This is a genomic window from Streptomyces sp. NPDC058157 (genome assembly GCF_042884105.1).
Lineage (GTDB): Bacteria > Actinomycetota > Actinomycetes > Streptomycetales > Streptomycetaceae > Streptomyces.
This window is the reverse complement of record NZ_JBHVUQ010000024.1, coordinates 1-53,731: the sequence shown is the minus strand read 5'-3', so window position 1 is coordinate 53,731 and position 53,731 is coordinate 1. Positions and strand designations below refer to the sequence as shown.

Genomic DNA, 53,731 nt, shown 5'->3' with positions numbered 1-53,731 from the left:
TCGGCGGCGACGGCCCCGGCGGTGGCCCGGGTGACGCCCAGCTCGGCCGTGAGGACCGCGCGCGTCGGGGCCCGGCCCGTGTGGACGAGTTCCAGCGCGGGTCCCAGGGCACTGCGGCCCCGTTCCAGCTTGCCCTTCGTGGAGGCCGGAGGGGCCGTGGAAGCCGTCGACGCCGTGCTCTCGTCCCCCACCCCGGGCGGGGCGCCGTTGCCGTTCATGCAGCGATCCTCGCATGATCGGGGAGGTGCCGAGCGCCCCGGCCTAGCCTGCCAGGCCGCCGACCCGCAGGGTGATGTTGAGCCGCCCGGTCAGTCCCAGTGCGGGCGGGGCGGTGCCGGGCAGGACCTTGGGCACCCCGTGGTAGGCGAGCCGGCTGGGGCCGCCGAAGACGAACAGGTCCCCGCTGCGCAGCTCGACGTCCCGGTAGGGGCGGCCGCGCGAGAGCGTGTTGCCGAAGCGGAAGAGGCAGGCGTCGCCGAGGCTGAGCGAGACGACGGGCGCGGGCGAGCGTTCCTCGGCGTCGCGGTGCATGCCCATGCGGGAGTCTCCGCCGTAGAAGTTGACCAGTGCGATGTCGTACGCCTCGGCGGTCGGCGGGGGCGTGCCGTAGGCGTCGGCGACGGCCCGCCGCCCCAGCTCGGCGAGCCAGGCGGGCATCGGCTTGACGGGGGCGCCGTCGCCGTCGACGGCGGTGGGCGCGTAGCCGTACGGGTACCAGTGCAGGCCGAGGCAGACCTGCCGGGCGGTCATCGTCCCGCCGCCGGGGGTGCGGACGGTGCGCAGTCCGGCGGGCGGGCGGGCCCAGGCGCGGCAGGCGTCGAGGAGCTCGCGCTGGCGCCGCGGCCCGAGCCAGTCGGGCAGGTGCACGGCGCCGGGTGCGACCTCGGTCCGCTCGCGCGGGAAGAGTTCACCGTCCACTCCCCCATTGTCAGGGGCGGCTGGCACACTCGGGGCATGAAGATCACCGAGTACGTGGAGACGCTGGCGCGGGAAGGCGAGCTGCTGGCCGACGAGGCCGAACGCGCGGGCACGGATGCCCTGGTACCGACCTGCCCCGAGTGGCGGGTGAGCGACCTGCTGCGGCACACGGGGGCGGTCCACCGCTGGGCGGCCGGGTTCGTGACGGGCGGGCTGGTGGATCCGGTGCCCTTCCCGGACGCGCCGGAGCTGACGGGGGCCGAGCTGCTGGGCTGGTTCCGGGAGGGGCACGCGGAGATGGTGCGGGCGCTGACGGAGGCCCCGGAGGAGCTGGTCTGCTGGACCTTCCTGCCGACGGCCGCGCCCTCGCCGCTGGCCTTCTGGGCGCGCCGCCAGGCGCACGAGACGGCCGTGCACCGCTTCGACGCGCAGGCGGCGCGGGGGGTGGCCTTCTCCTCGGTGACCCCGGAGTTCGCGGAGGACGGGGTGGACGAGCTGCTGACCGGCTTCCACGCCCGGCCGCGCAGCCGGGTGCGTACCGAGGAGCCGAAGGTGGTGCGGGTCCGGGCGGCGGACACGGGCGCGGTGTGGACGGTGCACCTGTCGAAGGAGCCGGCGCGGACGGTGCGCGGGGACACGGGCGAGCCGGCCGACTGCGAGCTCACCGGCGAGGCGTCCTGGCTGTACGCGGCCCTGTGGAACCGCGTCCCGCTGGCGGGCCCGGGCGTCACCGGCGACGTGGAACTGGCCCGCCTGTGGCAGGACACGGCGCGCATCTGACGGCGCCCGGTCCGGCGGGAGCCCCGGGGCCCCCGCCGGTCACGCCGGTCACGCCGGTCACGCCGGTCACGCCGGTCAGAGTCTGAACAGGACCCCGCGCCAGGTCCATCCGGCGCCGAGGACGGCCCTCTGCAACGGGACCCGCATGTCCCCGGTGGAGAAGCGGAACGTCTCGACCTTCCGCCGGCTGCCGTCCGCCGCCTTCCTGACCTCCCACTGCCGGTACACCATGTCCGAGGGCCCGCGTCCGTACTGCCGGTTCGCGCCCTCGGAGGTCGGCGCCCACCGCTCCTCCAGGACCCGGACGGCGTGCGTCCCGGCGTCGAGGCGCATCCGGGTCCGGAGGGTGACGTCCAGCGCCGGGATCACGCACTCCGCGACCAGATCCGCGCCGCCGTCCTTCGGGGTGGCCTCGCGCACGGTGAACCGCGCGTCCGGTCCGGCGGCCGCGAGCAGTGCGGCCCGGACCTCCTCGGCGGGCCTCGGCACGACACCTCCGCGCGGGTGGGCCGTGCCGGTCAGCTTGTCCCTGAGCCGCCCCACCGCTACGCCTCCGTCCCGGTGTCGGGCCGGACCGAGCTCACGAAGTCCTGGAAGTCGCCGAGGACTTCGTCGTGCTGTCCCGCCGTGGCGGTGAGGGCCAGCCGGACGACGGCGCGCCTGCGCGGATCCGCGACGTCCGCCATGACCAGGTACACCTGGGACTGGACGAGGTCGCGGCGCACTCCGCCGGCGACGGCCTGAAAGGCCAGCCGCTGGATCAGCGCGGGTGCGTCGTCGGAGCCGACCTCTCGGCGCTGGACCACCTCGACCGCTCCGGCCGTCCCGGCCAGGCGCCGCACGGACTCCTCGGCGAGCCCTTCCAAGGTCTCCTCCTCGGCCGGGAACCCCCCGTCGACGGTGATGTTGGCGGCGAAGCCGGAGTCCGGACGCGGATGGACCGCGGCGAAGGCCACCGCGTCGGGATCGAGCCCGTCGGGCCTGGCCGGGAGCCAGCCCTCCGGCAGGTCGAACTCGATCGGCACGGGCAGTGGTGCGGGCATTCAGGGCCGTCCTTCCGGGAACGTGTGCATCAGTCGAACCAGCTGCCGACCGCGTGGGCCGCGTCGCCCAGGGCGTGGGCGGCGTCGCCGGCCGCCTTGGTCACCTTGTGGGGGTCGACGGTGATCTCGAGTCCCACCTTGCCCCCGACGATCGGGGAGACGCCGAAATCGCCGCCGATCTTCCATTTGCCGGTGTCCTTGTCCTGCTTGTAGCCCCACCAGCCCTCCGCCCCGGGTCCCGCCCAGCCCTCGGCGTTCGCGCCGACGCCGATCCCGAAGACCTCGGCGCCGGTGGCGACGGTGCCCTTGGCCCCGGCGAAGGCCTTGAACCCGACGGAGACCTCCTCCTTGGTCGCCTTGGCGCTGACGCCGGCCTCGGCTCCGGCGAACCCCTCGGCCCGGGCGTAGCGGCCGACGTACTCGGTGTCCACCCGGCCCTCGGCCAGCGCCCGTACGCCCGCGGAGCCCTCGGCCTTGGCGGAGACGCCCTGGTCGGTGAACCCGTAGTTGGCGGTGGCCCGCAGGCCGCCGTAGGCGTCGGCGGTCCCGGAGAGCTTCATCCCGTCCACGGTGGTCTCGCCCTTGGCGGTCTCGTGGAAGAGGTCGGCGTAGGCCTTGACCGAGCCCTCCTTGCCGTACTTGGGCCCGCTGACGGTCACGCCGGTCTTGCTGTCGGGTTTGGTCCCGACCCCGGTCTCGTCGGGCTTCATGGCCTTGGCCAGGTCGCCCTCGGCCCCGGCGTTGAAGCCGTTGAACGTTTCGTCGGCGCCCTTGCCGAAGGCGTCCTTGTTGCTGTCGACGCTCGCCCGCGCCAGGGCGGTCCGCACGCCCTGGTCGAGTTCGGCGACGGCCTTGACCCGGTCGTCGATGTGCTGCTGCCACTTGCCGACGGCCTCGGCGACCGTCTTCTGGCCGTCCGGGTCGTGGTGGTACGCACTGCGCTCGGCCGGGGTGAGGCGGGCGTAGTCGAAGGCGACGCGGCCCTGTTCGGAGACGGTCATGCCGGCGGCGACCGCGTCGTCGCGGGCGCTCTCGAGCTTCTTCTTCAGGTCGGCGAGCTGGGTGTGCGCCTCGCGCAGCAGGCTGGCGACGGCCTTGGCCTGGATCTGTGCGGCGGAGTACTCGTACCGGGTGCCCTTGAAGGTGCTGTGCGCCGTCGTGGCGCTGACGCCGGTCCAGGCCGGGCCCATGGTGATCTTCTGGACGGTTTCGCCGTAGCGGGTCGCGACCTTCTCCAGTTCGGCCGCCATCGAGTCCCACTTGCCGGCGGCCGTCGTCAGCAGGCCCAGGTCCGCGGTCATGACCTCGTGGTAGTTCAGCACCGCGGCCCCCTCACAGGTGGTTCAGCTTCGACTGCGAGGCCAGGAACCCGTCGTGGACGCCCGTGTCGTTGCGCGCGAAGAGGCCCGAGGCGCCGCGCAGGGCGCCCTTCTCCGCCGAGAGGCGGCCCATCAGGACCTTCACCTGCTTGTCCCAGGTCTCCGCCACCGTCTTCAGGCCGGCCGCCGTCTCCCAGCCCTCGAAGCCCTTCTGGGCCGTGCTGGTGGCGTCGTCCGCGACCTCGGCGGCCTTCTTGGTGTTGGGCTCCAGCTCGGTCTCGATCGTGCCGGCCGCTTCCTGCTTCTGCTTCGGTGTCGAGGCGAAGTCCCCCGGACCGGAGCCGAATCCGGGCACCGGCCCGGGTGCCGGGCCGCCCGAGGGCTCCGTCGGCACGTGGTTCAACCGCATGCCGATCTGCTCGTCCGTACCGGCTGTCCGCCCGCCGGCCGCCTGTCCGTGGCCGAAATCGTCTGGCATGTTTGCGCCCCCCGTCGGAAGGCCCTGATCATATGCATGGCCGCTGTAGGCGGGGCAAACGGCCCGCGCGCAGGCCGGCGGCCGGTTCTAGCCGAGGGTGGCGGCGTAGCCGGTCTCGGGTTGGAATCCCCATGTGGGGGCGGTGTCCCAGGGGTTGGGCATGGCCGCGCCGGTCGCGTAGGCGTAGCCGGCGCCGCGTGCGAAGGCGGTGGCGAGGGTGGTGCGCATGGCGGTGTCGTCCGGGACGTCGTGGACCAGGTGCCAGAACGCGGTCCCGCTCGGGTCGAGTTCGGTGCCCGGACGGTAGCTCCCGGCGGGGTCGAAGACGTTGCCGCCGGGCCAGCCGCCGGAGGTGTAGTCCGCGTACGCGCCCTCGTACGTGACGAAGACGTCGGCGGTGCGGTGGCCGGGTTCGAGGTAGCAGTCGGCCGTGGCGGTGCCTGGGTTGTCGACGACCAGGCCGGGGACGTCGGGGTCCACGGAGTGCATGGTGTCCTGGACGTAGCGGCGCAGGGCCGCGTAGTGGTCCCGGGTGGCGTTGCCGGGGCCGCACTCGCGGCTGACGACGTCGAAGAAGATGCCGTCGACGTGGAGCCTGCCGTCGGGGGTCCTGAGGTAGTTGTCCACGGAGGCCCGGACGGCGGCGGGGTCGCGGTCGCCGTGGTCGGTGTGGACGTAGCCGAGGACCTGGGGCCGTTCGCCGGTGGCGGTGGTACCGCGGCGCAGGGCGTCCGCGCGGGCCCGCCAGGAGGAGTCGAACGGGGCGTCGCCGTTGCCGGGGTTCAGGACGACGACGGAGGCGGCGGGGCCGGTGGCGGTGAGTGCGGACAGCACCGGGCCGTCGGCGGGGACGTAGGCGGGGACGGCGATCTCCAGGCCGCGCACGCCGGGCGCCCGGGGCGTGCCGGCCGCGACGGGCGCGGCCGGGCCGGAGCCGGCGGAGGGCCCCGCGGACGGTCTGGAAACGGGTCTGGAAGCGGGTCTGGAGGGTGGCGGCGGTTCGGCCGGGGCGGGGGCGGCCGGGGCGGCGAGCGTTCCGGTCAGCAGGACGGCGTAGAGGGCCTTCAGGACGCGGGCGGGGGCCAGGGCCATGTCTGTTCCTCCGGCGGCGGCAGGGGCGACCCGAGGAACAGTAGGGGCGCGGTCCGAGCGTGCGGGGCGAACCGCCGACATCCGTATGAGGAACAGACAGGCGAATCGTCACCTCATCCTGTGAATCCCGCCCCCGGCGGGCGGGATCCCGTCAGAGCGCGGGCAGGCCGACCGCGTGGGCCAGTTGGTCGGCGGCGTGCGCGAAGAAGGCGTCGCGCTCCTCGACCACGTTCTCGAACTGGCCGAACAGCTCGAAGGAGACGAGCCCGGCGAGCTGCGCCCAGGCGGCGACGAGGGCGGCCGTGACCTCGGGGGGCAGGCCCGTGGCGAAGTCGGCCGTCATCCGGCCGGCCTCGGCGCGCAGGGCGGCGGGCAGCGGGGGCAGGGCGAGCCCGCGGCCCTCCTGGGCGGAGCGGAGGATGCCGATGAGGACGTTGGCGACGCGGGAGGCGGGGGCGATCGTCTCCTGGGGGGCGCTGTAGCCGGGGACCGGGGAGCCGTAGACGAGCGCGTACTCGTGCGGGTGCGCGAGCGCCCAGGCGCGGAAGGCCGCGCAGACGGCCGCCCAGCGGGCGCGGGGTGCGGCTCCGGCGGCGAGGGCCGCCGCCGCGGCCGCTTCGGCGGCGGCGCCCACGCTGTCGTACGCGTCGATGATCAGCGCGGTGAGCAGCTCGTCGCGGCTCGGGAAGTAGCGGTAGAGGGCGGAGGAGACCATGCCCAGCTCGCGGGCGACGGCCCGCAGGGAGAGCTTGGCGGCCCCCTCTTCCGCGAGCCGGCGGCGCGCCTCGTCCTTGATGGCGGCGGTGACCTCGATACGGGCCCGCTCCCGGGCCCCTCGCACGGTGCTCATGGTGATCAGTGTGACATACACGCGGAGCAGTGCACAAAAATCGGAGCACCGCACCTTTTCGAGAGCACTGCTCTTGCTTTGGTGCACCGATCCATGCACACTGATCTCAAGCGAGAGCAGTGCTCTCGGAATCGCAGTCCGATCCGATCCGAACCGACCCCGCCCCGGAGGCCACCGTGAACGCGTCCACCCCGCACTACATCCAGGCCGGCCCGCTCGCGACCCGCTTCAACTCGCTGTTCGGCAAGCTCGCCCGTTTCGGCATCAGCCTGGCCGGGACCGCGGAACTGTCGGTCCGCGGCCGCACCTCCGGCAAGATGCAGCGCATCCCGGTCAACCCGCACACCTTCGAGGGCGCCCAGTACCTGGTCTCGGCCCGCGGCCACTCCCAGTGGGTCCGCAACATGCGCGTGGCCGGCGGCGGGGAGCTGCGCGTGGGCCGCAAGGTCCGCCCCTTCACCGTCACCGAGCTCACCGACCCGGTGGAGAAGGCCGCCGTGCTGCGCGCCTACCTGGAGAAGTGGGGCTGGGAGGTCAACCGGTTCTTCCAGGGCGTCACCGCGAAGTCCACGGACGCCGAGCTGCAGGCGGCCGCCGGGGACCACCCGGTCTTCCGCATCGCGGTGACCGGCTGACCCCCGCGGCAGCCGCGCGTCAGCCGCGGCCGCTGCGCGCCAGACGGGCGTCCAGCAGGTGCAGCGCCTTGCGCGCCATCGGATGCGTACGGACCAGGTCGGCCAGGTTCGTGGACCCCCGGGTGATCCCGGCGAAGGCCTTCCAGGCGGGCCGCAGCCCCGTCAGCGCACCGTGCATCAGCCCCGGACGGGACTCGAAGACGGCCAGCATCCGCTTGCCGACGCTCATCTCCACACCCAGCCCGGCCTTGACCGCGAAGGCGTAGTTCAGCGCCTGGCGCCGCGCGTCCACCGCGTCCTGCGCCTCGGCGATCTTCGCGGCCCACTCCCCCGCGAGCCGGCCCGAACGCAGCGCGAAGGAGATCCCCTCCCGCGTCCACGGTTCCAGCAGACCGGCCGCGTCACCCGCCACCAGCACCCGGCCGCGCGACAGCGGCGACCCGGGCTTGCGGCACCGCGTCAGGTGCCCGGAGGAGACGGCCGGCTCGAAGCCGGCCAGCCCCAGCCGCGCGATGAAGTCGTCCAGGTACCGCTTGGTCGCGGCGCCCTCGCCCTTCGCCGAGATGACCCCGACGGTGAGCGTGTCGCCCTTGGGGAAGACCCACCCGTAACTGCCCGGCAGCGGCCCCCAGTCGATCAGGACGCGGCCCTTCCAGTCCTCGGCCACGGTCGCCGGGACCGGGATCTCCGCCTCCAGCCCGAGGTCGACCTGGTCCATCTCCACCCCGACATGGGCGCCGATGCGGCTCGCGCTGCCGTCCGCGCCGACCACCGCCCTGCCCAGCACGGTCTCCCCGTCCGCCAGCACCACGGCGACCGTGCGCCGGTCGGGCACCGACGCGCCGTGCTGCTCGACGCGGCTCACGGCCGTGCCCGTGCGCAGCACCGCGCCCGCCTTCTCGGCCTCCGCGACCAGCGCCGCGTCGAACTCGGGCCGGTTGATCAGCCCGAACAGCATGCCCTTGGAGCGCCGGGTGCGGGTCAGCTTCCCGTCCAGGGAGAAGGTCACCGCATGGATGCGGTCCTTGAACGGCAGGACGAAGCCCGGCGGCAGGGCGTCGCGCGAGGGGCCGATGATGCCGCCGCCGCAGGTCTTGTACCGGGGCAGTTCGGCCTTCTCCAGCAGCAGGACGCGCCGCCCCGCGGACGCCGCCGCGTACGCCGCCATCGCCCCGGCCGGGCCGGCCCCGACCACGACGACGTCCCACACCTCACCGGTGCCGTCGGCCGCCGCGCCGCCCGCCTCCCCGTCCCGGTCCCGGGCGGCCGGGGCCGCCTGCTCCGTGGCCTCCCGCTCCGCGGCCGCCTGCTCCGCTTCCGCCGCGGATCCGCCGTCAATGCTGTCGTCGCTGGTCACGATGGGCTGCTGCTCCTGATCACACGTTGCTCCGATGCCGGGAAGATCCTACGGCGCGCAACCCGCTCGTCCCGCTGTGCGAGGATCGAGCGGACCCCGCCGTACCACGGCGTACACACCGCACAACGTCGCACCCACGAGGAGCGTGCCCATGTCGCAGAATCCGATCGCCGAGACCGTCGCCTCGCTGATGCCCCGCGCCAAGGCGGAGCTGACCGAGCTGGTGGCGTTCCAGTCGGTCGCGGACTGGGCGCAGTTCCCCAAGAGCGAGAGCGAGGGCGCCGCGAACTGGGTGGCCGACGCCCTGCGCGCCGAGGGCTTCCAGGACGTGGCCCTGCTCGACACCCCCGACGGCACCCAGTCGGTGTACGGCTTCCTGCCCGGTCCCGAGGGCGCCCCGACCGTCCTGCTGTACGCGCACTACGACGTGCAGCCGCCGCTGGACGACGCCGCCTGGATCTCCCCCGCCTTCGAGCTGACCGAGCGCGACGGCCGCTGGTACGGGCGCGGCGCGGCCGACTGCAAGGGCGGGTTCATCATGCACCTGCTGGCGCTGCGCGCGCTGAAGGCCAACGGCGGCGTGCCGGTCTCCGTGAAGGTGATCGTGGAGGGCTCCGAGGAGCAGGGCACCGGCGGTCTCCAGCAGTACGCCGAGGCCCACCCCGAGCTGCTGACCGCCGACACGATCGTGATCGGCGACGCGGGCAACTTCCGCCTGGGTCTGCCGACGGTGACGGCCACCCTGCGCGGCATGACCCTGATCAAGGTCAAGATCGACACCCTGGGCGGGAACCTGCACTCCGGGATGTTCGGCGGCGTCGCCCCCGACGCCCTGGCCGCCCTGATCCGCCTGCTGGACTCGCTGCGCTCCGAGGACGGCTCCACGACGGTGGACGGCCTGGCCTCCGACGCGGTGTGGGAGGGCCTGCAGTACCCCGAGGCGGACTTCCGCGCCGACGCGAAGGTGCTGGACGGGGTCGAGCTGATCGGCGAGGGCACCATCGCGGACCGGCTGTGGGCCCGTCCGGCCGTCACCGTGCTCGGCATCGACTGCCCGCCGGTGGTCGGCGCGACCCCCTCGGTCCACGCGAGCGCCGGCGCGCTGATCAGCCTGCGCGTGCCGCCGGGCGTCGACACCGCCGAGGCCATCAAGCTGCTCGAGGCGCACCTGGTCGCGCACACCCCGTGGAAGGCGAAGCTGGAGCTGGAGGTCGTCGGCCAGGGCCAGCCGTTCCAGGCGGACACCACCAGCCCGGCGTACGCGTCGATGGCCGCCGCCCTGCGCGAGGCGTACGACGGCCAGGAGATGCAGATCAGCGGCATGGGCGGCTCGATCCCGCTGTGCAACACCCTCACCTCCCTCTACCCGCGGGCGGAGATGCTGCTGATCGGTCTGAGCGAGCCGGAGGCGCAGATCCACGCCGTCAACGAGAGCGTCTCCCCGGAGGAGCTGGAGCGGCTCTCGGTGGCCGAGGCACTGTTCCTCGTGAACTACGCCGAGTCCAAGCGCGCCTGACGGCAGGCCCGTCCACGGACGCCCGGGACGCGGTGCGGTGCGCTGTGCTGTGCTGCGCGGCGCTGCGCCCTGGGCGTACTCAGCTCCGGGCGAAGTCGCGTGCGCGGGGCCGGTCGGGGCGCCTACGTTCGCCGCATGGACACGGACACCCTGGACCTCGTCGAAGTTCTCCCCGGCCGGCTGCACATGCTGCGGTTCCCCATCGGCCAGGCCTATCTCTGGCAGGACCGGGGCGGGGAGGCCCTGACCCTGGTCGACTCCGGTCCGGCGGGGGCGGCCGACGCGATCGAGGGGGCGATACGTTCGCTCGGGCTCACGCCGGAGCGGCTCGAGCGGATCGTCCTGACCCACTGCCACCGCGACCACGTCGGCTCCGCCGGCGAACTCGCCGCCCGCCGGGGCGCGGAGGTGCTGGCGCACCGGCTGGACGCGCCGGTGGTGCGGGGCGAGCGGCCGGTGCCGGAGCCGGTGCTGCTGGAGTGGGAGGTCCCGCTCTACGAGCACGGCCTGACCGTCCCGCCGGCTCCGCCGACGCCGGTCGACCGGGAGCTGGAGGACGGCGAGGTGCTGCCCTTCGGGGGCGGCGCGGTGGTGGTGCACTCCCCCGGGCACACCCCGGGCAGCATCGGCGTCCATCTCCCGGAGCACGGGGTGCTGTTCACCGGGGACTGCGTGGCGGGGGTGGGCGAGGTGATGCCGGGCGTCTTCAACACCGACCGCGCCCTGGCCGTCGCCTCCTTCCACCGCCTGGCCGCCCTGACCCCGACGGTGGCCTGCTTCGGCCACGGCGACCCGGTCACGCAGGACATGGCACGAGCCTTGAAGAAGGCAGCAGCCGCCGCGGCCTGACCCCGGGGGGGAACGGGCGAAGGGCGGGGCGGGGAGTCAGCTCCGCACAGCGGCGCCCCCGGCCCGCCCCGCAGGGCTACGGCATGGGCCGCCCCGCCTCCAGGTACAGCGCCCGCCCCCGCTCGCGCGCCCGCAGGGCCCACCGCAGCCGCTCGTACCGCTGCACCGGGAGCAGCTCCGCGGCCTCCGCCTCGGTGACGAACCGCCAGGCCCTCAGCTCCGGCCCCGGCAGCCGCAGCCGCGCGGCCTCCGCCTCCGCCAGCCGGCCCCCGTCGAACAGCAGCCGCAGCCCCCCGTACGCCGGGGACCGGGGCGCCTCCCAGTCGACCACCAGCAGCTCCGGCACCCGGTCGAGCGTCAGGGCCAGCTCCTCCGCGACCTCGCGCACACCCGCCCGGGCCGGCGCCTCACCCTGCTCGACGACCCCGCCCGGGAACTCCCAGCCCGGCTTGTACGTCGGATCCACCAGGAGCACCCGGTCCCGGTCGTCGAAGAGCAGGACCCCCGCCGCCACGGTCTCGCGCGTCGGCTCCGGGGTCTGCACGATGTCGCAGACCGCCGCCGTGTCGGTGGTCACGGCCTCGGCGATCCGCAGCGCCGTCTCCCGCGGGGTCAGGGGGCCGTTGTCGATGACGTGCGCGTCGGCCGTGAGCCATCCCAGCGCCTGCCGGTACGCGGGGATCCGGTCGTAGGCCCGCTGCCGGGCCCGCTCCCGCGCGTCCCTCGCGTCCGGTGCGTCCGGTGCGTCCCCCTCCCCCTCCCCGCGCCGGGCGATCCGCTCGCGCAGGATCGTTTCAGCCGGGGCCAGCAGCACGTGCCGCACGGGGATCCGGCGGGCGGCGAGCGCGCCGAAGATCTCGTCCCGGTACTCCTGGCGCAGCAGCGTCATCGGCACGACCAGCACCCCGCCCACCTCCGCCAGCACCGCCGCCGCCGCGTCGACGACGAGCCGCCGCCAGCTCGGCAGGTCCTGGTGGTCGTCGACCTCCGCGAGGCGTTTGCCCGGCAGGAGGCGCCGCAGCGCCTCCCCGATGAGCTCCGGGTCGTACAGGGTGCTGTCCGGCAGCAGTCCGGCCAGTTCACGGGCCGTACTGGTCTTCCCGGCACCGAAAGCGCCGTTGATCCAGACAATCACGTCTACCCCTCTCCCCTTTGGCTCGCCTCCGAAGCCCCCAGTGGCTTGCCCGCCCCACCCTGCCACGGAAACCCGCTCTCCGGCCGAGTGCATATCCTCGGGGGCAGAGCGCCCCGCCGCCCCGCCCCGGAGGTCTTCCCGTCGTGCCGCAGAACCGCCCCCCGACCGAGCCCCGTTACGGCACCCGGCCGACCATGAAGGACGTGGCGGCCCGGGCGGGCGTCGGCCTGAAGACGGTGTCCCGGGTCGTCAACGGCGAGCCGGGGGTCACCCCGGACACCGAACAGCGCGTCCAGGACGCCATCGCGGCCCTCGGCTTCCGGCGCAACGACAGCGCCCGCGTGCTGCGCAAGGGCCGCACCGCCACCGTCGGCCTGGTCCTGGAGGACCTCGCCGACCCCTTCTACGGTCCCCTCAACCGGGCCGTCGAGGAGGTGGCGCGCGCCCACGGCGCCCTGCTGATCAACGGTTCCAGCGCCGAGGACCCCGACCGGGAGCGGGAGTTGGCGCTCGCGCTGTGCGCCCGCCGGGTGGACGGCCTGATCGTGATCCCGGCCGGCGACGACCACCGCTACCTGGAGCCGGAGATCCGGGCCGGGGTGGCCACGGTGTTCGTGGACCGCCCGGCGGGCGGGATCGAGGCGGACGTGGTGATGTCGGACAGCTTCGGCGGCGCCCGGGACGGGGTGGCGCACCTGATCGCCGCCGGGCACCGGCGGATCGGCTTCATCGGGGACCACCCCCGCATCCACACCGCCACCGAACGCCTGCGCGGCTACCGCGAGGCGATGGCGGGGGCGGGCCTGCCGGTGTCCGGTTCCTGGGTCTCCCTCGGCTCCACCGCCCCCGAACGGGTGCGGGCGGCGGCCCAGGCGATGCTGGCGGGCCCGGAGCCGGTCACCGCCGTCTTCGCGGGCAACAACCGGGTCACCGTCACCGTGGTACGGGTCCTCGCGGCGCTGCCCCGGCCCGTGGCCCTGGTCGGCTTCGACGACTTCGAACTGGCCGACCTGCTGCGCCCCGGCGTCACGGTGATCGCCCAGGACCCGGCGGCCCTGGGCCGGGTGGCCACGGACCGCCTCTTCCAACGCCTGTCGGGCACCGCCCTCCCCCCGGCCCGCACCGTCCTCCCGACCCGCCTGATCCCCCGCGGCTCGGGCGAACTCCCCCCGGTCACCGGATGAGCTCCCGCAGCCCGGGCACGGCCGACCCGGCGGCCCCGAGCCCGGCGAGCACGGCCAACGGGACGGACACCCCGCCGAGGTAGCTCAGCTCGCCGGCGACGAAGCCGGCGAACAGGGCGCCGAGAAGGACGACGGCGGTGTGCAGGGAGAGGAAGGCCGGCTCGGGTTCCGGCCGCGGCGAAGGTGTGGGCGTAGTGGTCACGGCCCGATTCCACCGCGCCCCACGCCCTCGTCCCGCACGGGCGGAACGGAGCCGACCACACCGGATCGGCCCCGAACTCCGCTGAACTCGGCGGTGCGTTCGGCCGAACACACCGGCTGTTCCGTTCCGTTCGGCGGATTCCGGGGCCCCGGTACCGATCACGCCCTACCGTGGTCGGATGCAGACGCAGCGGCCGCCCTCCGGCGGCTTCGAGCAGCAACTCGCCTCCCTCGCCGCCGATCTGCACCGGCTGCGCATCGAACGGGGCAAACCCACCTACCGCGAGCTCGGGGCCCGCGCGGCGCGCTCCGGCACCGGCATCAGGCTGCCGATCGCCACCCAGAGCGACGCCTTCAACGGCAGGCGGCTGGTGCGCGCCGACACCCTGATGGGTCTGGTCCGCATCCTCCACGCCTACGACGAGTACGGCCGGGAGATCCCGGTCCCCCCGCACACCGCCCCGGAACTGGGCCCGTGGCGCCACCGCTGGCGCGAACTCGCGGCGCTCCAGGCCCTCACCGCCCGGCCGCAGCCGGAGGCCTCGGACCTTCCCCCGCCCCAGGCCCCGGATCCGGACCTGCTCCGGCCCCCGCAGGAGGAACCCCCGGCGCAGGCGCCCACGCCGGCACCGCCCCGCGCGCGGCCCTCCGTGCCGGCCCGGGGCCCGGATCCCGCGCACCGGCCACAGCCCTCTCCGCCGACGGGGACGCGCCCTCCCGGCCTCTTCGCCCTGGTGCACCGGCTGTCCTGGCACGGCTCGCCGGTGATCGGTCTGGCGTTCTCCCCGGACGGGCGCCTGCTGGCGTCGACCACCGCGGACGTCGGCATGGTGTGGGACACCGAGGCGGGCCGGAACACCGGCACTCCGTACACCCCCGGCGGGCAACCCCTCATGTTCCTCGACGAGGACCGGCTGCTGGCGGTGGACCACCGGACGCGCCGGGGCGTACGCCGGCTCGACCTGCGCGCAGGCGTGGTCGACGGCCATCTGGACACCGATTCCGGGGCGGTCGTCTCCCTCGCCCGCTCCCCCGTCGGGGACCACATGGCCGTCCTGCACGACGACGGCTCCGTATGGGTGGGGAGCCCCGACCTGATCGACGCATCAGGACCATACTTCCTGTTCGAAGGATCCGCCCTCACCCGATCCGTCTCCTTCACCACGGACGGCCGGCTGCTGGCCGTCGACGCCGACGCCCGGGTGTGGAGCCCCGACGACGAACCCGGCGCCGGTACGGCGCCCCTCGCGCTGCCGGAACCTCCCCGCTGCCTGGCCCTGTCACCCGACGGCCGGCTGCTCGCCGTCGGCCACCGCGACGGCGGAGCGGAGCTGTGGGACACCGCCGCCGCCCGGAGCCTCCGCCTCGGCGGGCACGGGGCCGGCGTGACGTCTCTGGCGTACTCGCCGGACGGCACCCTGCTGGCCTCCGCGTCCGACGACGGGAGCGTCCGGCTCTGGGACACCGAGACCGGGCTGGCCGTGGGAGCGCCGCTGACCGACCACGGGAGCGGGGTCCGCCGCGTGCTCTTCTCGGCCGACGGCCGACTGCTGGCCACGGCGGCCGAGGACGGGATGGTCCTGCTGTACGAACGGAGTTTCCCCGGGGTGTCGGCGGTGGTCCCGGGCACGCTCGCCGCCAGGGCGGTCGCCACCGCGCTGCACGAGCAGTACGCCGTCGCGCTGCCGCCCCTGGCATCCGGTTCGGGCGTTCCGCTGCACCGGCTCGCGTTCGCGCCCGACAGGCGGCGGCTGCTCGTCCGGACCGGGGAACGGCAGGTCCTCACCTGGGACGTCGCGACCCTGTCGCTGCTGCCCGAGCTGTTGCGCCCGCCCGCCGCGGGACCCTGGGGTGTGGAGTTCCCCCCGGCGGGCGGGCCGGCCGAGTTGTGGCACCCGGAAGCGCCCCGGACCGGCCCGCTGCACCGGCCCGTCACGCTGAGCGCGAACTTCGCCTTCTCCGCCGACGGCAGGAGGGTGGCCGTGATCAGCCGTGCCGGGACGATCGGCTTCTGGGACGTGTTCGCCGGCATGGAGATCATCGACCCCGCGCCCTCCGGGCTCGCCGACGTGGGCGGGCTCGCCGCCTCACCCGACGGCCGCGCCCTGGCCGCTGCGGCAGGCGACACGGTGGTGGTCTTCGACGCGGTGGCGCCCGACTCCTCCGGCAGGGCCTTCGGCACCGACGGTTCCGTGATCTCCGGCATGGCCTTCTCGCCCGACGGGCTGGTGCTGGCCACCGGGACCGCCGACGGGACCGTCCGGTTGCACGGCCAGGCCGAACCCCGGGTCGCGACCCCGACCGTCACCGGGCACACCGGCCCGGTGCTGGACGTGGCCTTCTCGCCCGACGGCCGGCTCCTGGCGAGCGCCGGGTGGGACGGGACCGTGGGCCTCTGGTCCCGGGCGACCGGGGAGCCCGCCACCCGGCTGCCGCTCACGGGTCATGAGGGCCCCGTCCGGGGCGTCGCCTTCTCCCCTGACGGAAGTCTGCTGGCCGCCGCCGGGAGCGACGGCACCCTTCGCCTGTGGGTGCTGCCCGGCCCGTACACGCCGCCGGCCCGCCCCCGGTGATCCGGGGTCGGGCCGGCGGCAGTTCGGGATCAGGCCGTGGCCGTCAGGGTGGCCGAGCGGCGGGGGATGGCGAAGGCGTCCAGTTCGGCGCGGGTCAGGCCGGTCAGGGCGGTGACCTCGTCCGTGCCGACCGCGCCGCAGTCCAGGCCGCGGACCAGGTAGCCGGCCAGGGCCTTGGCGGTGGCGGGCTCGTCCATCACGTCGCCCTCGATCTTCGCCACGTACGCCTTCAGGCGCGCGGCGGCGGCCTCCAGGCCCTCGCGGTAGAAGGTGAAGACGGCCGCGTAGCGGGTCGGCAGGTGCGCCGGGTGCATGTCCCAGCCCTGGTAGTAGGCGCGGGCCAGGGCGCGGCGGGTCAGGCCGTAGTGGAGCCGCCAGGCCTCGTGGACCTGCTCGGGGGTGCCGACCGGCTTGACGTTCGTCGAGCCGTCCGAGACGCGTACGCCGGTGCCGGCGGCCGCGACCTGCATGATCGCCTTCGCGTGGTCGGCGGCGGGGTGGTCGCTGGCCTGGTAGGCGGCGGAGACGCCGACGCAGGCGCTGTAGTCGAAGGTGCCGTAGTGCAGACCGGTCGCGCGGCCCTTGGCGGCCTCGATCATCCGGGCCACGGTGGCGGTGCCGTCGGAGGCCAGGATGGACTGGCTGGTCTCGATCTGGATCTCGAAGCCGATCCGGCCCGGGCGCAGGCCGCGGCTGGTCTCGAAGGCATCCAGCAGCTTGACGAAGGCGCTGACCTGCTCGGCGTAGGTGACCTTGGGAAGGGTCAGGACGAGGCCCTCGGGGAGGCCGCCGTGCTCGAGGAGGCCGGAGAGGAAGACGTCCGTGGTGCGGATGCCGCGGTCGCGGACGTTCGACTCCATGCACTTCATGCGGATGCCCATGTAAGGGGCGTTGGTGCCGTTGGCGAAGGCCTCCGAGACGAGGCGGGCGGCGCGGGCCGCGGCCTGGTCCTCCTCCTCGTCGGAGCGGACGCCGAAGCCGTCCTCGAAGTCCACGCGGAGGTCCTCGATGGGCTCGGTGGCGAGCTTGGCGCGGACGCGGTCGTAGACCGGGACGGCCAGTTCGTCGGAGATGCCGAGCACCTTCGCGAAGGTGGCCGCGTCCGGGGCGTGCTCGTCCAGGGCCGCGAGGGCCTGGTCGCCCCAGGAGCGGATGGTGTCGGCGGCGAAGACGTCACCGGGTACGTAGACCGTGTGGATCGGCTGGCGGGTGCCGGGGTCGCCCGGGTAGTGGCGCGCGAGTTCCGCGTCCACCGGCGCGAGGGAGGCGCTGATGCCCTCGCTGACCGCGCCTGCGAGGCTCGTCGCCACCTTCTCCTGCTGACCCATCGTGCACTCTCCTCTTTTCCGCTTCACGGAAGCCTGGCTCCGCATAGCAGAATTTAGTCACGGGGTTCCGCTCCGTCAATGGTCCCTCCACCGCCTGGGACAAACGACTCGGGGCCGTGCGGTGACAATCACCACACGGCCCCGGAGGCAGCGGAAACGCCAGGTCAGGGAATCAGCCCTGGCGCGCCTTGATCTCGCCCGTCAGCTGGGGGACGACCTCGAAGAGGTCGCCGACCACGCCGTAGTCGACCAGGTCGAAGATCGGGGCCTCGGCGTCCTTGTTGACGGCCACGATGGTCTTCGAGGTCTGCATGCCGGCCCGGTGCTGGATCGCGCCGGAGATGCCCGCGGCGATGTACAGCTGCGGGGAGACCGACTTGCCGGTCTGGCCGACCTGGTTGGTGTGCGGGTACCAGCCGGCGTCGACCGCGGCGCGGGAGGCGCCGACCGCCGCACCGAGGGAGTCCGCGAGGTCCTCGATGAGGTGGAAGTTCTCCGCACCGTTGACGCCGCGGCCGCCGGAGACGACGATCGCGGCCTCGGTCAGCTCCGGGCGGCCCGTGGACTCGCGCGGGGTGCGGGAGACGACCTTGGTACCGGTGGCCAGGGCGCCGAAGGTGACGGCGAGCGCCTCGACGGCGCCGGCGGCCGGGGCGGCCTCGACCGCGGCCGAGTTCGGCTTCACGGTGATGACCGGGGTGCCCTTGGACACGCGGGACTTGGTGGTGAACGACGCGGCGAAGGCGGACTGCGTCGCGACCGGACCCTCGTCACCGGCCTCCAGGTCGATGGCGTCGGTGATGATGCCGGAGCCGATGCGCACGGCGAGGCGCGCGGCGATCTCCTTGCCCTCGGCGGAGGACGGGACGAGCACGGCCACCGGGGAGACGGCGGCGTACGCGGCCTGCAGGGCGTCGACCTTGGGGACGACCAGGTAGTCGGCGAACTCGGGGGCGTCGGCGGTGAGGACCTTGACGGCACCGTGCTCGGCGAGGACGGCGGCGGTGGCCTCGGCACCGGCGCCCAGGGCGACGGCGACGGGCTCGCCGACGCGGCGGGCCAGCGTCAGCAGCTCGAGGGTGGGCTTGCGGACGGCACCGTCCACGTGGTCGACGTAGACGAGAACTTCAGCCATGGGACTGCTCTCCTGCTTTACGAGGTGTCTGGGGGCTACTGGGGAGGCCGGAGCCCCTAGATGAACTTCTGGCCGGCCAGGAACTCGGCCAGCTGCTTGCCGCCCTCGCCCTCGTCCTTGACGACGGTGCCGGCGGTGCGGGCCGGGCGCTGCGCCGCGGACTCGACCACGGTGTAGGCACCCTCGAGGCCCACCTCTTCGGCGTCCAGGTCCAGGTCGGACAGGTCCCAGGACTCCACCGGCTTCTTCTTGGCCGCCATGATGCCCTTGAAGGACGGGTAGCGGGCCTCGCCCGACTGGTCCGTCACGGAGACGAGCGCCGGGAGGGAGGCCTCCAGCTGCTCGCTCGCGGAGTCGCCGTCGCGGCGGCCCGTGACCTTGCCGTCCTCGACCTTGACCTCGGAGAGCAGGGTGACCTGCGGGACGCCCAGGCGCTCGGCCAGGATCGCCGGGAGGACGCCCATGGTGCCGTCGGTCGAGGCCATGCCGGTGATGACCAGGTCGTAGCCGGCCTTCTCGACGGCCTTCGCCAGCACCAGCGAGGTGCCGATGACGTCGGTGCCGTGCAGGTCGTCGTCCTCGACGTGGACGGCCTTGTCGGCGCCCATCGACAGCGCCTTGCGCAGCGCGTCCTTGGCGTCCTCCGGGCCCACCGTCAGGACGGTGATCTCGGCGTCGTCGGCCTCGTCGGCGATCTGCAGCGCCTGCTCGACGGCGTACTCGTCGAGCTCCGACAGCAGACCGTCGACGTCGTCGCGGTCGACCGTCAGGTCATCGGCGAAGTGCCGGTCGCCGGTGGCGTCGGGCACGTACTTCACACAGACAACGATCCTCAGGCTCACGCCGGCTCTCCTACCGCATCGTCTTTTACTGATACCGCTACTGATACCGCCTTGTGGAGGCAGCATAGGCGCCTTCCGGCGCGGATCCCGGTCGGGGCGGGCCCCGCTCCGAAGGGAATGTTACTCGTCAGTACACAGTGGGTCTTCCCCGGTTGCAAGGCCGTCGAACTGTGATCTGGCCAACGCCGCCCGAACCGGTCCCAGCAGGGACGATTCAGTCGCGCAACGCGTTGAAGCGACCCTGGTGGTAGAGCAGGGGCCGGCCCTCACCGGCGGGGTCCCCCGCCACGGCCTCCGCGATGATCACCCGGTGCTCCCCCGCGGGCACCCTCGCCACCACGCGGCACACCAGCCACGCCAGCACCCCGTCGAGCAGCGGCACCCCGTGCGGCCCCGGCGCCCAGTCGGTACCGGGCCCGAAGCGGTCGGCCCCGCTGCGCGCGAACAGCCCGGCGAGGTCCCGCTGGTGCTCCCCGAGTATGTGGACGCCGAGGTGGTCGCTGTCCCGCACCGCGGGCCAGCTGGAGGCGCCGGTGCCGATGGTGAACGAGAGCATCGGCGGGTCGGCGGAGACGGAGTTGAGCGAGGTCGCGGTGAAGCCGGCCGGACGGCCCCCGCTCTGCGCCGTGATCACCGCGACCCCGGCGGCGTGCCGGCGGAAGACGGAGCGCAGCAGTTCGGGCGAACCGGGCAGGGGGTCGCGGCCGGGGTCGCCGAAGGGGGCGGCGGTGCGGGACGCGGGCGGGGCCGTCGGGGCCGTCATGGGGGGCCTTCCTTCTGCCGCGGGGTCGCGGGAGGGCGTTCGGGGATCGGGGTCGGGGGCGTTCAGCGATCCCAACAGCGCGCACTCGCGCATCGGCCGAGGTCCACATGGACCCGCCGGTGGAGCAGGAGTTCGTACCGCATGCCGCCAGCCTGGCGATCTCCCGTGTACACAGTCAAGCCGCAGCGGGCAGATGTCAGGCGCGTCACGCTGCGTGCGGGCGCGCGCACCGGCGCGGGCGTCACACCGTGGCGCCCAGGGCGGCGATCACATCGGCCTTGCGCGGCATCCCCGCGGCCCGCCGGACGATCCGGCCCGCGCCGTCCAGGACGAACACGGTCGGGGTCTTCTCCACGCGCAGGGCGCGTACGAGCGCGAGGTTGCGCTCGGCGTCGATCTCGATGTGCTCGACCCCGTCCACCATCGCGGCGACCTCGGCGAGGATCCTGCGGGTGGCCCGGCAGGGCTGGCAGAAAGCGCTGGAGAACTGCACCAGGCTGGCCCGCTCGCCCGGCTCCCGGCCCAGTTCGGCGGCGCCCAGGCGCCCCTGTCCGGCCGCCACCGCGGCGGCCTCCTCGTGCTCGGGCACGCCCGCTCCTGTCTACCCTGTCCCCATGTACGCACCACCCCGGCCGCGGCCGGGAGGCCCTCCCTCTGCGAGCGCCGCCGTCACGCCGCGCATTCCCCGCGTGACGAGGATCTCCCCGTCCGCGGCCGTCCGGACTGGCCAGCGCGCCGCGTTTCGGGCACGATCCCCATGGTCGCGTACCTACGCTTCCGTAACTTCCGGCCGGGAGCACCTCCCCAGGCAGAAAGCGGGGTCTCCCCATGGCTGAGCTCGTCTACCCCCCGGTGATCGGCGCCGCGCACACGCTGTTCCGCGCGCTCGACATCCGCATCGACATGAAGGGCACCGAGAACATCCCGCGCAAGGGCGGGGCGGTCCTGGTGTCGAACCACATCGGCTACCTCGACTTCATCTTCGCCGGCCTGACGGCGCGGCCGCAGAAGCGCCTCGTGCGCTTCATGGCCAAGGAGTCGGTCTTCCGGCACAAGGTGTCGGGCCCGCTGATGCGCGCGATGAAGCACATCCCGGTGGACCGCCAGCAGGGCGAGTCCGCCTACCAGCACGCGCTGGACTCGCTGCGCTCGGGCGAGATCATCGGGGTGTTCCCGGAGGCGACGATCTCCCAGTCCTTCACCCTCAAGAGCTTCAAGTCGGGTGCCGCGCGCATGGCGCAGGAGGCCGGCGTGCCGCTGATCCCGGTGGCGCTGTGGGGCACCCAGCGGCTGTGGACCAAGGGCCGGCCGAAGAACCTCAAGCGCAGCCACATCCCGGTGACCATGCGGGTGGGCGAGCCGATCGAAGCCCCCAAGGACCAGTACGCGGGGGCCATCACCCGCCGGCTGCGCGAGCGCGTGCAGGAGCTGCTGGAGGCGGCGCAGGCCGCCTACCCGGCCAAGCCGCAGGGCACCGAGGACTCCTGGTGGCTGCCGGCCCACCTCGGCGGGACCGCGCCGACGGCCGCGCAGGTCAAGGAAGCCGGCTGATCCCGGTCCCGGTCCCCCGCCCCGGCTCCGCCGCTTCGCGCTTGCGCCGCCGGTGGGCGGCGACCCGGGCGCGGGTGGCGCAGGCGGGCGTGCAGTAACGGCGGGCGCTGCCGGGTCCGGTGGCGAGGAAGAGGCTTCCGCAGCCCGGCGCGGCGCAGGCGCCCCAGGCGATGCGCCCGTGTTCCGTGAACAGCTGGGCGAGCGCGAGGGCGCCGGAGGCGAGGAACCAGTCGCCCCAGCGGGCGCCGTCGCCCCGGTCCACGTGCAGGTGCCAGGGATGGCCGTCGTGCCGGGTCAGCCGGGGCCGGGTGCCGCACTCCTCCAGCAGCCCGTTGAGGGCTTCGGCCGCGCGGTCCTCGTCGGTCTCGGCGAGGACGAGTGCCATCCGGCGGGCCGCCGCGCGCAGTTCGGCCGCCTCCGGTTCCCCGAACGCCTCCGGGGCCAGGTCGGCCGGGTGCTCCCCGTGCCGGGCGAGCAGGGCGGCGAGCTCGTCGCGGGGCAGGGCGGGGTCCGCGCGGACCGCCTCGGCCAGCTCGATCAGGCGGCCGGCCGCCGAGAACCCCGCCGCTCCCGCACCCGCCGCGGGCGGATTCCCCATCCCGGACTCCTTTCCCCTTACACCCGTCTGACGTAACGTCTTACCCGCACAACACGTTACCGAACGCGGGAAGGGGTCCGCCGATGGGCGGGTTCGGGCGGTACCTGGCGGCTGCGCTGGCCGGGCGTTTCGCGTCCGAGGGCATGGGGATGGCGGTGGTGCTGCTGGCCCTGGAGCGGACGGGCAGCGCCGCGCACGGGGCGTTCGTGCTGACGGCCTGGATGGCCCCGCACGTCCTGGCCGCGCCGCTGGCGGGTGCCGCCGCGGCGCGGGCGCGCAGGCCCCGGCTGTTCTACGCGGGCGCGCTGGCCGGGTTCACGGTCGCGGTGGCCGCGCTGGCGACGCTGCTGGGGCGGGCCCCGGTGGCGGTGGTGCTGGCGGTGGCGGTGCTGGGCGGCTCCTGCGGGCCGGTGGTGACGGGCGGGCTGTCGAGCCTGGTCGCGGGGCTGGTGCCGGAGGGGCCGCGGCGGGACCGGGCGTACGGCTGGGACGCCTCGACGTACAACGCGGCCGCGGTGACGGCTCCGGCGGTGGTCAGCCTGGCGGGGGCGGCCGTCTCGGCGGGGCCCGCGATGGGGGTGCTGGCGCTGTCGGCGGCGCTGGCGGCAGCCCTGGCCGCCTCCCTGCCGTACCCGGACGCGCACCCGGGCGCGGACTCCCCGCACCGGGCGCCCCGGGCCGGGATGGGGGCGGGACTGGCCGCGCTGTGGCGGGTCCGGGACCTGCGGGCGATCACCTCGGCGACGACCCTGGCCTTCGTCGGCGTCGGAGCGCTGACCACCACCTCGGTGCTCCTCGCGCGGGGGCTCGGCAGCCCCGGCGCGGGCGGGGTGCTGATGACGGCCTTCGCGCTCGGCGCGCTGACGGGCTCCCTGACGCTGGGCCGGATGACCTCGGTGGCGCCGGGCCGGCTGGCCCGCTGGGCGATGGCGGGGACGGGGGTCACGCTCGCGGCGGCGGCGTTCGCGCCCTCGGTCGCGCCGGCGGCGGCCGCGTTCGCGGCGGCGGGGGTGTGCGACGGGCCGCTGCTGACGGCCACGCTGCGGATCCGCTCGGAGCACGCCCCGGGCGGGGTGCGGGCGCAGGTGTTCACCCTGGGGGCGGGGCTGAAGGTGACGGCGGCTTCCACGGGGGCCGCCCTGGTGGGGCTGGCGGCCGCCGCGCCGCCGTGGACGCTGCTGCTCGGGATCGCCGTGCTGCAGCTCGCGGCCGCCGCGCTACACCTGCTGGTGGCGGGGCGCGGGCGGGTGGCGCGGGTGGCGGCTACAGGGACGTCGGAAGGTTCCGCCACAGCTCCGGCCGGTCGGCGGACTCCTGGAGGACCTTGAGCGTGGCCGGGTGCGGGGCGTCGTACAGCTCGGGATGGTCGATCTCGCCGAGTTCGGGGCGTACGGGGAAGGCGAGCCGCTCCACGTCGAGGCTGAACCGGGCGTCGACGCCGGGCTTGTTGCCGCGCGGGTCGACCCGGGACCACTCCTCCCGGCCGGGCAGCCGCAGGGCGACGAGGCCGTGGATGACGAGTCCGGACCCGTCGTCCTCACCGAGCAGCTGGTAGCACAGGGCCGCGGGGATGCCCTGGGCGCGCAGCAGGGCGACGAGGGCGTGCGACTTGGCGTAGCAGATGCCGTTGCGGGTGCTCAGCACGTCGGAGGCGCGCCAGGAGACCCTCGGGTCCCCGGAGTCGGCGGAGTGCGGGATGGTGTCGCGGACGAACTCGAAGGCCGCCTCGGCGTATGAATATGCATCACCGGTGGAGGCCCAGAGGGTGTCGGCGGTCTCCTGTACCAGGGGATGCCAGTGGTCGATGGCCTCACTGGAGGCTAGATAGGCATGTATGTCAGGGTTCTGTTGGATCAGTCGCATGATCCGCAGCTTAGGCATGCCTCCGACCGCAGATCAATAGATTTGCGGTCGGAGGCATAAATATTCAGTTACCGAAGAGGTGGCGCCTACCGGGCCAGCTCCTCCTTGAGCGCCTGGAGGAAGCCGTCGACGTCCTCCTCCTGGGTGTCGAAGCTGCACATCCAGCGCACGTCGCCGGCCGCCTCGTCCCAGAAGTAGAAGCGGTACCGCTCCTGGAGCCGGCGCGTGACGTCGTGCGGCAGCCGCGCGAACACCGCGTTCGCCTGCACCGGGTAGAGGATCTCCACCCCGTCGACCCCGCGCACGCCCGCGGCGAGCCGCTGCGCCATCGCGTTGCCGTGGCGGGCGTTGCGCAGCCACAGGTCCTTGGTCAGGAGCGCCTCGAGCTGCACCGAGACGAAGCGCATCTTGGAGGCCAGCTGCATGGACATCTTGCGGATGTGCTTCATCTGCCGGACCGCGTCCGGGTTGAGCACCACCACGGCCTCGCCGAACATCATGCCGTTCTTGGTGCCGCCGTAGGACAGCACGTCCACCCCGACCGTGTTGGTGAAGGTGCGCATGGGAACGTCGAGCGAGGCCGCGGCGTTGGCTATCCGGGCACCGTCGAGGTGCACCTTCATGCCCAGGGAGTGGGCGTGCTCGCAGATGGCCCTGATCTCGTCCGGGGTGTAGACCGTGCCGAGCTCGGTGTTCTGGGTGATCGAGACGACCTGGGGCATGGCCCGGTGCTCGTCCTCGAAGCCCCAGGCCTCCTGGTCGATCAGCTCGGGGGTGAGCTTCCCGTCCGGGGTGGGCACGGCCAGCAGCTTGATGCCGGCCATCCGCTCGGGGGCGCCGCCCTCGTCCACGTTGATGTGGGCGCTCTTGGCGCAGATCACCGCGCCCCACCGGTCGGTCATGGCCTGGAGGGCGACGACGTTGGCGCCCGTGCCGTTGAAGACCGGGAAGGCTTCGGCGTAGGGACCGAAGTGGCTGCGGAACACCTTCTGGAGGTGCTCGGTGTAGTCGTCCTCGCCGTAGGAGACCTGGTGGCCTTCGTTGGCGAGGGCGATGGCCGCGAGCACCTCCGGGTGGACCCCGGCGTAGTTGTCGCTGGCGAAACCGCGTACCGCCGGGTCGTGGTGGCGGCGGGCGTCGGTCTTGCCGTTGTCGGTTCTCACGGTTGCGGAGTGAGCCACAGACGCTGTCCGTTCACATCGGAGGCGGGCCGCTCCCACACGCCGGCGATGGCCTCGGCCAGCTCCTTGACGTCGGTGAAGCCCGCGAACTTCGCATTGGGGCGCTCGGCGCGCATCGCGTCGTGCACCAGTGCCTTGATCACCAGGATCGCAGCCGCGGCGGACGGGCCGTCTTCGCCCCCGGCCTTGCGGAAGGAGTCCGCCATGGCCAGGGTCCAGGCCTCGGCGGCCGCCTTGCCCGCGTTGTACGCGGCGTTGTTGGCCACCGGCTTGTGCGCGCCGGACTGGCTGATCAGGACGTACCGGCCGCGGTCGCTGCGCACCAGGGCGTCGTGGAAGGCGAGCGAAGTGTGCTGGACGGTGCGGATCAGGAGCTTCTCCAGGAGGTCCCAGTCCGCGAGGTCCACGTCGGTGAACGTCTTGCTGCCGCGCCAGCCGCCGACGAGGTGGACCAGGCCGTCGACCCGGCCGAACTCCTTCTCGGTCCGCTCGGCCCAGGCCTTGGTGGCCTCCAGGTCGAGCAGGTCGACGGTGTCACCGATGACGGTGGCGCCGCCGTGGGCGTAGCGGGCGGCGTCGACGGACTCCGCGAGGCGGGCCGCGTCGGCGTCGGACGCCACCACGGTGGCGCCCGCCTCGGCCAGGCGGAGCAGAGCGGCGCGGCCGGCGGGGCCACCGGCCCCGGCCACCGCCACCACCGCTCCCTGGAGCGGACCGTTCCCGGAGCCGTTCATCTGTGCAGCCTCCTGAGGGCGAGTGCTCACGCGGCGGTCCGCGAGGCGTCGTCGGCGTTCCGGGGAGTGATGCCCTTGGTCGAGGCGATCACACCCTTGAGCTTCTTGGCGAGGGCTTCGTAGAACATGCTGAGCGGGAACTCGTCCGGAAGCACGTCGTCCACGAGCTTGCGCGGGGGCTGCGTCAGGTCGAGGGCGTCGGGGCCCTTGGCCCACTTGGAGCCCGGGTGCGGGGCCAGGTAGGTGGAGACCAGCTCGTAGGCCTTGAACCAGTGCACCAGCTTCGGGCGGTCGATGCCCGCGCGGTACAGGTCCTCGATCTCGGCGCACAGCTGGTTGGTGACCTGCGGGGCGCGCATCCAGTCGATCTTCAGCTTGTTGTCCGTCCAGCGCACGACGTCGTGCTTGTGGAGGTAGGCGAAGAGGAGCTGGCCGCCGAGGCCGTCGTAGTTGCGGTTGCGGTCGCCGGAGACCGGGAAGCGGAACATCCGGTCGAAGAGGACGGCGTACTGCACGTCGCGGCCGTGCTCGTTGCCCTCGGACTCGAGCTTCACGGCCTCCTTGAAGGCGGTGAGGTCGCAGCGCAGCTCCTCCAGGCCGTACATCCAGAACGGCTGGCGCTGCTTGATCATGAAGGGGTCGAACGGGAGGTCGCCGTGGCTGTGGGTGCGGTCGTGGACCATGTCCCACAGGACGAAGGCCTTCTCGCAGCGCTCCTGGTCCTCGACCATGCGGGCGATGTCCTCGGGCAGCTCGATGCCCAGGATGTCCACGGCCGCGCCGGTGACCTTGCGGTAGCGGGCCGCCTCGCGGTCACAGAAGATGCCGCCCCAGGTGAAGCGCTCGGGGGCCTCGCGGACGGCGATGGTCTCCGGGAAGAGCACCGCGGAGTGAGTGTCGTAGCCCGGGGTGAAGTCCTCGAGGGTGATGCCGAGGAAGAGGGGGTTGTCGTACCGGGTGCGCTCCAGCTCGGAGAGCCACTCGGGCCACACCATCTTCAGCACGACGGCCTCGAAGTTGCGGTCGAGGTTGCCGTTCTGGGTGTACATGGGGAAGACCACGAGGTGCTGGAGGCCGTCCTCGCGCTGCGCGGCCGGGTGGAAGGCCAGCAGGGAGTCGAGGAAGTCCGGCACCTGGAAGCCGTCCACGACCCACTTGCGCAGGTCGGCGACGAGCGCCTTGTGGTACTCGGCGGCGTGCGGCAGGAGCGGGGACAGGGTCTCGACCGCCTCGATGGCGCGCTCGACGGCGGCCTCCACGTCGAGCGGGGCGGGGGCGCCCTCGGCCTCGAAGTCGATCGAACCGTCCTTGGCCTGCCAGGGGCGGATCTCCTCCACGGCGGCCTTGAGCTCGGGCCACGCCGGGTGGTCCACCACCCGCGCCCCGGCGGTTATCACGGCCCCGCCGATGCCCGGCACAAGAGTTTCCGTCATGTCACTTCCTCCACAGGAGAACCTCGCGTTAAGACAGCGTATGCATGCGAGACTCTCCCGCTCAAGAGGAAACTCGGGAAATTTTTCTGTAATACCCCCCACTCCACCGGAAGTCTTCCCGTTACTCACGGTGGAATCCACCACTCCGCCTAGTGATCGGCGTAGCGTTCGGCCTAATCGCCGGAGCGCGGGTTCACCCCTGCCCGGAAGTGCGGGATGACCTTCTCGCCCCATTGGCGCAGGGTCTCCAGGCAGGCCTCCTGCGGCACGGTGCCCATCTGGACCAGGCACATCACCTCGTCCGCGCCGGCCTCCCGCAGCCGCTCCACGTACGCGATGGCCTCGTCCGCGCTCCCGTAGGCGTGGTCGGCGTTGAAGGTGGCCGTGGAGGTCGGCCGGACGGGGATGTCCTGCTCGTGCAGCCGGGCCACCACCTGCTCGGCGGCCCGGCGCAGCTCCGCCGCCTCGTCGGCGCCCGCCACCACGGCCTCGTCCGGGACGCCCGCGCCGCCGTACCAGTGCCCGATGGACTGGGCGAAGAAGCGCTGCCCGCGGATGCCGATGCGGCGGGCCTCCTCGGGGTCGTCGAGCACGATGGTGGGACAGAGCACCGAGAAGTGGTCGTTGACCGCGGAGGACACGAAGCGGCTGCCGTCGCGCTCCGCGCGCGCCGTGTCGTAGACGGCCCGCATCCCCGCGATGGACTCCGGCCCGGCGAAGCCCATGACCAGGGCTCCGATGCCCAGCTCGGCGGCCTTCACCAGGGTCTCGGCGCGGCTGCAGGCCAGGAACAGCGGCGGGTGCGGGGCCTGCGCGGGGCGCGGCAGGACCGGGTGGGGGTCGATGTCGATCAGCTCGCCGTGGTACTCCAGCTCCTCCTCCCGCCAGGCCCGGCCGATGATCCGCAGCGCCTCCTCGACCTCGGCCTCGGTGCGGTCGCGGTCGACCCCGCACAAGGAGGTCTCCTGGAGGGTGCCGCCGCGTCCGGCGCCGAGGTCCACCCGGCCGCCGGAGAGCAGGTCGAGCATGGCGGCACGTTCCGCCACGCGCACCGGGTGGTTGAAGCCGAAGGGCATGCACACCACACCGTGCCCGATGCGTATCGTGTGCGTCCTGGCCGCGACCCAGCTCAGGAAGACCTCCGGTGCGCTCATGTGGGCGTACCACTTCAACGAGTGGTGCTCGACGGCCCAGATCCGGTCGAATCCCATGCGTTCGGCGAACACCGCCTGCTCGACGCAGTCGCGGATGACCTGGTGCTCCCGCTCCACGGTGGGGTCGGCCAGCTGAGCTTCGAAGATCACGGAGAATTTCAACGATGCCTCCAGAGATGCGTCCCGTGCCCGGTCTTGCTTCGATTAGAAATATGACTAGTAGTCATATCGCGAAGAAGCAAGACCTCCCGCCGACCGCGTGGGCGGTTCTCGGGCTGCTGTCCTTCCCCGGCGAGCGGACCGGCTACGAGCTCAAGAAGTGGGCGGACTCCTCCCTCCGCTTCTTCTACTGGTCGCCCGCCATCAGCCAGATCTACGCCGAACTGCGGCGGCTGGAGGAACTCGGGTACGCCTCCTCCGCCCGCTCGGGCCCGGAGGAGCTCCGCGCCAAGCGCCGCTACGCCATCACGGACGCCGGACGCCAGGCCCTCGCGGGCTGGGCGGCGGACACCGCCGAGGCGGGGCCGCCGGTGCTCAAGCACGGGCTGCTGCTGCGGATCTGGCTCGGACACCTGTCGGAGCCGGAGCGGCTGCGGGCGATGGTGGCGGACCACCTGGAGCGCACCCGGGCCGAACTGGCGGCCGTACGGGAGGCCATGGGGCACGCGGCCGACGTTCCGGAGTGGGCCTTCCCCGTCCTCGCCCTGCGCTGGGCCGAACGTCAGCACCTGGCCGAACTGGAGCTGGGCGAGGCCCTGCTGGCGGACCTGGCGCAGGCGCAGGGCCCGGCGGGAGCCCGCCCCGCGCGGGCGGGGCGTCAAGCCGGCGGGGACGCGCCCACCCCCGGGTGACGCGAAGGGGCGGCCCGGGCGCCCCGCCGGTCCCACACCCCTGACGGGAAGCGGCCGGAAGGCTTCCGCGGGCCGCTGCACGCCCGGTCCCAACGCGCGCGGCGCGCACTAGCATGCGTCCTCACCGGGCGCGGCCGGTCGGGACACCGCGACCGCGCCGGGAGCCGCCGTCGACGGAAGCGAGAGAACCTTGACTTTCCTCACCATCGGTCACCGCGGGGTCATGGGTGTGGAACCGGAGAACACCCTTCGGTCGTTCATCCGGGCGGAACGCTGCGGGATGGACGTCATCGCACTGGACGTGCGCCTCAGCAAGGACGGCGTCCTCGTCGTCCTGCACGACGCCGAGGTGGACCGCACCACGGACGGCGCGGGCGCCGTCGCCGACCTGACCCTCGCCGAGCTGCGCGAACTGGACGCCGGTCACGGTGAACGGGTGCCGGTCCTGGAGGAGGTCCTGGACGCCGTCCGGATCCCGCTCCAGGTCTCGGTGCAGGATCCGGCCGCCGCCGGGGCGCTCGTGGAGCTGCTGCTGCGCGCCGACCTGGCCGCCCGGGTGGAGGTGGCCTCGGGTGACGCGCAGGTGCTGGCCGGGGTCGCCCGGCGGGTGCCGGGCGTGCGCACGGCGCTGCGCGTGGAGCGGCCCGGCGCGGACCCCGGCGAACTGGTCGGGCTCGCCCGGGCGGCGGGGGCGGCGGCCGTGGCGGCCGACGTCCGCAGGCTGACCCTGGAGGCGGTGGAGGCGGCGCACGCGGCGGGGCTGCGGGTGACGGGCTGGTCCGTCAACAGCCTGGACCTGCTGCGGCTGGCGCGGGCCCTCCAACTGGACGGCGCCGCCACGGACTTCCCGGAGGTCCGCAGCACGGGCCGGTTCACGGCCTGAGCCCCTCCCGGCGCCCCCTGACGGCCCCGGCCGCGCTCGCCGCCGCGGCCGTCAGAGCGCCTTGACCAGCAGTTCGAAGGCCAGGTCGTCGCGGAGCGGGATGCCGAAGCGCTCGTCTCCGTACGGGAAGGGGCTCAGCTCGCCGGTGCGCCGGTAGCCGCGGCGCACGTAGTAGGCGATGAGCTCCTCCCGTACGTTCACCACGGTCATCCGCATCTCCGACACCTTCCAGTCCTCGCGGGCCCGGCGCTCGGCCTCGGCCATGACCTCCTTGCCGAGGCCGGCCCCCTGGAGCCCGGGCCGTACGGCGAACATGCCGAAGTAGGCGTGGTCCCCGCGGTGTTCGAGCTGGCAGCAGGCGACGAGCTCGCCGGCGCGCTCGACGACCAGCAGCGTGCTGTCCGGGTCCGCGATGATGGCGCCGACCCCGCTCGGGTCGGTGCGCTGCCCGTCCAGGTAGTCGGCCTCGGTCGTCCAGCCGGCCCGGCTGGCGTCACCGCGGTAGGCGGACTCGACGAGGGCCACCAGGGCCGGCACGTCCTCCTCCACGGCGCTGCGGAAGCTCAGGGCGGCGGGCTGGGCGGTGGACATCGGGCGCTCCGTTCGGTACGGCGGCAGATCAGCGGCATATGACATGCCGCGGGCGTCGCAGAGAGCGTAACCCGGTCCCGCGTGAAGGGGGTGTGAGCAGGGCATCCCTTCCCGTGACGCCGACGAACCGGGAGGTTCCGCCGTGCACGGATCCGCGCCGCCCCTCTCCGCCTCCGCCGTCTCCGCCTGGCTGCTGGTGCTGCTCTGCGCCGTGAGCGGTGCGTACTGCCTGCTGCGGGCCCGCAGAGCGGACCGGGCGGTGCGGGGCATGGTCGCCGGCGAGGCGGTGATGGGCTTCGGGATGGCGGCGATGGCCGTGCCCTCGGGCACCGGCCCCTGGGGCCCCCAGGTCCTCGTCGCCGTCTGCTGCGGGGCCGCGGTGCACGCGCTGTGGCTGCTGCGGGGCGGGATGCACCACGCGCACCACCTCGTGGGCACGCTGGCGATGGCCTACATGGCACTGGCGACGGCCGCCGGAAGCGGACACGGGCACGGGCACGGCCAGGCCGGGCTGCCGGTGGTGACCGGGGTCCTGCTGCTGTACTACGCCGGGTACGTACTGCGGGGCGGGGCCCGGCTGGTGACGGCCGGGGGCGTGCTGTCCGTGACGGGGGGCGAGGGCGGGCCGGGGGCCCCGGGGGCGGAGGCCGGCGGGGCGGGGGAACTCGTCCGGGCCTGCCGACTGGCCATGGGGACGGGCATGTTGGCGATGCTGCTGACCATGTGACGGGGGCGCGGGGCGCGTCCGGCGGGCGCCGGAACGTGTCCTGCGTCACCAATGCCCCGGCCCCTACCCGTAGGTAGCCCGGCGCTCATAGGCTGGCGGACATGATGGTCCCCGCCGCCCTTCTGCTGCTCGGCGCACTGACCGCGTTCCTCGCGCCCCGACTGCTGGCCCGCGCCCAGTGGCCCGAGCGGGAACCCGTGGTGGCCTTGTGGGCGTGGCAGTGCGTGGTGGGGGCGACGCTGCTGTGCCTGGGGCTGTCGATGCTGCTGAGCGCGGCCGCCGCCTGGCAGGAGGTGCGGGCCCGGCTGTTCGCCGCCGCCCCGCACGGGGTGGTGGACGCGTACGGGCTGGGCCCCGACGGCGGGCCCTGGGCCGCCGGGACGGCCCTGGTCCTGGCCTGCGGGGGCCTGTGGACCGGGGCGATGCTGACCCGGGAGGTGCTGCGGGCGCGGGCGCGGCGGCGTGCCCGGGGGGCCGAGCTGCGGCTGCGCGCGCCGCTGCTGCCCGGCGAGGACCCGGCGGCGGCGCGGCTGGTGGTGCTGGAGGGCCCGCGTCCGGAGGCCTGGTGGCAGCCGGGGCCGGCGCCGCGGCTGGTGGTGACGACGGCGGCGCTCGGGCGGCTCAAGGGCAGCCAGCTGGACGCGGTGCTGGCGCACGAGCAGGGGCACGTGGCGGCGCGGCACGACTGGCTGCTGCACTGTTCGCGGGCGCTGTCGCGGGGGTTCCCGCAGGTGCCGGTGTTCGCGGCGTTCGAGGCGGAGATGGACCGGCTGGTGGAGCTGGCCGCCGACGACGTGGCCTCGCGGCGCTACGGCCGCCTCACCATCGCCCTCGCGCTGGTCGGCCTGAACGAGGACCGGGGCGTCTTCGGCCCCGCCTCCGCGCAGGCCCACGTGCCGGAGCGGGTAAGGCGTCTGCTGTCGGCCACCCCGCGCCTGTCGGCGGGACGGCGGCTGCGGCTCACGGCCCTGGCCACCCTGCTGCCCGCGGTACCGCTGGTGGTGGCGTTCGTACCGGGACTCAGCGCGCTGGCCTGATCCGGCCCCTCGGACGCGCCCGCCCGAGGCGATCCCCCGCGTCGCCTCGGGCCGACGGCTTCGCGCTGAGTATATTGACTCGGAGCCAGTCAACGCAGGAGTAAGCATGTCCCCGCGCAGCGCATCGGTCAATGAAGAATTGCGCAGACGTTCCCGGGAGCGGCTGCTGCAGGCCACGGTCGAACTGGTTGCCGAGCGCGGCTACGAGGCCACCAAACTCGGCGACATCGCCGACCGGGCGGGCGCCGCCCGCGGCCTGGTGTCGTACTACTTCCCCGGCAAGCGGCAGCTGCTCCAGTCGGCGGTGCACCGGCTGATGCACCTGACGCTGGAGGAGGCCCTGGAGCGCGCACCGCGCACCGACGACGGCCGCGAGCGGCTGGCCCGGGCGGTCGACTCGATCCTGGGGCTGGCCCGCGACCAGCCCCGGCTGATGCGCACGCACATGGCCGGGATCCTCCAGGCGGAGGGCTTCATCCAGTGCCCGGAGCAGCAGCGGCTCGCACAGCTGCTCCGGGAGACCGTCACCCGGTACGGCTCGGCGGACGTGGACACCGACTACCCGATGCTGCGCGCACTGCTGATGGGGGCGGTGGTCGCGGTCCTGCTGCCGGGCGCCCCGATGCCGGCGGCGCGACTGCGGGCCGAGCTGTTCCAACGGTACGGACTGGAGTGGGAGCAGGGGTTCCCGCCGGACGGCGGACCGCCCGGCGGAACGTTTCCTCCGTGAACCTCCCGGCTGCGGTCAGTGGTACTCGGGCTGGGTCTGGACGTTGAGCCGGTCCATCCACACCCGTTTGGCGCCGTCGGTCCGCCGGTCGTCGAGCCGGAGCACGTCGAGGCCCTTGACGATGTCGTTCGAGTAGATGTGCCCGTTGTAGTAGTACGCCGACCAGGAGCCGCCCAGGCCCAGCCGGTCGGTGGTCAGCGGGCCGCGCTCGAAGTAGCCGATCTCCTTGGGCCGCGCCGAGTCGGTGAAGTCCCAGACCGAGACCCCGCCCTGGTACCAGGCCTGGACCATGATGTCGCGGCCGTCGCCGACGGGGACCAGGGAGCCGTTGTGGGCGACGCAGTTCTCGGTGTCGGCCTGGTGGCGCGGGATCTTGAAGTAGCCCCGGAAGACCAGTTTGCGCTGGTCGCCGGTGCCGGTGATGTCGTAGATCCCGTCGGCGCCCCGGTTGGGTCCGGTGGCCTCGTTGCAGGTGGCGGCGCCGCCACCGCCGAGTTCGTCGGTGAACACCACCTTGTCCGCGTCCTCGTTGAAGGTCGCCGAGTGCCAGAACGCGAAGTTCACGTTGTCCTGGACCCGGTCGATGACCCTCGGGTGCTCGGGCTCGCTGATGTCGAAGAGGATGCCGTCGCCCATGCAGGCGCCCGCGGCCAGGTCCTCGGAGGGCAGCACCGTGATGTCGTGGCAGCCGGTGGTCTTGGAGACGCCCGGGTTGGTGGGCGCCCCGGGGTTGCCGCCGTCCGGGAAGAGCACCGGGAAGCCGACGACGGCGGCCTTGGTCGGGTCCTTCTTCGGGACCTTGACCACGGAGATGCCGTCGTGCGGGGGCTGGCAGTCGGGGAAGGCCTCGCTCGGCGAGTACGAGGAGACGTAGAGGTAGATGTCGCGGCCGCCCGGCACCAGGGTGTGGGTGTGCGATCCGCAGGCCGTCTCCACGGACTTGACGTACTTGGGGTTCTTCTTGTCCTTGATGTCGAAGATCTTGATGCCCTCCCAGGAGGACTTCTCCGTGGCCGGCTGCGAGACGCTGTTGCAGGAGTCGTCGCTGCGCGAGGAGTCGGTGGAGAGGAAGAGCAGGTCGCCGGAGACCGAGACGTCGTTCTGGCCGCCGGGGCAGAGCACCTGGGTGACGATCTTCGGGGCCTTGGGGTCGGCGATGTCGTAGATCGTGAAGCCGTCGTAGTTGCCCGCGTAGGCGTAGCGGCCCTGGAACGCCAGGTCGGAGTTGATGCCCTTGAGGGCCGCGTCGGGGATGTTGGCCAGGGGTTTGACGTTGGCGCTGTGCACGACCTCGTCCTGGCCTGGGATCTCCCCGGGGGCGAGTTCGCGGCCCGGCGCGAGGTCCGCGCTCTGCCGGGAGCCCGCGCCCGGGGACGAGTCGCCGGGGTCGGGGCTGGCTGCCGCCGGTCCGGCGGCGGCGAGGAGCGTAGTGAGGAGTCCGGCGGCCGCCAGGGCCGCCCCCAGACTCCGGTGGCGCACTCTGACGGTGTGCAGCAAGGTCATTGTGCCTCCCGTGGGGGCCCTGTGCTCCGTTCCCGGTGGGGAAGCGGAACCTGGACCCCGGCAGTATCTTCCTTTCCATGGACATGGCAAACGCATTACTCGGCCGATTCCTGGGGGCGGCGCTGGCCGCCTCATTCCTCCTCACCCTCACCGCCTGCACCGCCGACGGCGACGCCCCGCGGGGCGCCGGTGACGGCTCGCCGGTGGTGGTCGCCCCGGGCCGGCCCGGCGAGCAGTCCCGGACCCTCTCCCCCGGCCAGGCCGCCCGGCAGCGGCCCGACGACAGCCCCAACGCCGCCGACCGGTCCTACGTACGGCGCATGATCGAGCACCACCGGCAGGCCCTGACCATGAGCGCCCTGGCCCCCGAACGCGCCTCGGCGGACGGGGTCAGACGGCTCGCCGAGCGGATCGCGGCCGCGCAGGGGCCGGAGATCGGGGCCATGGAGCGGTGGCAGACCCGCTACCCGGCCCCGGCCGCGGACCCCGGCGGGCACGACCACGCCGCGATGCCCGGCATGGCCACCGAACAGCAGCTGCGGGAGCTGACGCAGGCCCGCGGCGCCGACTTCGACCGGCTGTTCCTCTCGCTGATGACCGCCCACCACGAGGGGGCGCTGAAGATGGCGGGCGAGGCCCTGGCCCAGGGCAACAACGGCGCCGTCGAGGAGATGGCGAACGAGGTCGTGGCCGTCCAGAGCGCCGAGGTACACCGGATGCGCGCGATGGGCTGACGGGCCCGGGGGCCGGTGTCATGCTGGGGAGCATCCGCGGGAGGGAGTTCCGCCGTGCTTCGTGTCGCCGTCGTCGGCTCGGGCCCCAGCGGGGTCTACGCCGCCCAGACCCTGGTCGGGCAGCGCGAGGTCCCGGGTGTACGGGTCGACGTACTGGACCGGCTGCCGGCCCCGTACGGCCTCGTCCGGTACGGGGTGGCCCCCGACCACGAGAAGATCAAGTCGCTGACCGGAAACCTGCGCTCCGTGCTGGAGGACGAACGGATCCGGTTCCTCGGGAACGTGGAGGTCGGCGGCGCGCCGCTGACCACCGCCCGGATGCTGGAGCTGTACCACGCGGTGGTGTACTGCGTGGGCGCGGCCCGGGACCGGACGCTGGGGATCCCCGGCGAGGAACTGGCCGGGGTGCACTCCGCGACGGCGTTCGTGTCCTGGTACAGCGGACACCCCGACGCGGGCTCCTTCGACCTGGGCGGGGTCCGCTCCGCGGTGGTCGTGGGGGCGGGCAACGTCGCGGTGGACGTGACCCGGATCCTGGCCCGGGGCGCGCCGGAGCTGGCGCCCACCGACATGCCCCAGCCGGCGCTCGGCGCGCTGGCGGACAGCGGGGTGCGGACGGTGGCGATGGTGGCCCGGCGCGGCCCCTCGCAGGCCAAGTTCACCACCAAGGAGCTCCGCGAACTGGGCACCCTGCCGGGGGTGGACACCCGCGCGGGCGCCGCCGAGCTGGCCCTCGACCCGGCGTACGCGGACCCGGCCGCGGCGCAGGCCCTGCCGGCGGTGGCCCGGCGCAACCTGGAGGTGCTGCGCGGCTGGGCCGAGGGCCCGGAGGCGGGCGGGGAGGACCGGCGGGAGATCGCGCTCCGCTTCTACCTGCGCCCGGTGGAGGTACTGGGCGGTCCGGACGGCCGGGTCCGCGGGATGCGGTTCGAGCGGACCGCGCCGGACGGCCGGGGCGGGGTGAGCGGGACCGGCGTGTACGAGGACGTGGCGGCCGAGCTGGTGCTGCGTTCGGTGGGCTACCTGGGCGTGCCCCTGCCCGGCCTGCCCTTCGACCCGGCCACCGGCACCGTGCCGCACGCGGCGGGCCGGGTGGTCCGCGCGGGGCGGGCCTCGGTCGGGGAGTACGTGGCGGGCTGGATCAAGCGGGGCCCGACGGGGGTGATCGGCACCAACCGCCCCTGCGCCAAGGAGACCGTCTCCTCCCTGCTCCAGGACGCGGGCGCCCTGGCCCGCCGCGAGCTGCCCGGCGACCCCCTGGACGCCCTGCGGGCGGCGGGGCTGCGCCCGGTGGAATGGCGCGGCTGGCTGGCCATCGAGGCGGCGGAGGAGGCCCTGGGCCGCTCCCTGGGCCGCCGCTCGGTGAAGATCCCCGACTGGGCGGGCCTGCACGCGGCGGCGGGCCTCGCATAGGGTGGCCGGTTCCGTTACCGGTCAAGGGAGTTGGAATGGGCGAGGCGTTACGGAAGGGCACGTGCGGGGTGCTGGCGGCGCTGGCCTGCGGGGTGCTCCTGACGGGCTGCACGGAGGAGGCGGGCACCGTCCCCGACCGGACGGACCGACCGGCCGCCACCACCGCCGGGACGCCGGGACCCGGCCCCACCGTCACGGGCACCGCCGCGCCGCCGCAGGCCGTGGCACTCGCGGAACGCTACCGGGCAGCCGGCGGGGACCCCGACGTGTACGCCATCGAGCACACCCCCGGAGCGGACGGCGTACCGCGCCTGGTGGTCCGCTCCCGCAACGCGGACCCGGACGACGCCCGCTTCCGTGAGCAGAACGCCTCGGTCACCGGCTTCCTCACGTCGAAGGAGGGTGTCCCCCTGGGCGGGGGCTACCGGATCGACGTCTACGGCCCGGACGGCGCCCTGCTGCACCGCATGGAAGCCCGCTCTTAGGCCGCCTCTTCCGGATCCCGCTCCCCCAGTCGGGACTCCTGGGCGGAGGCGGCCGTCAGGAGGGTGTCGAGGAGGCCGGGGAAGAGGGACTGGAGTTCCTCGCGGCGCAGGCCGTTCATCTTGGCGGTGCCGCGGTAGGTCTGGCGGACCACCCCGCTCTCGCGCAGGACGCGGAAGTGGTGCGTGGTCGTGGACTTGGTGACCGGCAGGACGAAGTCCGAGCAGGCCAGTTCGACGTCCCGGTCGGCCAGCTCGCGCACGATGGAGAACCGGAGCGGGTCGGAGAGGGCGTGCAGGACGCCCTCCAGGCGGATCTCCTCCGGCTCCGGGTGGGCGAGGGCACGGGGCGCGTCACGTTCCGTCATGTCCTGCTCCGCTCCTTCGGGTTCCGGCCGGGGCTCCGGGCCGGGGTTCCATGGTACGAGAACCTTCGTACGACCGGCTCGGATGCGGCGCGGGGCCCCGGCGCGCCCCGCGCCGCCCGCGGGTCACCAGGAGCGCCGGTACTGGCCGGGGACCTGGATCTGCGCGCCCAGCTCGGCGGCCGCGCGGCGGGCCCAGTAGGGGTCGCGCAGCAGTTCCCGGCCGAGCAGGACGGCGTCGGCCTCGCCGTTGGCCAGGATCTTCTCGGCCTGCTCGGGTTCGGTGATCAACCCGACGGCCGCGACGGGCAGGGTGGTCTCGTCCTTGACGCGGGCCGCGAAGGGCACCTGGTAGCCGGGGCCGGTCGGGATCCTCACGTGCGGGGCGAGGCCACCGGTGGAGACGTCGAGGAGGTCCACGCCGTGCTCCTTCAGCACGGCGGCCAGCCGGACCGTGTCGTCGGCGGTCCAGCCGTCCTCCTCCAGCCAGTCGGTGGCGGAGATGCGGAAGAACAGCGGGAGCTCCTGCGGCCACACCGCGCGGACGGCGTCGACGACCTCCACGGCGAGGCGGGTGCGGTTCTCGAAGGAGCCGCCGTAGGCGTCGGTGCGGCGGTTGCTGTGCGGGGAGAGGAACTCGCCGATGAGGTAGCCGTGGGCGCCGTGGATCTCGAGCACCTCGTAGCCCGCCGCGAGGGCGCGTCCGGCGGCGGCCGCGAACTGGCCGGTGATCTCGTGGATCTCCTCGGCGGTGAGCGCGTGCGGCACGGGGTGGCCCTCGTCGAACGCCACGGCGCTGGGGGCGCTGGGCTGCCAGCCGTGCGCCTCGGGGCCGACCGGAGCCCCGCCGTTCCAGGGCCGGTCGGTGGAGGCCTTGCGGCCCGCGTGCCCGATCTGGATGCCGGGGACGGCCCCCTGGGACTTGACGAAGGCGGTGATCCGGCGGAGGGCCTCGACCTGGGTGTCGTTCCAGATGCCGAGGTCGTAGGGGCTGATCCGGCCCTCCGGGGAGACGGCGGTGGCCTCCTGGATGATCAGGCCGGTGCCGCCCGTGGCGCGGGCCGCGTAGTGCGCGAAGTGCCACTCCAGGGCCACGCCGGCGTTCGGGCCGAAGGCCTCGGCGCTGTACTGGCACATCGGCGCCATCCAGATCCGGTTCGGGATGGTCACCGAGCGGAGGGTGTAGGGCTGGAAAAGGGCGGCGAAGGCAGCGGGTGCGGCACTCATGGGTTTCTCCAGATGTCACCGGACGCGCACCGGCGGTCGGTGCGGCACTAAGTACGAGAAACACCGTACTACGAAATCTCTCGTAGTACGAGACCTCCCGTACAACAGGTGCCCGATCCCGCGCCGGGAGTCCTCGGCCCTGCTTCGGCGGGCCTTGTCGGTGGGTGGGTGCAGACTGGCGGGAAAGCGCCCGCAACAGGACAAGGACGTCCGGAGGTGTCGGCCATGACCGACGTGATGCTGCTCGCCGGGACCCGCAAGGGGCTGTTCATCGGCCGTCGCCGGGGCACCGGTCCCTGGAGATGGGACGGGCCGCAGTTCAACGCCCAGGCCGTCTCGGCGGTGGCCGTCGACACCCGGGGCCCGGTACCCCGGCTGCTGGTCGCCGGGGACAGCACGCACTGGGGGCCGTCGGTGTTCCGCTCCGACGACCTGGGGGCGAGCTGGCAGGAGCCCGCCGCGCCCGCCGTCCGGTTCCCCAAGGACACCGGCGCCTCCCTGGAGCGGATCTGGCAGTTGTGCCCGGCCGGCCCGGAGGCCCCCGGGGTGGTCTACGCGGGGACGGAGCCGGCCGCGCTGTTCCGCTCGGCCGACGGGGGCGAGTCCTTCGAGCTGGTCCGGCCCCTGTGGGAGCACCCGACCCGCTCCGCGTGGGTGCCGGGCGGCGGCGGGGAGGGCCTGCACACGGTGATCACCCACCCCGCCGACCCGGCGGCGGTCACGGTGGCGGTCTCCACGGCCGGCGTGTTCCGCACCCGGGACGGCGGCGCGAGCTGGACCCCGGCCAACCACGGGGTATCGGCCGTGTTCCTGCCCGATCCGCACCCGGAGTTCGGCCAGTGCGTCCACAAGATCGCCCAGGACGCCGGCGACCCGGACCGGCTCTACCTCCAGAACCACTGGGGCGTCTACCGCAGCGACGACGCGGGCGCCGAGTGGACCGACATCGGCTCCGGCCTGCCCTCCGACTTCGGCTTCGCCGTCGCCGCCCATCCCCACCGGGCGGACACCGCCTACGTCTTCCCGCTCAACGCCGACTCCGACCGGGTCCCGGCCGGACACCGCTGCCGCGTCTTCCGCACCCGCGACGCCGGCGCCACCTGGGAACCGCTGGCGAAGGGCCTGCCCGACGGGGACCACTACGGCACGGTGCTGCGGGACGCCCTGTGCACGGACGACGCCGACCCGGCCGGCGTCTACTTCGGCAACCGCAACGGCGAGCTGTACGCCAGCGACGACGACGGCGACAGCTGGCGGCTGCTGGCCGACCACCTCCCGGACGTGCTCTGCGTCCGGGCCGCCGTACTGCCCTGACCTCCCGCGCCGGGGGCCCGCCTTCTGGGAGGCTGACCGGCATGAACGCGTACGAGCCCGTGGAACTGCGGCAGTTGACCCGGCCCCAAGACGTCCGCCCCGGGCTCCGGGAGGAACTCGCCGACTGCTGGGAGGCGGTGGTCAACTCCGGCGGCGCCGTCATCGCCGCCGAGTTCCCGCTGCCTCCCGTGAGCCGCTCCCACGTGGCCCCCGTGGTCGACGGGCTCGTCCGCGCGCTCGACCCGGCCCTCGCCAGGATGGTGGTCGCCACCGCCGGCGGCGCACTCGCCGGCTGGCTGGTCGTCCGCCGCGACCGCCACCCGCTGGTCGCCCACCGCGGCACGGTCAACCACGTGCAGACCCTCCCCCGGCTGCGCGGCCGGGGGATCGCCACCGCCCTGATGCACCGGGCCGCGGACGTCGCCCGCGAGGACATGGGCCTGGAGCGGCTGGGCATCGCCGTGCGCGGCGGCCTCGGGCTGGAAGGCTTCTACCGGGGACTGGGCTGGACGGAAATCGGCCGCTGGCCGGGCGCGCTGCGGGTCGCGCCCGGCGACGACCGGGACGAGATCCTGATGACCCTCGTCCTCTGACAAAAATGCCCCGCGGGGGTTACGGTCTTATGACCGTTTGCCGACACCGGTACGCATTCCTCGGCGGAGAGGAACAGCTGGGATGAGCAACGACCCCCTGTACGGCGGCCCTTCGCACAGCGGCTCCCTGTCGCCCCCCTTGTACCTGGAACCGAGGCTCGCACCGCGCACGGCGGCCCTGCTGGAATCGCCGGCGTTCCTGCACGGCCTCGTCGACGCCCTCGGATCGCCCCTCAACGTGATCCTGCCCGACCAGATCGCCGACAACGTCCGCGCCTTCCGCGAGGTGTTCGCCCGCCACCGGCTCACCGGGCGGATCTTCTTCGCGCACAAGACGAACCGCTCCAGCGCCCTCGTCCGCCGGCTGACCACCACCGGCGCGGCCCTCGACGCGGCCTCCCTCGGGGAGTTGCGGCACGCCCTGGGCTCGGGGTTCGCCGGGGCCGAGCTCATGGCGACCGGCCCCAAGGACCCCGAGTTCCTCTGGCTCGCCGCCCGCAGCGGAACCCTGGTCAACGCCGACGGCCCGGACGAGCTGGAGCGGGCGGCGGCCCTGGTGCGGGCGCACGGACTGCCGCGCCTGCGCGTGCTGTTGCGGCTGTCCGGGTTCGAGGCGGCCGGCGCCCGGCGGCTCTCGCGCCGCAGCCGCTTCGGCACCCCCGTGAAGTCCCTGCACCGGCTGCTCGACGTCCTCGACCGCCACCGCGGCGAGCTGGAGCCCGTCGGCGTCGGCTACCACCTCGACACCACCGGCGTGGAGGAGAAGGCGACGGCCCTGGAGGGCTGCCTGCACGCCATGGAGGAGCTGGCCGTACGCGGCTTCCAGCCCCGGGCCGTCGACGTCGGCGGCGGCTTCGGCGTGGGCTACCTGGCCCACGCGGCCCAGTGGGAGCGCTACACCACCGAGCTGACCCGCGCCGTGCTGGGCACCCGGCCGCCCCTGACCTGGGGCGGCCACGGCTACGGCCTGCGCGCCGAGAACGGCACCCTGCGCGGGGCGCTCGGCCTCTACCCGGCCCACCGCACCGCCGTCGGCCCCGGCTACCTCGACGAACTCCTCTCCCTCCCGGCCCCGCGCCTGGGCCGCCCCCTGGGCACCCTGCTGCTGGAGGGCCTCTACGAGCTCTACGCCGAACCGGGCCGCGCCCTGGCCGACCAGTGCGGGCTCACCCTGGGCCGGGTCCTGGAGGTGCGGACCTCCGACAGCGGGGAGAACCTGGTCCGGCTGGCGCTGAACGCCGGCGACGTCGGCCTGGAGGACCACGGCGTCCTCGTGGACCCGGTCCTCCTGCCCCGCGCCCCCGCCCCGCCCGGCGCCGGGGCCCCGGTCGCGGTGCACCTCATGGGCAACCTCTGCCTGGAGGCGGACCTGATCACCCGCCGGACCGTGTTCCTGCCCCGGCGGCCGCGCCCCGGCGACCTCCTCGCCTTCGCCAACACCGCCGGGTACTGCATGGACTTCGGTGCGACCCGCGCCCAGGGACAGCCCCTCGCGCGCAAGGTCGCCGTCCACCGGGAGGGGGCGGACGGCGACTGGCAGTGGTGTCTGGACGAGCAGTACTGGCCTCTCACACGTACGGGGGAAGCGCAGGGATGAGGTACGACAGCATCACCGAAGCCATCGGCGGGACACCGCTGGTCCGGATCGACCCGGCCGTACACGGCCTGCGCCACATCGACCTCTACGCCAAGCTGGAGATGCTCAACCCCTTCGGCTCGCTCAAGGACCGGGCCGCCTGGAACATGACCCGCGACGGGCTCGCCGGCGCGGCGGAGCGCGGCGAGACGGTCGTGGAACTCTCCAGCGGGAACACCGCCAAGGCCCTCGCCCTGATCGCCGGACTGCACGGGCTGCCGTTCAAGAGCGTCACCAACCGGATGCGGATCCCCGAGGTCAAGGACCTGCTCCTGCTGCTGGGCGCCGAGATCGAGGAGCTCCCCGGGCGCAGCGAATGCCTCGACCCGACCGACGAGGACGATCCGCTGACCCTCTTCCACCGGCAGCTGAACCTCCCCGGCAGCGCGCACCTGCACACCGACCAGTACTTCAACGCCCTCAACACCGAGGCCCACGCCACCGGGACCGGCCCGGAGATCATCGCCGACCTGGACGGCCGGGCGCCCGACTTCTTCGTCGCCTGCGTGGGCACGGCCGGGTCCTCCACCGGGGTGGCGCGGGCGCTGCGGGCCCACGACCCGGCGGTGCGCGTCGTCGGCCTGGTCGGGGAGAAGGCGGACTTCATCCCGGGCATCCGCACCATCGACGAGGTGCAGGAGGTCGGCATCTTCGACCCGGCGACGTACGACACCCTGGAGCCGGTGGGCTCCGACGAGGCCATCGAGGGGATGCTGACGCTGCTGCGCCGCTGCGGCCTGCTCGCCGGGCCGACCGGCGGGGCCGCGTACTTCGGCGCGGTCCGCCATCTGCGCGAGCTGGACGCCGGGCTGACGGAGCGCAGGACGGCCGTGTTCATCGTGTGCGACCGGGTGGAGAGCTACGTCGGCTACATCCGGCGGCGCCGCCCGGACCTGATGGGGCAGGCACCCGCGCGGAACTCGGTGGCCGCGCTGACCGAGGCGGAGGTGGCCTCGGCCGCCGTCATCGGGGTGGACGAGGCCCGCAAGTGGATCGCGGAGCGGCAGCCGCTGGTCGTCGACCTGCGCGGGCCCTTCGCGTACGCCGCGCTGCACATCGAGGGGTCGGTGAACATCGTGGACGGGATCTTCGAGGAACTCCTGCGCGGCGGGCTGCCGTTCGGCCGGAGCCGGCCGGTCCTGCTGGCCTGCCCGGTGGGCGAGAAGTCGGCCCGGTACGCGGCCCTGCTGACCCGCATGGGACACCCGGACGTGCGCAGCCTGGCCGGCGGGATCATCGCCTGGCGGGACGCCGGCGCTCCCCTGGTGCGTGACTGACGTGGCCGGCCCCGCCGCCGAACTCGCGGCCCTCGCCGACTGGCAGCGGCCGCTGCGCGCCCAGTTCCCGATCCTCGCGGGACAGCCGGGCCTGGTCTACCTGGACAGCGCCGCGACCTCGCAGAAGCCCCGGCCCGTCCTGGACGCCGTCCAGACGTACCTGACCACCTCCAACGCCAACGCGGCCCGCGGCTCCTACCCGTGGGCCAACACCACGACCGCCCTGGTGGAGGGGGCGCGGGAGCGGGTCAAGCGCTTCCTGGGCGATCCGGATCCGCAGCGTTCCTCGGTCCACTTCACCAGCGGGACCACCGAGGGGCTGCGGACGGTCGCCCGGGACTGGCTGCCGTCCCTGCTCGTCGACGGGGACGAGATCGTCGTACCGTTCGCCGACCACCAGGCGAACCTCTCGCCGTGGCTGGAGGCCCGGGACCTGCTGGCCCGCCAGGGGGTGCGGATCCGGGTCCGGGAGCTGCCGTACCAGGCGGCTTCCGGGGACTACGATCCGCGGGCGCTGGCGGCGGTCACCGGGCCCCGGACCCGTTTCGTGGCCGTCACGCACGTCCACCACGTCTACGGCGTCGACATGAACGTGCACCGGATCCGGCAGGTGGTCGGGCCGCAGGTGCCGATCTGTCTGGACGCGGCGCAGAGCGTCGGGCACCTGCCGGTCTCGGTGGCCGGGCTCGACGTCGACTTCGTGGTGTTCTCCGGCCACAAGGCGATGGCCCTGCCGGGGACGGGGGCGGTCTGGGCCCGGGGGCTGCGCGGCCCGCGGCTGCGGCCGGGCGGCTGGAGCGGGACCCCCAACACGGCCGGGATCGCGAGCCTGGCGGCGGCGCTGGACTGGCTGGACGCGGCGGGTCTCGGGCGGATCGAGCGCTGGACGGTGGCGCTGACGGCGCTGCTGACGGACGGGCTGGACCGGATGGACGCCTACGAGGTGCTCGGCTGCCGGACCAGTCTGGCGGCGGGGTCGCGGGTCCAGCGGCGGCGCAGCCTGGTGACCTTCCGGCACCGCGGGATCGACGCCCGCGACCTCGGCTTCATCCTCTTCAGCGGCGGGTTCATGGTGCGCACGGACGGCCACTGCCAGGCGGGCCGGGACGCGGACGAGGGTTCGGTCCGCGTCAGCCTGCACGTGCACAACACCCCCGAGGAGGTGGAAGCGCTCCTCGCCGCCCTCGCCAGTCTGCAATGATTTCCATGAGCGGGTCGGCTTCGGTGGCGGAGGCAGTGCGAACGGCATGGGCGCGGGCATGGGTGCGGGCACGGGCGGCGTGAGTACGGGAACGGCGGCGCGGTGGGTGGAGCGCTGGGAGCGCCAGCAGCGGCGGTACGCGGTGGACCGCGAGGAGCGGTTCGCGGTCATCGCCGACCTGGTCGAGCACGTGGCGGGCGGCCGGGCCGCGCCGCTGGTGCTCGACCTGGGCAGCGGGCCCGGCTGCCTGGCCGCGCGGCTGGCCGCCCGGCTGCCGGGCGCGGAGGTGCTGGCGGTGGACGCGGACCCGCTGCTGCTGGAGCTCGGCAGCGCCCATTACGGCCGGACCGTGCGCTTCGTGAACACGCTGATCGGCGAGCCGGGCTGGGTGGGCCGGCTGGGTCTGGGGCGTCCCGCGGACGCGGTGGTGTCGACGACCGCCCTCCACTATCTCGGCGAGCCGACCCTGCGGCAGGTGTACGGGGAGCTCGCCGGGCTGCTGCGGCCCGGCGGGATCCTGGTCAACGGCGACCACATCAGCCCGGACTCGGTACGGATGTCCGAACTCGCCCGGGACGTCGGGCGCCGCCACGCCGAACGCAACGCGGACTGCGGGCACGAGGAGGACTGGGAGTCCTGGTGGGCGGGCGCGGCCGGCGACCCGGAGCTGGCCCCCCTGCTCCACCGCGGCGGCGAGGCCGGCCGCGCCCCGTGCGAGGGCAACGACCTCACCGTGTCCGGCCACGTCACGCTGCTGCGCGAGGCGGGTTTCGCGGACGTGGGGGTCGTCTGGCAGGTCGGCCCGAGCCACGTCCTGGCCGCCGTCCGCTGACGGCGGCCGGGCGGCGAACCCTAGGGCAGGCGCCAGTCCACGGGCTGGGCGCCGCCACCGACGAGCAGCTCGTTGGCCCGGCTGAAGGGGCGGGAGCCGAAGAAGCCCCGGTCGGCCGACATGGGCGAGGGGTGCGCCGACTCGATCGCCGGGAGGTTTCCGAGCAGCGGCCGCAGGTTGCGCGCGTCGCGGCCCCAGAGGATGGACACCAGCGGCTTGCCGCGGGCGGCGAGCGCCCGGATGGCCTGCTCGGTGACCTCCTCCCAGCCCTTGCCGCGGTGGCCGCCCGTCTTGCGCGGGGCGGTCGTCAGCGCCCTGTTGAGCAGGAGCACGCCCTGCCGCGTCCACGGGGTGAGGTCCCCGTTGGAGGGCCGGGGCAGGCCCAGGTCGGTGTGCATCTCCCGGAAGATGTTCTCCAGGCTGCCCGGTACCGGGCTCACCTCGGGGGCGACCGAGAAGCTCAGCCCGATGGCGTGGCCGGGCGTCGGGTAGGGGTCCTGTCCGACGATCAGTACGCGGACGTCGTCGAAGGGCTGCTGGAACGCGCGCAGGACGTTCGGCCCGGAGGGCAGGTAGGTCCGGCCGGCCGCTATCTCGGCGCGGAGGAAGTCCCCCATGCCCGCGATGCGGGGTGCGACGGGTTCCAGGGCCTTCGCCCAGCCCGCTTCGACAAGTTCGTTCAAGGGTCGTGGTGCCACGCTGCGTCACTCTACTGGGTCACACTGACAGGCCGTTACCGGCACGTTCCGTCGACTGGTGCTCGCCGTCCGTCAGTTGATCCGGTTGAACCGTGTATCACCTTCAACGGATAAATGAGGACAGATGCCACCTGGACGGGCCCTGCCCGAACACCTGGTTCCGATAAGCCAGTAGCATGCGGCGCCATGAGCTCCCCCACTGGGCCCGCAAACGGCCTGCCCGTACGAATGCCGCGACCCCGCCAGACCGGACGGCACCGCCGGCCCGAGCCCGCGGTGGCGCCCGAGGGCGCGCCCGCGCTGGTGCTCGCCGTGCCCGGTGCCCCCTCGGCCGCCTCCCGGGGGCTCGCCGAAGAGATCATCAGCATCGGCCGCTCCGAGCTGCCCGGCCTGGAGGCCCGGATCGGTTACCTGGAGGGCGAGGACGGCGAGGGCAGCGAGTTCCCGTCGCTGTCCGGCGTGCTGAACGCCGTCGCCGACGAGCGCAGCGTGCGCGCGGACTTCGCCCGCGCCGCCGGTCACGAGGTGCCCGCGCCGACCGGTCCGGACGCCGTGGTCGTGCCCCTGCTGGCCGGCCCGGACGCCGACCTGCTGCGCCGGATGCGCCAGGCGCTGATGGACTCCTCGGCCGCCGCCGAGCTGGCCGACGTCCTCGGCCCGCACCCGCTGCTGGCCGAGGGCCTGCACGTGCGCCTCTCGGAGGCCGGCCTGGCCCGCGCCGACCGCGCCCGGCTGTTCACCGTGGCCACCGCCGCCGACGGCATCATCCTGGCCACCACCGGCGGCGAGGAGGCCGTCCAGGCCGCCGGGATCACGGGCATGCTGCTGGCCGCCCGGCTCGCGGTGCCCGTGATGGCCGCCGCCCTCGACCAGGAGGGTTCGGTGGCCTCGGTCGCCGCCGAGCTGCGCGGCGCTGGTGCGGTGCAGCTGGCGCTGGCGCCCTACCTGATCGGCCCGGAGGCGGCCGAGGGGCTGCTGGACACGGCCTGCAAGGAGGCCGACTGCGCCACCGCCGAGGTGCTCGGCGCCTACTCGGCGCTCGGCAAGCTGGCCGTCGCCCAGTACAGCGCGGCCCTGGGCCTCCAGCTGGGCGCTCCGGCGCAGTAGGACGCGGTACGCGGAGGGCCCGCCCGGGACGGTTCCCGGGCGGGCCCTCTCCCTGTCCCGGCGGTTCAGGGGGCCGCGAAGACCACGCAGGAGGCCGCGGGGGCGGGCAGCGAGCCCGCGCGGACCGGCCTGCCGGTGCGGGGGTCCACGTCGAACCAGGTGACGTCGCCGGAGCGTTCGTTGGCCGCGTAGAGGCGGCGGCCCGAGGGGTCCGCGGTGAGGTCGCGCGGCCAGTGGCCGCCGCAGCCGACCGTGCTCGTGGGCCGCGGCTCCTCGGGGCCGCCGGCGAGCGAGAACGTGACCAGGGTGTCGGTGCCGCGCACCGCCGCCCACAGGAAGCGGCCGTCGGGCGAGGCGGTGATCGCCGAGGGGTGGGCCCGTACGCCGTCCCGGACGCCCGCCGGGGCGACGGCGACCTCCCCGACCGGGTCGAGCCGCCCGGCGTCCGCGTCCCAGCGGCAGACGGTCAGCAGGGGCTCCAGCTCGTGCAGTACGTAGACCACCGCGCCGGCCGGATGGAAGGCGAGGTGGCGCGGGCCGCTCCCGGGGCGCAGGGCGGCCGTCGCGTGGACGCGGAGCCCGCCGGTGGCCGGGTCGGGCGCACAGACCCGTACCGCGTCGGTGCCGAGGTCCACGCCGAGGACCCAGCGCCCGGTGGGGTCGGCCAGGACCTGGTGGGCGTGCGGGCCCGCCTGGCGGTCGGGGTCGGGGCCGCGGCCCTCGTACTCCAGGACGGCGGGGGGTCCGGCGGGGCTGCCGTCGGCGGCGAGCGGCAGGCTGCTGACGCTGCCGGAGGTGTAGTTGGCGGTCAGCAGCCGCCCCCCGGCCAGCGCGAGGTGGGTGGGGCCCGAGCCGCCGACCGGGGCGGGGGCGCCGAGCGGCGCGAGCCCCGCGGCGGTGGGGCGGAAGGCGCCCGCCGCGCCCCGCTCGGTCTCGCTCACCGCGTAGAGCACGCCGGTGGCCGGGTCGAGCGCGAGGTACGAGGGGTCCGGCAGGGAGCCCTCCGCCGAGAGCGGGGTCAGCGCTCCGGTGGCCGGATCCACGGCCGCGGTGAGGACACCGCGGCCGCCCCCCGAGGTGAACGAGCCGATGTAGGCCCGGTGTCCGCCGCCGTGGTCCGTGCTGTGCGCGCCGTCCACCGGTGCCCCTCTCCGCCGTCCCGGATCCGTTCCGAGCCGACCGTAACAGAAGGTCTAGACCAAGTCCCGTCCCCAGGCCCGTTCCTGCGCGCCGTCGTGGTGGACGTACGCGGTCGCGCTCGGCCGGTCCTCGTAGGTCCGGTGGAAGACGGGGGTGGCGGCGCCGGAGATCGGCGGGACGATCCAGGACCAGTCGGCGCCCACCTCGCGGCCCTTGCGCTCCTCGCGCTCCAGGTGCGAGAGGAACCGCCGGGACTCGCTGTGGTGGTCGGCGATGGTGACCCCGGCCCGGTCGAAGGAGTCCAGCACGGCCCGGTTGAGCTCGACCAGGGCCCTGTCCTTCCACAGCGAGCGGTCGCTGGAGACGTCGAGGCCGAGCCGGCGGGCGACGGCCGGAAGGAGGTTGTAGCGGTCGGTGTCGGCGAGGTTGCGGGCGCCGATCTCGGTGCCCATGTACCAGCCGTTGAAGGGGGCGGCCGGGTAGTGGATGCCGCCGACCTCCAGGCACATGTTGGAGATGGCCGGTACCGCGTGCCAGCGCAGTCCCCAGTCCGACCAGTCGTCGTGCCCGTCGGGGTGGCGGATCGGCACCTCCAGCACCGCGTCGGCGGGGGTGTCGAACCAGCGGGGCTTGTCGTCGACGCCCTGGACCACCAGCGGGAGGAGGTCGAACGGGGTGCCCGCGCCGCCGGCCCAGCCGAGCCTCAGCAGCGCTTCGGTGAGCGGTCTGTTGCGGGCGTCGCCGACGGTTATCGACGGATGGTCCCCGTAGCCGGCGTAGCGCACCAGCTGCTCGCTCCAGATCAGCGGGCCGGGCCGGTCCGGGGCGTCCGGGGCGAAGACGGTGATCGTGGGCCGGACCCGGCCGCCGTTGGTGGCCTCGCGCAGGTGCTCGAAGCACTCGGCGGCGATGTCCTCGGCGTCGGTCAGCCCGCGCCGGTCGCGGACCCGCAGCGAGTTCCAGTAGAGCCGGCCTATGCAGCGGTTGCTGTTGCGCCACGCGACCCGGGCCCCGTGGACCAGTTCCTCGGGGGTGTGGCGGTAGGTGCCGGTCTCCGCGAGCTCGGCCCGTACGGCGGCCAGCCGGGCGCGCGGATCACCGGTCTGCGGATTCTCCCGGTGGAAGAGCCGGATGAACTCCTCGGCTTCCTCCCACACCTGAGCCTCGCTCGAGTGCTTCTGCAGAATTTCCATTCCGGGCGGTTACCCCCTGTCCGGACAGATCCACCCTGTACTTGCCGGATGAATGTGCAATGAACAATCACCCGTTGTACATGCCGCAGGTCAGCGCCGGGTGCCCGGAGCCGACGGAACACTCCTCCGAGTGATCTTCAGGCATTGGCCTGCGGTTGGGGTGCAGGGAGTCGTACCATCCCCGGCATTGCGGGAGTTGGAGCCTCAGCCGCAGGGCCGGCTCATGTACAGCGCCCGCTCCCCCGCCGCCGAGGTGCCGTCGTAGAGCGCGGTGTCCAGGCCGCAGAGGGAGAAGCCCATCCGCCGGTAGGCGTGCACGGCGGGGGCGTTGACGGAGCTGACCTCCAGCCACAGGTGCGCGGCGCCGCGTTCGCGGGCGAAGCCGGCCGCCAGGTCCATCAGCGCCCGGCCGATGCCGCGGCCCCGGTGGGCGGGGGCGACCTCGATGTCCTCGACGGTCAGGCGCCGGTTCCACGGGGCGTAGCGGACGGCGGCGAACCCGCAGAGGGCGCCGCCGTCGAGGGCGACGAAGGTCCGTGCGTGCCCGGTGCCGTCCCCCTGCGGCTCCCCGGCGTCCCCGGCGCCCCCGGCGCCCCCGGGCTCGTCCGGCTCGTCGGGCTCCTCCGGCGGGAAGACCTTGTGGAGCGGCGGGTCCACCGGCACCTCCCGGAGGGCGAACCCGTCGGCGGAGGACTCCACCTCGAAGACGGTCCGGGTGCGGAAGGAGCCGTCGAGGGCCTCGATGGCGGCCCGGTCCCCGGGGCGGGCGGTGCGGTACTCGACGGGCGGGGCGCCTGGGGTGGTCATGGCCCCGACCGTACTCCGGCCCGTCCGCGCCCGGGGGCGGTTTGCCGTCAGGCGGTGACGACCAGGGGGGCGCGGGGGTCGGTGCGCAGCGGGGTGGCCAGGGCGGCCAGGGCCGTCTCCAGGCCGTGCAGGTGCGCGAGGGCCGGTTCCGCCCCCGCGGGGCCGGCCGGGGTGGCGGGGGCGCCGGTCTCCGCCGCGCCCTGCGGGGCGGTGAGCGCCTCCACGGCGGCCTCGACCCGCCAGCAGGCGGCGGCGAGCCGGGCGTCGTGGGAGGCCTGGGGGTCGGCGGCGACGGAGACCAGCCCGCGCACCTCGCGGGCGCAGTCGTCGAGCAGGGCCAGCACCTGGCGGGCGCGGGCCTTGCGGGCGCGCAGCGGGCTCAGCGGGTGGACCAGCGGGGCGAGCGCCATCCGGACCCGGGCCAGCAGGAGTTCCAGTTCGGCCGCGTGCGGGGCGGGATCGGCGTCGGGGTCGCCGGCGAGGCGGTCGAGGGAGGCCGCGGTGGAGGCCCGTACGCAGTGCAGGGCGCGCTGGATCCAGGCGTCGTTGGCGGCGTGCGTGGTGACCGGGAGGATCAGGGTGACGCCGAGGGCCGCGCCGAGCGCGCCGGCGGCGGTCTCCTCGAAGCGCAGGAGCAGCAGCCCGGGGTGGAGCACGCCGAGGAGCCCGTAGAGCAGCCCGGCCATGACGGTGACGAAGAACATCATCCAGGAGTAGGAGGGGGCGGCCGTGTAGAAGATGCCGAAGACGCAGACGGCGACCAGGGCGGCGGTGGGCGCGGGGGCGCCGTGCAGCGGTACGGCGATCAGCAGGCCGGCGGCGATGCCGGTGACGGTGCCCAGGACCCGGCGGAAGCCGCGGACCAGGGTCTCGCCGCGCGAGGCGGTGTTGACGAAGATCCACCAGGCGGTGCCGACGGCCCAGTACCAGCGGTCCTCGGACAGGATCTGGCCGAGGGCCAGGGCGAAGCCGCAGGCGGCGGTGGCCTGGAAGGCCTGGCGGGTGGTGGGCCGGGCGAGGCCGGTGCCGGGCAGCGGCGGCGGGGCGGCGGCCGGGGGCGTGCGGCGCTCGATGGGCCACAGCACGAACCGCACGGTCCCGGCCGACAGGAGGGCCAGGGCGACGGCGGCGAACAGCTCGGGCAGCTGGGCGGGCCGGGCGTGCAGGAACTGGGTGACGAAGAACATCATGAAGCCGAAGATCCCGAGGGCGTGCCCGCGCGGCCCCCAGCGGCGGGCGTAGACCCCGGCGAAGACGACGGCGAGCCAGGCCGCGTCGCGCACGGGCGGCATGCCGTGCAGGGAGGTGGCCAGGACCAGCACGGGGAAGCCGGCGACGGGCAGCAGGGCGGTGGTCACCCGCTGGGCGCGGACGTCCGTGTCGAGGACGGTGAACAGCGCGAGCAGGGCCGCGAGGCCGCCGGTGATGGACGCGGTCAGCGAGAGCCCGGCCAGTTCGGCGACGGCGACGGCCAGCCCGGTGCCGATCACCGCGCGCGTCGAGTTCCTGAGCCTGGCGAGCCCCGGATCCGGAGCCGTGAACATCCTCTTCATGGCGGTGTGCCGCCCCCCTCGGAGTGGTGCGCGCCGGGCCGGTGTCCGCCCGGGGGTGGTGGGCGGCGTACGGGCACGGCGAAGGCGCCGCGCTCCGGTCCGGCGTCGTTGCCGGCCGGCGCTGCGCGGCGCCGAAAGTACATGGATACGACACAGATAAGCATCCGCAGGGGCATTGGCTCAAGGCGGGCTGCCCGCGCTGGGCCATTGGCACCCCCGGACGCGGATGTTTCCGGCCATGGGGAGGCCAACGGATCGGCCGTGCGCGCAGGCGGCGGCAGGGGTCCCGCGGCACGTCCGGTGGCGGGGGCCGCGGGCCGGTGGACACGATGGACGCATGGACCGCGGAGCGGTGGACGTGCTGGTCGTGGGTGCTGGCCCGGTGGGGCTGACAGCGGCGGTGGAACTGCGCCGGCGCGGGGTGTCCTGCCGGATCGTGGACCGGCTGCCGGCCCGGCTGCCCTACGCGAAGGCGGTCGGGATCCAGCCACGCACCCTGGAACTGTGGGACCGGGCGGGGATGGTCGCGGACGTCCTGGACGCGGCGGTCCCGCTGCGCGGCCAGCTGGCCTATGTGGACGGCGTGGAGCAGGAGCCGGTGCGCCTGGCGTTGCCGCCCGAGGTGCCGTACGGGTTCGCCGCGCTGCCGCAGTACGAGACGGAACGGATCCTGGAGGCCGCCCTGGCCCGGTTCGGCACCGGGATCGAGCGGGACACCGAGCTGGTGTCCTTCACCCAGGACGAGGACGGGGTGACCGTCCTGCTGACGGGACGGGGCGGCGGCGAGGAGCTGCGGACCCGGTACCTGGTGGGGTGTGACGGGGCTCACAGCACCGTGCGCAAGGGGCTGGGGCTGGACTTCGCGGGCGGGGCCTTCCCCGAGGAGTACATGCTCGCCGACGTGGAGGCCGACTGGGACCTGCCGTACGGGTACGCCGTGCGCGCCGTGCGCCACGGCGCCGACGGGAGGATCGACGACCTGCTGGTCTGCGTCCCGCTGCCGGGCCCGGGCCGCTACCGGATGTCCATGCCGGTGCCGCCGGAGCTCTCCGTGTCCCCCGCGCCGGCCGCGGGGGACGGGGTGGCGCACGGGCTGGAGGGCTCCCGGGCCCCCGCCCTCGCCGACGTCCAGGCGGTCCTGGACCGGATGGCGCCCCGTCCGGTGACCGCCTCGGCGATGCGCTGGTCCTCGGTGTTCCGGATCAGCCACCGGATCGTCGACCGGTACGCCTCGGGCCGGGTCTTCGTCGCCGGGGACGCGGCGCACATCCATCCGCCGACCGGGGCGCAGGGGATGAACACCGGCGTCCAGGACGCCTGGAACC

55 protein-coding genes (1 of these 55 cut by a window edge) are annotated in these 53,731 nt (G+C 74.1%); 24 read left to right on the top strand and 31 right to left on the bottom strand.

Annotated elements, in window-relative coordinates; translation table 11 throughout:
• Both ACFVXK_RS09125 and ACFVXK_RS09120 read right to left on the bottom strand, forming a co-directional pair.
• On the bottom strand, positions 1-218 hold the beginning of the coding sequence (locus tag ACFVXK_RS09125; protein WP_389610867.1) for an ROK family protein. The gene continues 1,063 nt to the left of window position 1, outside the view; only the first 218 of its 1,281 coding nucleotides appear in the window; it begins with the start codon at positions 216-218; its stop codon lies off the left edge, out of view.
• A 43-nt stretch (positions 219-261) separates the two neighbouring features.
• The gene (locus tag ACFVXK_RS09120; RefSeq protein WP_389610866.1) at positions 262-918 is read right to left on the bottom strand and encodes an alpha-ketoglutarate-dependent dioxygenase AlkB family protein; all 657 of its coding nucleotides are present in this window, start codon (positions 916-918) and stop codon (positions 262-264) included.
• Between the two features lie 36 nt (positions 919-954).
• Here ACFVXK_RS09120 and ACFVXK_RS09115 point away from each other — a divergent pair, with 36 nt between their 5' ends.
• Entirely contained in the window at positions 955-1,698 is a 744-nt protein-coding gene (locus tag ACFVXK_RS09115) for a maleylpyruvate isomerase family mycothiol-dependent enzyme (RefSeq protein WP_389610865.1), read from the top strand.
• 75 nt (positions 1,699-1,773) lie between these two features.
• Here ACFVXK_RS09115 and ACFVXK_RS09110 read toward each other — a convergent pair whose 3' ends face one another.
• The 6 genes from ACFVXK_RS09110 to ACFVXK_RS09085 form a co-directional block, all read right to left on the bottom strand.
• Entirely contained in the window at positions 1,774-2,241 is a 468-nt protein-coding gene (locus tag ACFVXK_RS09110; protein ID WP_389610864.1) for a hypothetical protein, read from the bottom strand.
• Positions 2,242-2,243: 2 nt separating this feature from the next.
• A complete protein-coding gene (locus ACFVXK_RS09105) occupies positions 2,244-2,741 on the bottom strand; it encodes a hypothetical protein (protein ID WP_389610863.1) in 498 nt (165 codons plus the stop codon).
• A gap of 29 nt (positions 2,742-2,770) precedes the next feature.
• A complete protein-coding gene (locus ACFVXK_RS09100; protein ID WP_389610862.1) occupies positions 2,771-4,063 on the bottom strand; it encodes a hypothetical protein in 1,293 nt (430 codons plus the stop codon).
• Between the two features lie 10 nt (positions 4,064-4,073).
• Positions 4,074-4,538 (bottom strand): hypothetical protein, encoded by a 465-nt coding sequence (locus tag ACFVXK_RS09095; RefSeq protein ID WP_389610861.1) that lies wholly within the window; start codon positions 4,536-4,538, stop codon positions 4,074-4,076.
• Between the two features lie 87 nt (positions 4,539-4,625).
• The gene (locus tag ACFVXK_RS09090; RefSeq protein ID WP_389610860.1) at positions 4,626-5,630 is read right to left on the bottom strand and encodes a spherulation-specific family 4 protein; all 1,005 of its coding nucleotides are present in this window, start codon (positions 5,628-5,630) and stop codon (positions 4,626-4,628) included.
• A 151-nt stretch (positions 5,631-5,781) separates the two neighbouring features.
• A complete protein-coding gene (locus tag ACFVXK_RS09085) occupies positions 5,782-6,480 on the bottom strand; it encodes a TetR/AcrR family transcriptional regulator (protein WP_389610859.1) in 699 nt (232 codons plus the stop codon).
• A 176-nt stretch (positions 6,481-6,656) separates the two neighbouring features.
• On the opposite strand from ACFVXK_RS09085, the gene ACFVXK_RS09080 reads away from it, so the two are divergent.
• Complete coding sequence (locus ACFVXK_RS09080) at positions 6,657-7,115, top strand: nitroreductase/quinone reductase family protein (RefSeq protein WP_389610858.1); 459 nt, start codon at positions 6,657-6,659, stop codon at positions 7,113-7,115.
• Between the two features lie 19 nt (positions 7,116-7,134).
• Here the strand turns inward: ACFVXK_RS09080 and ACFVXK_RS09075 are convergent, their stop codons facing one another.
• Positions 7,135-8,325 carry a geranylgeranyl reductase family protein gene (locus ACFVXK_RS09075; protein ID WP_389610876.1) on the bottom strand — a complete coding sequence of 397 codons (1,191 nt, stop codon included), beginning with the start codon at positions 8,323-8,325 and terminating at the stop codon, positions 7,135-7,137.
• Between the two features lie 298 nt (positions 8,326-8,623).
• On the opposite strand from ACFVXK_RS09075, the gene ACFVXK_RS09070 reads away from it, so the two are divergent.
• Both ACFVXK_RS09070 and ACFVXK_RS09065 read left to right on the top strand, forming a co-directional pair.
• Positions 8,624-9,988, top strand: a complete 1,365-nt coding sequence (locus tag ACFVXK_RS09070; protein WP_389610857.1) for a dipeptidase — start codon at positions 8,624-8,626, stop codon at positions 9,986-9,988.
• 150 nt (positions 9,989-10,138) lie between these two features.
• Entirely contained in the window at positions 10,139-10,837 is a 699-nt protein-coding gene (locus tag ACFVXK_RS09065; RefSeq protein ID WP_389610875.1) for an MBL fold metallo-hydrolase, read from the top strand.
• 76 nt (positions 10,838-10,913) lie between these two features.
• Here the strand turns inward: ACFVXK_RS09065 and ACFVXK_RS09060 are convergent, their stop codons facing one another.
• Positions 10,914-11,972, bottom strand: coding sequence for an NUDIX domain-containing protein (locus tag ACFVXK_RS09060; protein ID WP_389610856.1), 1,059 nt, complete (start codon positions 11,970-11,972; stop codon positions 10,914-10,916).
• Positions 11,973-12,166: 194 nt separating this feature from the next.
• Between ACFVXK_RS09060 and ACFVXK_RS09055 the strand changes: the two genes are divergently transcribed.
• Positions 12,167-13,156: a LacI family DNA-binding transcriptional regulator gene (locus ACFVXK_RS09055; RefSeq protein ID WP_389610874.1), complete on the top strand. Its 990-nt coding sequence runs from the start codon at positions 12,167-12,169 to the stop codon at positions 13,154-13,156.
• Here the strand turns inward: ACFVXK_RS09055 and ACFVXK_RS09050 are convergent.
• Entirely contained in the window at positions 13,146-13,358 is a 213-nt protein-coding gene (locus tag ACFVXK_RS09050; RefSeq protein WP_389610855.1) for a hypothetical protein, read from the bottom strand. The genes ACFVXK_RS09055 and ACFVXK_RS09050 overlap by 11 nt on opposite strands.
• A 178-nt stretch (positions 13,359-13,536) precedes the next feature.
• Between ACFVXK_RS09050 and ACFVXK_RS09045 the strand changes: the two genes are divergently transcribed.
• Positions 13,537-15,930 (top strand): WD40 repeat domain-containing protein, encoded by a 2,394-nt coding sequence (locus ACFVXK_RS09045; RefSeq protein WP_389610854.1) that lies wholly within the window; start codon positions 13,537-13,539, stop codon positions 15,928-15,930.
• A 29-nt stretch (positions 15,931-15,959) separates the two neighbouring features.
• Here the strand turns inward: ACFVXK_RS09045 and ACFVXK_RS09040 are convergent, their stop codons facing one another.
• The 5 genes from ACFVXK_RS09040 to ACFVXK_RS09020 form a co-directional block, all read right to left on the bottom strand.
• A complete protein-coding gene (locus ACFVXK_RS09040) occupies positions 15,960-17,258 on the bottom strand; it encodes a DUF6986 family protein (protein ID WP_389610853.1) in 1,299 nt (432 codons plus the stop codon).
• A 172-nt stretch (positions 17,259-17,430) separates the two neighbouring features.
• A complete protein-coding gene (locus ACFVXK_RS09035) occupies positions 17,431-18,393 on the bottom strand; it encodes an electron transfer flavoprotein subunit alpha/FixB family protein (protein WP_389610852.1) in 963 nt (320 codons plus the stop codon).
• A gap of 56 nt (positions 18,394-18,449) precedes the next feature.
• A complete protein-coding gene (locus ACFVXK_RS09030; RefSeq protein ID WP_389610851.1) occupies positions 18,450-19,235 on the bottom strand; it encodes an electron transfer flavoprotein subunit beta/FixA family protein in 786 nt (261 codons plus the stop codon).
• A gap of 214 nt (positions 19,236-19,449) precedes the next feature.
• Positions 19,450-19,998: a flavin reductase family protein gene (locus ACFVXK_RS09025; RefSeq protein WP_389610850.1), complete on the bottom strand. Its 549-nt coding sequence runs from the start codon at positions 19,996-19,998 to the stop codon at positions 19,450-19,452.
• Between the two features lie 241 nt (positions 19,999-20,239).
• The gene (locus tag ACFVXK_RS09020) at positions 20,240-20,587 is read right to left on the bottom strand and encodes a TlpA family protein disulfide reductase (protein ID WP_389610849.1); all 348 of its coding nucleotides are present in this window, start codon (positions 20,585-20,587) and stop codon (positions 20,240-20,242) included.
• A gap of 239 nt (positions 20,588-20,826) precedes the next feature.
• Between ACFVXK_RS09020 and ACFVXK_RS09015 the strand changes: the two genes are divergently transcribed.
• Positions 20,827-21,549 carry a lysophospholipid acyltransferase family protein gene (locus tag ACFVXK_RS09015; RefSeq protein ID WP_389610848.1) on the top strand — a complete coding sequence of 241 codons (723 nt, stop codon included), beginning with the start codon at positions 20,827-20,829 and terminating at the stop codon, positions 21,547-21,549.
• Here the strand turns inward: ACFVXK_RS09015 and ACFVXK_RS09010 are convergent.
• A complete protein-coding gene (locus ACFVXK_RS09010; RefSeq protein WP_389610847.1) occupies positions 21,533-22,147 on the bottom strand; it encodes a CGNR zinc finger domain-containing protein in 615 nt (204 codons plus the stop codon). The two genes, ACFVXK_RS09015 and ACFVXK_RS09010, sit on opposite strands and share 17 nt — an antisense overlap.
• An 83-nt stretch (positions 22,148-22,230) precedes the next feature.
• Here ACFVXK_RS09010 and ACFVXK_RS09005 point away from each other — a divergent pair, with 83 nt between their 5' ends.
• Positions 22,231-23,475 (top strand): MFS transporter, encoded by a 1,245-nt coding sequence (locus ACFVXK_RS09005; RefSeq protein WP_389610846.1) that lies wholly within the window; start codon positions 22,231-22,233, stop codon positions 23,473-23,475.
• Here ACFVXK_RS09005 and ACFVXK_RS09000 read toward each other — a convergent pair.
• From ACFVXK_RS09000 to ACFVXK_RS08980, 5 genes are all read right to left on the bottom strand, one after another.
• Complete coding sequence (locus ACFVXK_RS09000; RefSeq protein WP_389610845.1) at positions 23,411-24,010, bottom strand: transglutaminase family protein; 600 nt, start codon at positions 24,008-24,010, stop codon at positions 23,411-23,413. The two genes, ACFVXK_RS09005 and ACFVXK_RS09000, sit on opposite strands and share 65 nt — an antisense overlap.
• 86 nt (positions 24,011-24,096) lie before the next feature.
• Positions 24,097-25,191, bottom strand: coding sequence for a threonine aldolase family protein (locus ACFVXK_RS08995; protein ID WP_389610844.1), 1,095 nt, complete (start codon positions 25,189-25,191; stop codon positions 24,097-24,099).
• Positions 25,170-25,925: an SDR family NAD(P)-dependent oxidoreductase gene (locus ACFVXK_RS08990; protein ID WP_389610843.1), complete on the bottom strand. Its 756-nt coding sequence runs from the start codon at positions 25,923-25,925 to the stop codon at positions 25,170-25,172. The genes ACFVXK_RS08995 and ACFVXK_RS08990 overlap by 22 nt, the downstream gene beginning before the upstream one ends.
• A 26-nt stretch (positions 25,926-25,951) precedes the next feature.
• Positions 25,952-27,358, bottom strand: a complete 1,407-nt coding sequence (locus tag ACFVXK_RS08985; protein WP_389610842.1) for a DUF6421 family protein — start codon at positions 27,356-27,358, stop codon at positions 25,952-25,954.
• A 173-nt stretch (positions 27,359-27,531) separates the two neighbouring features.
• Entirely contained in the window at positions 27,532-28,674 is a 1,143-nt protein-coding gene (locus ACFVXK_RS08980) for an LLM class flavin-dependent oxidoreductase (RefSeq protein WP_389610841.1), read from the bottom strand.
• A gap of 50 nt (positions 28,675-28,724) precedes the next feature.
• Here ACFVXK_RS08980 and ACFVXK_RS08975 point away from each other — a divergent pair, with 50 nt between their 5' ends.
• Positions 28,725-29,363 carry a helix-turn-helix transcriptional regulator gene (locus tag ACFVXK_RS08975; protein WP_389610840.1) on the top strand — a complete coding sequence of 213 codons (639 nt, stop codon included), beginning with the start codon at positions 28,725-28,727 and terminating at the stop codon, positions 29,361-29,363.
• A gap of 190 nt (positions 29,364-29,553) precedes the next feature.
• Positions 29,554-30,246: a glycerophosphodiester phosphodiesterase gene (locus ACFVXK_RS08970; RefSeq protein WP_389610839.1), complete on the top strand. Its 693-nt coding sequence runs from the start codon at positions 29,554-29,556 to the stop codon at positions 30,244-30,246.
• A 51-nt stretch (positions 30,247-30,297) separates the two neighbouring features.
• Here the strand turns inward: ACFVXK_RS08970 and ACFVXK_RS08965 are convergent, their stop codons facing one another.
• Entirely contained in the window at positions 30,298-30,837 is a 540-nt protein-coding gene (locus tag ACFVXK_RS08965; RefSeq protein WP_389610838.1) for a GNAT family N-acetyltransferase, read from the bottom strand.
• Between the two features lie 142 nt (positions 30,838-30,979).
• On the opposite strand from ACFVXK_RS08965, the gene ACFVXK_RS08960 reads away from it, so the two are divergent.
• The 3 genes from ACFVXK_RS08960 to ACFVXK_RS08950 all read left to right on the top strand — a co-directional run bounded on the left by ACFVXK_RS08960 (position 30,980) and on the right by ACFVXK_RS08950 (position 33,331).
• Positions 30,980-31,564: a DUF5134 domain-containing protein gene (locus ACFVXK_RS08960; RefSeq protein WP_389610837.1), complete on the top strand. Its 585-nt coding sequence runs from the start codon at positions 30,980-30,982 to the stop codon at positions 31,562-31,564.
• A gap of 101 nt (positions 31,565-31,665) precedes the next feature.
• A complete protein-coding gene (locus ACFVXK_RS08955; protein WP_389610836.1) occupies positions 31,666-32,601 on the top strand; it encodes a M56 family metallopeptidase in 936 nt (311 codons plus the stop codon).
• A 106-nt stretch (positions 32,602-32,707) separates the two neighbouring features.
• Positions 32,708-33,331: a TetR/AcrR family transcriptional regulator gene (locus ACFVXK_RS08950; protein WP_389610835.1), complete on the top strand. Its 624-nt coding sequence runs from the start codon at positions 32,708-32,710 to the stop codon at positions 33,329-33,331.
• Between the two features lie 15 nt (positions 33,332-33,346).
• Here ACFVXK_RS08950 and ACFVXK_RS08945 read toward each other — a convergent pair whose 3' ends face one another.
• Positions 33,347-34,834 carry an LVIVD repeat-containing protein gene (locus ACFVXK_RS08945; protein WP_389610834.1) on the bottom strand — a complete coding sequence of 496 codons (1,488 nt, stop codon included), beginning with the start codon at positions 34,832-34,834 and terminating at the stop codon, positions 33,347-33,349.
• Between the two features lie 77 nt (positions 34,835-34,911).
• On the opposite strand from ACFVXK_RS08945, the gene ACFVXK_RS08940 reads away from it, so the two are divergent.
• The 3 genes from ACFVXK_RS08940 to ACFVXK_RS08930 are packed head-to-tail and all read left to right on the top strand — an operon-like array spanning position 34,912 to position 37,466.
• Complete coding sequence (locus tag ACFVXK_RS08940) at positions 34,912-35,568, top strand: DUF305 domain-containing protein (protein WP_389610833.1); 657 nt, start codon at positions 34,912-34,914, stop codon at positions 35,566-35,568.
• A 54-nt stretch (positions 35,569-35,622) separates the two neighbouring features.
• Positions 35,623-36,981: an FAD-dependent oxidoreductase gene (locus tag ACFVXK_RS08935; RefSeq protein WP_389610832.1), complete on the top strand. Its 1,359-nt coding sequence runs from the start codon at positions 35,623-35,625 to the stop codon at positions 36,979-36,981.
• A gap of 35 nt (positions 36,982-37,016) precedes the next feature.
• Positions 37,017-37,466 (top strand): hypothetical protein, encoded by a 450-nt coding sequence (locus ACFVXK_RS08930; RefSeq protein ID WP_389610831.1) that lies wholly within the window; start codon positions 37,017-37,019, stop codon positions 37,464-37,466.
• On the opposite strand, the gene ACFVXK_RS08925 is transcribed toward ACFVXK_RS08930, so the two are convergent.
• Both ACFVXK_RS08925 and ACFVXK_RS08920 read right to left on the bottom strand, forming a co-directional pair.
• Entirely contained in the window at positions 37,463-37,831 is a 369-nt protein-coding gene (locus ACFVXK_RS08925; protein WP_389610830.1) for an ArsR/SmtB family transcription factor, read from the bottom strand. The two genes, ACFVXK_RS08930 and ACFVXK_RS08925, sit on opposite strands and share 4 nt — an antisense overlap.
• 123 nt (positions 37,832-37,954) lie before the next feature.
• A complete protein-coding gene (locus tag ACFVXK_RS08920; protein ID WP_389610829.1) occupies positions 37,955-39,055 on the bottom strand; it encodes an NADH:flavin oxidoreductase/NADH oxidase in 1,101 nt (366 codons plus the stop codon).
• Positions 39,056-39,280: 225 nt separating this feature from the next.
• Here ACFVXK_RS08920 and ACFVXK_RS08915 point away from each other — a divergent pair, with 225 nt between their 5' ends.
• The 6 genes from ACFVXK_RS08915 (at position 39,281) to ACFVXK_RS08890 (ending at position 45,908) form a co-directional block, all read left to right on the top strand.
• On the top strand, positions 39,281-40,369 hold the full coding sequence (locus tag ACFVXK_RS08915; protein WP_389610828.1) for a WD40/YVTN/BNR-like repeat-containing protein: 1,089 nt from the start codon (positions 39,281-39,283) through the stop codon (positions 40,367-40,369).
• 41 nt (positions 40,370-40,410) lie between these two features.
• A complete protein-coding gene (locus ACFVXK_RS08910) occupies positions 40,411-40,962 on the top strand; it encodes a GNAT family N-acetyltransferase (protein WP_389610827.1) in 552 nt (183 codons plus the stop codon).
• Between the two features lie 82 nt (positions 40,963-41,044).
• The gene (locus ACFVXK_RS08905; protein ID WP_389610826.1) at positions 41,045-42,559 is read left to right on the top strand and encodes a Y4yA family PLP-dependent enzyme; all 1,515 of its coding nucleotides are present in this window, start codon (positions 41,045-41,047) and stop codon (positions 42,557-42,559) included.
• On the top strand, positions 42,556-43,875 hold the full coding sequence (locus tag ACFVXK_RS08900) for a pyridoxal-phosphate dependent enzyme (RefSeq protein WP_389610825.1): 1,320 nt from the start codon (positions 42,556-42,558) through the stop codon (positions 43,873-43,875). The genes ACFVXK_RS08905 and ACFVXK_RS08900 overlap by 4 nt, the downstream gene beginning before the upstream one ends.
• Positions 43,868-45,076, top strand: coding sequence for an aminotransferase class V-fold PLP-dependent enzyme (locus ACFVXK_RS08895; protein WP_389610824.1), 1,209 nt, complete (start codon positions 43,868-43,870; stop codon positions 45,074-45,076). The genes ACFVXK_RS08900 and ACFVXK_RS08895 overlap by 8 nt, the downstream gene beginning before the upstream one ends.
• A gap of 58 nt (positions 45,077-45,134) precedes the next feature.
• Complete coding sequence (locus ACFVXK_RS08890; protein ID WP_389610823.1) at positions 45,135-45,908, top strand: class I SAM-dependent methyltransferase; 774 nt, start codon at positions 45,135-45,137, stop codon at positions 45,906-45,908.
• A 20-nt stretch (positions 45,909-45,928) separates the two neighbouring features.
• Here ACFVXK_RS08890 and ACFVXK_RS08885 read toward each other — a convergent pair whose 3' ends face one another.
• Positions 45,929-46,606 carry a uracil-DNA glycosylase gene (locus tag ACFVXK_RS08885; protein WP_365152137.1) on the bottom strand — a complete coding sequence of 226 codons (678 nt, stop codon included), beginning with the start codon at positions 46,604-46,606 and terminating at the stop codon, positions 45,929-45,931.
• Between the two features lie 186 nt (positions 46,607-46,792).
• Between ACFVXK_RS08885 and ACFVXK_RS08880 the strand changes: the two genes are divergently transcribed.
• On the top strand, positions 46,793-47,713 hold the full coding sequence (locus ACFVXK_RS08880; protein ID WP_389610822.1) for a sirohydrochlorin chelatase: 921 nt from the start codon (positions 46,793-46,795) through the stop codon (positions 47,711-47,713).
• Positions 47,714-47,778: 65 nt separating this feature from the next.
• On the opposite strand, the gene ACFVXK_RS08875 is transcribed toward ACFVXK_RS08880, so the two are convergent.
• The 4 genes from ACFVXK_RS08875 to ACFVXK_RS08860 all read right to left on the bottom strand — a co-directional run bounded on the left by ACFVXK_RS08875 (position 47,779) and on the right by ACFVXK_RS08860 (position 52,406).
• Positions 47,779-48,852, bottom strand: coding sequence for a lactonase family protein (locus ACFVXK_RS08875; RefSeq protein ID WP_389610821.1), 1,074 nt, complete (start codon positions 48,850-48,852; stop codon positions 47,779-47,781).
• A 54-nt stretch (positions 48,853-48,906) separates the two neighbouring features.
• The gene (locus ACFVXK_RS08870; RefSeq protein WP_389610820.1) at positions 48,907-50,046 is read right to left on the bottom strand and encodes a nitric oxide synthase oxygenase; all 1,140 of its coding nucleotides are present in this window, start codon (positions 50,044-50,046) and stop codon (positions 48,907-48,909) included.
• 204 nt (positions 50,047-50,250) lie between these two features.
• A complete protein-coding gene (locus tag ACFVXK_RS08865; RefSeq protein ID WP_389610819.1) occupies positions 50,251-50,853 on the bottom strand; it encodes a GNAT family N-acetyltransferase in 603 nt (200 codons plus the stop codon).
• Positions 50,854-50,900: 47 nt separating this feature from the next.
• Positions 50,901-52,406 (bottom strand): FUSC family protein, encoded by a 1,506-nt coding sequence (locus tag ACFVXK_RS08860; RefSeq protein ID WP_389610818.1) that lies wholly within the window; start codon positions 52,404-52,406, stop codon positions 50,901-50,903.
• Positions 52,407-52,743: 337 nt separating this feature from the next.
• On the opposite strand from ACFVXK_RS08860, the gene ACFVXK_RS08855 reads away from it, so the two are divergent.
• On the top strand, positions 52,744-53,731 hold a 988-nt coding region (locus tag ACFVXK_RS08855; RefSeq protein ID WP_389610817.1), incomplete at its 3' end, for an FAD-dependent monooxygenase.

Excerpts from the sequence above, each read along its gene's own strand:
- ACFVXK_RS09115 (WP_389610865.1), top strand. The coding sequence starts at position 955 with ATGAAGATCACCGAGTACGTGGAGACGCTGGCGCGGGAAGGCGAGCTG.
- ACFVXK_RS09105 (WP_389610863.1), bottom strand. The coding sequence starts at position 2,741 with ATGCCCGCACCACTGCCCGTGCCGATCGAGTTCGACCTGCCGGAGGGC.
- ACFVXK_RS09095 (WP_389610861.1), bottom strand. The coding sequence starts at position 4,538 with ATGCCAGACGATTTCGGCCACGGACAGGCGGCCGGCGGGCGGACAGCC.
- ACFVXK_RS09090 (WP_389610860.1), bottom strand. The coding sequence starts at position 5,630 with ATGGCCCTGGCCCCCGCCCGCGTCCTGAAGGCCCTCTACGCCGTCCTG.
- ACFVXK_RS09085 (WP_389610859.1), bottom strand. The coding sequence starts at position 6,480 with ATGAGCACCGTGCGAGGGGCCCGGGAGCGGGCCCGTATCGAGGTCACC.
- ACFVXK_RS09070 (WP_389610857.1), top strand. The coding sequence starts at position 8,624 with ATGTCGCAGAATCCGATCGCCGAGACCGTCGCCTCGCTGATGCCCCGC.
- ACFVXK_RS09055 (WP_389610874.1), top strand. The coding sequence starts at position 12,167 with ATGAAGGACGTGGCGGCCCGGGCGGGCGTCGGCCTGAAGACGGTGTCC.
- ACFVXK_RS09045 (WP_389610854.1), top strand. The coding sequence starts at position 13,537 with ATGCAGACGCAGCGGCCGCCCTCCGGCGGCTTCGAGCAGCAACTCGCC.
- ACFVXK_RS09040 (WP_389610853.1), bottom strand. The coding sequence starts at position 17,258 with ATGGGTCAGCAGGAGAAGGTGGCGACGAGCCTCGCAGGCGCGGTCAGC.
- ACFVXK_RS09035 (WP_389610852.1), bottom strand. The coding sequence starts at position 18,393 with ATGGCTGAAGTTCTCGTCTACGTCGACCACGTGGACGGTGCCGTCCGC.
- ACFVXK_RS09025 (WP_389610850.1), bottom strand. The coding sequence starts at position 19,998 with ATGACGGCCCCGACGGCCCCGCCCGCGTCCCGCACCGCCGCCCCCTTC.
- ACFVXK_RS09015 (WP_389610848.1), top strand. The coding sequence starts at position 20,827 with ATGGCTGAGCTCGTCTACCCCCCGGTGATCGGCGCCGCGCACACGCTG.
- ACFVXK_RS09010 (WP_389610847.1), bottom strand. The coding sequence starts at position 22,147 with ATGGGGAATCCGCCCGCGGCGGGTGCGGGAGCGGCGGGGTTCTCGGCG.
- ACFVXK_RS09005 (WP_389610846.1), top strand. The coding sequence starts at position 22,231 with ATGGGCGGGTTCGGGCGGTACCTGGCGGCTGCGCTGGCCGGGCGTTTC.
- ACFVXK_RS09000 (WP_389610845.1), bottom strand. The coding sequence starts at position 24,010 with ATGCGACTGATCCAACAGAACCCTGACATACATGCCTATCTAGCCTCC.
- ACFVXK_RS08990 (WP_389610843.1), bottom strand. The coding sequence starts at position 25,925 with ATGAACGGCTCCGGGAACGGTCCGCTCCAGGGAGCGGTGGTGGCGGTG.
- ACFVXK_RS08985 (WP_389610842.1), bottom strand. The coding sequence starts at position 27,358 with ATGACGGAAACTCTTGTGCCGGGCATCGGCGGGGCCGTGATAACCGCC.
- ACFVXK_RS08975 (WP_389610840.1), top strand. The coding sequence starts at position 28,725 with ATGACTAGTAGTCATATCGCGAAGAAGCAAGACCTCCCGCCGACCGCG.
- ACFVXK_RS08965 (WP_389610838.1), bottom strand. The coding sequence starts at position 30,837 with ATGTCCACCGCCCAGCCCGCCGCCCTGAGCTTCCGCAGCGCCGTGGAG.
- ACFVXK_RS08955 (WP_389610836.1), top strand. The coding sequence starts at position 31,666 with ATGATGGTCCCCGCCGCCCTTCTGCTGCTCGGCGCACTGACCGCGTTC.
- ACFVXK_RS08950 (WP_389610835.1), top strand. The coding sequence starts at position 32,708 with ATGTCCCCGCGCAGCGCATCGGTCAATGAAGAATTGCGCAGACGTTCC.
- ACFVXK_RS08945 (WP_389610834.1), bottom strand. The coding sequence starts at position 34,834 with ATGACCTTGCTGCACACCGTCAGAGTGCGCCACCGGAGTCTGGGGGCG.
- ACFVXK_RS08940 (WP_389610833.1), top strand. The coding sequence starts at position 34,912 with ATGGACATGGCAAACGCATTACTCGGCCGATTCCTGGGGGCGGCGCTG.
- ACFVXK_RS08930 (WP_389610831.1), top strand. The coding sequence starts at position 37,017 with ATGGGCGAGGCGTTACGGAAGGGCACGTGCGGGGTGCTGGCGGCGCTG.
- ACFVXK_RS08925 (WP_389610830.1), bottom strand. The coding sequence starts at position 37,831 with ATGACGGAACGTGACGCGCCCCGTGCCCTCGCCCACCCGGAGCCGGAG.
- ACFVXK_RS08920 (WP_389610829.1), bottom strand. The coding sequence starts at position 39,055 with ATGAGTGCCGCACCCGCTGCCTTCGCCGCCCTTTTCCAGCCCTACACC.
- ACFVXK_RS08915 (WP_389610828.1), top strand. The coding sequence starts at position 39,281 with ATGACCGACGTGATGCTGCTCGCCGGGACCCGCAAGGGGCTGTTCATC.
- ACFVXK_RS08910 (WP_389610827.1), top strand. The coding sequence starts at position 40,411 with ATGAACGCGTACGAGCCCGTGGAACTGCGGCAGTTGACCCGGCCCCAA.
- ACFVXK_RS08905 (WP_389610826.1), top strand. The coding sequence starts at position 41,045 with ATGAGCAACGACCCCCTGTACGGCGGCCCTTCGCACAGCGGCTCCCTG.
- ACFVXK_RS08900 (WP_389610825.1), top strand. The coding sequence starts at position 42,556 with ATGAGGTACGACAGCATCACCGAAGCCATCGGCGGGACACCGCTGGTC.
- ACFVXK_RS08890 (WP_389610823.1), top strand. The coding sequence starts at position 45,135 with ATGGGTGCGGGCACGGGCGGCGTGAGTACGGGAACGGCGGCGCGGTGG.
- ACFVXK_RS08880 (WP_389610822.1), top strand. The coding sequence starts at position 46,793 with ATGAGCTCCCCCACTGGGCCCGCAAACGGCCTGCCCGTACGAATGCCG.
- ACFVXK_RS08870 (WP_389610820.1), bottom strand. The coding sequence starts at position 50,046 with ATGGAAATTCTGCAGAAGCACTCGAGCGAGGCTCAGGTGTGGGAGGAA.
- ACFVXK_RS08865 (WP_389610819.1), bottom strand. The coding sequence starts at position 50,853 with ATGACCACCCCAGGCGCCCCGCCCGTCGAGTACCGCACCGCCCGCCCC.
- ACFVXK_RS08860 (WP_389610818.1), bottom strand. The coding sequence starts at position 52,406 with ATGAAGAGGATGTTCACGGCTCCGGATCCGGGGCTCGCCAGGCTCAGG.